Raw genomic sequence first — 54,154 nt, forward strand, 5'->3', positions numbered from 1 at the left:
AGTCGGTTAGAATGCCGGCCTGTCACGCCGGAGGTCGCGGGTTCGAGTCCCGTCCGGTCCGCCATCGTTTCCAAGCAGTTCATCAGCTGTGGACCGGTAGTTCAGTCGGTTAGAATGCCGGCCTGTCACGCCGGAGGTCGCGGGTTCGAGTCCCGTCCGGTCCGCCACGATGTCTGTTCTGCAGTTTTCGCTAGTTGCGATATGCGTGGGTGATTAGCTCAGTTGGTTAGAGCACCAGCCTCACATGCTGGGGGTCACTGGTTCGAGTCCGGTATCACCCACCACGCGGACCGGTAGTTCAGTCGGTTAGAATGCCGGCCTGTCACGCCGGAGGTCGCGGGTTCGAGTCCCGTCCGGTCCGCCATTCGATTTCAGGCCCCGAGCCCACGGCTCGGGGCCTTTTCGTATCGACTATACTCCCTCCGCCGGCCCGCGCAGGCCTTCGTGCGCTGCGGATTTCGCCTGCAGCGTGTCAGGCTCGCTTCGCCCTTCGGCGTATGTACCGCTTTTTCTTTTGCGCCTGTCGTCCAGCTATCATACAGTTGTTTGAAATTGACCGTGACTCGACCCAAGGAGGAGTTCGGCGTGCGCTATCCTCATCTTTTTCGTCCGCTCGAGGTGGGCCATCTGACACTGCCCAACCGCGTGCTGATGGGCTCCATGCATACCAACCTGGAAGAGGCGCCGAACGGCTTCGCCCGCCTGGCAGCGTTCTATGCCGAACGCGCCCGTGCCGGCGTCGGCTTGATCGTCACCGGCGGCATCGCGCCCAACCCCGAAGGGGCGGTATTCCAGGGGGCAGCCACACTGGAGCGCGCCGAGCAGGTGGCCGATCATCGCGGCGTGATCGAGGCCGTGCACGCCGAGGGCGGGCGCATCTGTATGCAAATTCTGCATGCCGGACGCTACGCCTACTCTCCCGAGCTGGTCGCGCCTTCGCCGCTCCAGGCACCGATCAACCCCTTCACGCCGCGCGAACTGACCGATGACGAAGTCGAGCGTCAGATCGAGGCCTACGTGCGCTGCGCCTCGCTGGCACGGGAGGCCGGTTATGACGGTGTCGAGGTGATGGGCTCCGAGGGTTATCTGATCAACCAGTTTTTGTGCCTGCGCACCAACCAACGTGACGACCGCTGGGGCGGGGCATTCGACAACCGCATGCGTTTCGCCGTCGAGATCGTGTCGCGCATTCGCCAGGCGGTGGGCGACGACTTCCTGATCATCTTCCGCCTGTCGATGATCGACCTGGTGGAAGAGGGCAGCACCTGGGAAGAGGTAGTGACCCTGGGGCGAGCCATCGAGACTGCCGGCGCCAGCCTGATCAATACCGGCATCGGCTGGCACGAGGCGCGCGTGCCCACCATCGTCACCAGCGTGCCGCGGGCGGCCTTCACCGAGGTCACCCGGCGCATGAAGGCCGAGCTCTCCATACCGCTGATCACCACCAACCGCATCAACATGCCCGAGGTGGCCGAGCGCGTGCTGGCCGATGGTCATGCCGACATGGTCTCCATGGCACGCCCCTTCCTCGCCGACCCGGCCTGGGTCGCCAAGGCGGCCGAAGGGCGCGACGACGAGATCAATACCTGTATCGCCTGCAACCAGGCGTGCCTGGATCATACCTTCCAGGGCAAGCTCACCACCTGCCTGGTCAATCCCCAGGCCTGCCACGAGACCGAGCTCGTCATCGAGACGGCCGAGACACCGCGCGACGTTGCCGTGGTCGGCGGCGGTCCGGCGGGGCTGGCGGCGGCACTCACTGCGGCCCGCCGCGGCCACAGCGTGGTGCTGTTCGAGCGCACCGGGGAGCTGGGCGGTCAGTTCAACCTGGCGCGCAGGATTCCCGGCAAAGAGGAGTTCGACGAGACGCTGCGCTACTTCAAGGTCATGCTCGACAAGCTGGGCGTCACGGTGAAGCTCGGCGTCGAGGCCGACGTGCAGACGCTGCGCGATTTCGACGCGGTGATTCTGGCCAGCGGGGTGCGCCCGCGGCGGCTCGAGCTGCCGGGCATCGACCATCCCAAGGTGATGAGCTATCCCATGGCGATCCAGCACCCGGAACGGGTCGGGCGGCGGGTGGCGATCATCGGTGCCGGCGGCATCGGCTTCGACGTGGCCGAGCTACTGACCCACGTAGGGCATCCCTCGCTGGATCGTGACGCCTGGTGCGCTGAGTGGGGCGTCGACCTCGGTGTCGCCCAACGCGGCGGCCTGCGCCCGCCCGAACGTCCCGAGACGCCGCGTCAGGTCTTTCTGCTGCAGCGCAAGGCCTCCAAGCCCGGCAAGGGACTGGGCAAGTCCACCGGCTGGGTGCACCGCATGTCGCTGCGCCACCGCAACGTGGAGACGCTGGCGGGCTGCGAATACATGGGCATCGACGACGACGGCCTGCATATCCGCCTGGGCGGGGAGCCGCGCCTGCTCGAGGTCGACAGCGTGGTGATCTGCGCCGGTCAGGATCCGGTGCGTGAGCTCCTCGAGCCGCTCAAGGAGGCTGGCGTGGCGGTGCATCTGATCGGTGGCGCCGACGAGGCTGCCGAGCTCGACGCCAAGCGTGCCATCGATCAGGGCACCCGTGTGGCGGCGGGGCTGTAGCAAGTGGGCCGGAGCGCCACGACTACTCCGGCGTGGCGCCGTGACGATAGCATTGTAAAAGCGGGTTACACTGGTCGAGGTGCATCTTCGAACTGTGTCACCCGCCTGGTTCTTTGAAGCGCGAGAAAAACAACAACCGGAGAGAATCGATGCGAGCCATGAGGAAACCTGTTGGAACGGCGTTGCTGGGTCTGGCCCTGGCGCTCCCTGTTACCGCTTCCGCCCAGGCCGATGAGGTCGTCGAGCAGATCGAGCTGGGTCTCGAACTCTATCAGGAAGGAGAATATGGTGCGGCGCTGACCGAGCTTGAGTTCGCCATCAATGACATTCGCAAGCTGATGTCGGGGCGCCTTGCCAATACTTTTCCCGAGGCGCCTGCCGGCTGGAGTGCCGAGGAGGTGGAGTCCGGAGGCGGTGGGGCGGCAGCCCTGATGGGCGGCGGCGCCATGCTGCAAAGAAACTACCGAGAAGAGGGCGGCGATGGCCGTCTGGAGGCGTCGATGATGGTCGACAACCCCATGGTCCAAGGCATGGCCGCGCTCTTCAACAATCCAGCCATGATAGCCTCGCAGCCCAACATGGAGCGGGTACGCATGGGGCGTGAGTCGGCTATCGTCAAGTGGGAAGCCGAGCGTGGGCGGGTCGAGGCTACCATGCTGCTCGATGGGCGCATCCTGCTGCAGGTGGAGGGACAGGGCCTCGACTCTCCCGATCTGGCTGTTGAGCTTCTCCGGGACTGGGACTTGGCCGAGGTACGCGAGCAAGCTACTCGCTGAATCGCGGCAGCGGGTGATGGTGACGTCATCCGGCGCAGGGCCTGCGTTTATTGCCTGACGAGTCTATACGTCTACACTAATAGACCCACATCTCCATTAGCTGCCAGTCGTGCTCCCTGTTGCACCGACTGGCAGCCTGCTTTGCCAGTATCGCCTGTCTTCGTGCTTCAACCTTCTTCCTGCGGCCTGCTCGTGGTGCCCCTGTACCATGGGCGGCCCGCGCCTGGCGCCTCTTTGCCCATCGGCCGGCATGACCTTTTCCATGCGTGGATGGGTGACGCTACGGGCAATCGTCAGCTGCGTCCTAATAGCGTTTACGCATCTTTCGATCCATCATCGAACCCTTGGCATGCCCTGCGTTCTCATGGTTATCCTACCCTTGCGTTGATTATTTGCCGCCCACTGCGCCCCGAAGTGACTAGGCTGATGAGTAACCCGCGGCGGCCATCCGGTTCGATGGCCAGGGGGGGTAAGGCAAACAGGAGGCTTCGATGAGCATCTTCGACCATGTGCAGAACCGCTTCTCTCGTGTCCAGCAGGAGGAAATGACCCTGCAGGAATATTTGGAGCTGTGTCGTGAGGACCCCATGGCCTACGCCAGCGCCGCCGAGCGGATGCTGAAGGCCATTGGCGAACCCGAGGTGATCGACACCGCCAAGGATGCGCGGCTCTCCCGAATCTTTTCCAACAAGGTGATCCGCCGCTACCCGGCCTTTTCCGAGTTCTACGGCATGGAAGAGGCGATCGAGCAGATCGTGGCTTACTTCCGCCATGCCGCCCAGGGGCTCGAGGAGCGCAAGCAGATCCTCTATCTGCTCGGTCCGGTGGGTGGCGGCAAGTCGTCGCTGGCGGAGCGGCTCAAGCTGCTGATGGAGCATATTCCGTTCTATGCCATCAAGGGCTCGCCGGTCTACGAATCGCCGCTAGGGCTGTTCTCGCCCGAGGAGGACGGCGAACTGCTGGAGAAGGAGTACGGCATCCCGCGGCGCTACGTGAAGAGTGTGATGTCGCCCTGGGCGGCCAAGCGCCTCAAGGAGTACGGCGGCGATATTTCCCAATTCAAGGTGGTGCGTCTGTACCCCTCGCGGCTCAATCAGATCGCCATCTCCAAGACCGAGCCGGGCGACGAGAACAACCAGGACATCTCCTCGCTGGTGGGTAAGGTCGACATCCGCCAGCTCGAACTCTACTCCCAGGACGACCCGGACGCTTACAGTTTCTCCGGTGGCCTGTGCAAGGCCAACCAGGGCCTGATGGAGTTCATCGAGATGTTCAAGGCGCCGATCAAGGTGCTGCATCCGCTGCTGACGGCGACTCAGGAGGGCAACTACAACCCCACCGAGGGCATGGGGGCCATCCCCTTCGAAGGCATCGTTCTGGCTCACTCCAACGAGAGCGAGTGGCAGGCGTTTCGCAACAACCGCAACAACGAGGCCTTCCTCGACCGTGTCTACATCGTCAAGGTGCCGTACTGCCTGCGGGTGACCGAAGAGATCAACATCTACAAGAAGCTGCTCGAGCACTCCTCGCTCGATCAGGCCCCCTGCGCCCCCGATACCCTGCGCATGCTGGCGCAGTTCTCGGTGCTCTCGCGGCTCAAGGAGCCGGAGAACTCCAGTATCTACTCCAAGATGCGGGTCTACGACGGCGAGAACCTCAAGGACACCGATCCCAAGGCCAAGTCGATCCAGGAGTATCGCGACGCCGCAGGGGTCGACGAGGGTATGGATGGGCTCTCCACCCGCTTCGCCTTCAAGATCCTGTCGAAGGTGTTCAACTTCGACAACCACGAGATCGCCGCCAACCCGGTGCACCTGCTCTACGTACTAGAGCAGCGCCTCGAACAGGAGCATCTGCCCAAGGAGACCTTCGAGCGCTACCTGCGCTACATCAAGGAGTTCCTGGCACCGCGCTATGTCGACTTCATCGGCAAGGAGATCCAGACCGCCTATCTCGAGTCCTACTCCGAGTACGGCCAGAACATCTTCGACCGCTACGTCACCTACGCCGACTTCTGGATTCAGGACCAGGAGTACCGCGACCCCGAGACCGGCGAGCTGTTCAACCGTCAGTCGCTCAACGAGGAGCTGGAGAAGATCGAGAAGCCGGCCGGCATCTCCAATCCCAAGGACTTCCGTCACGAGGTGGTCAACTTCGTGCTGCGGGCGCGTGCGCAGAACAACGGCATGAACCCCAGTTGGCAGTCCTACGAGAAGCTGCGCGGCGTGATCGAGCACAAGATGTTCGCCAACACCGAGGAGCTGCTGCCGGTGATCTCCTTCAACGCCAAGGCATCCACCGCGGATCAGAAGAAACACGAAGACTTCGTGGCGCGCATGAAGGAGCGTGGCTATACCGAGAAGCAGGTACGGCTGCTCTCGGAGTGGTACCTGCGGGTGCGTAAATCGCAATAAGCGGCGCGAGCCAGGAGGTCAGCATGACCTATTTCATCGACCGACGCGCCAACGCCAAGAACAAGAGCGCCGTAAACCGTCAGCGCTTTCTCGACCGCTACCGGACGCATATCAAGCGTTCGGTGGAGGAGGCCGTCAACCGACGCTCCATCACCGACATGGAGCGGGGCGAGAAGGTCTCGATTCCCACCCGCGATATCTCGGAACCGGTGTTCCAGCACGGGCCGGGAGGCAAGCGCACCATCGTCAGCCCCGGCAACAAGGAGTTCGTCGAAGGTGACAAGCTGCGCCGTCCCGGTGGGGGCGGTGGTGGGGGTGGCGCCGGCGAGGGCAACGCCTCCAACCAGGGCGAGGGCATGGACGAGTTCGCCTTCAGCCTGACCCGCGAGGAGTTTCTCGACTTCGTCTTCGACGGTCTGGAACTGCCGCATCTGGAGCGCAAGGCGCTCAAGGATCTCGATGAGGTGAAGCCGGTGCGCGCCGGGGTCACCCGCGACGGGGTGCCGGCGCGGATCAATATCGTGCGCTCCATGCGCGAGGCGTATGCCCGGCGCATCGCCATGCGGGCGCCGATCCGGCGTGCCCTGCGCGAGGCGCAGGAGGCCCTGGAGGAGGAGGAGGGCAAGGACCCGGTGCTGCGCAACCCGTCGCGGATCGCCGAACTCAAGGCGGAGATCGAGCGTCTCGAGAAGCGCCTCGAGGCGGTGCCCTACATCGACACCTACGACCTGCGCTATAACAATCTGGTCAATCAGCCCCAACCGTCGAGCAAGGCGGTGATGTTCTGCGTGATGGACGTGTCCGGCTCCATGACCCAGGCCCACAAGGACATCGCCAAGCGCTTCTTCCTGCTGCTCTATCTGTTTCTCGAGCGCAACTACGAGAAAGTCGAACTGGTCTTCGTGCGTCACCACACCGCGGCCAAGGAGGTCGATGAGGAGGAGTTCTTCTACTCGCGGGAGACCGGCGGCACCATCGTCTCCAGCGCCCTGACCCTGGTCGACGAGATCATCACCCGGCGCTACTCGCCAGCGCAGTGGAATCTCTACGTGGCCCAGGCCTCGGACGGTGACAACTGGGACGACGACTCGGTGAACTGCCGTGAGCTGTTGATGAAGAAGCTGATGCCGCGTCTGCAGTACTACACCTACGTGGAGATCACTCCCCATGCCCACCAGGCGCTGTGGGAGGAGTACGAAACGGTGGCCGCCGGGCATCCCGACCGTTTCGCCATGCGCCAGATCGTCGAGGCGGGCGATATCTACCCGGTGTTCCGTGAGCTGTTCAAGCGCCGCGCCGCCCATTGACGTGGATGAGGAGGTCTCATGACCCGACGCAAGCCGATCGCCACCGGTTCCGACTGGAACTTCGAGACCCTCAAGGAGTATGAGCAGGAGTTGGCCAGGCTGGCCGATGAGTATCGGCTGGACACTTACCCCAACCAGATCGAGATCATCACCACCGAGCAGATGATGGACGCCTATGCCAGCGTGGGGATGCCGGTGGGCTACCATCACTGGTCGTTCGGCAAGCAGTTCCTGGCCGTGGAGCAGGCCTACCGGCGTGGCCAGATGGGACTGGCCTACGAGCTGGTGATCAACTCCGACCCCTGCATCGCCTACCTGATGGAGGAGAACACCCTGATGATGCAGGTGCTGGTCATGGCCCACGCCTGCTATGGCCACAACTCCTTCTTCAAGGGCAATTACCTGTTTCGTACCTGGACGGATGCCAGTTCGATCGTCGACTACCTGGTATTCGCGCGCAAGTACGTGGCGGAATGCGAGCAGCGCCACGGGGTGACGGCCGTAGAGCAGCTCCTCGATGCCTGCCACGCGCTGCAGAACTACGGTGTCGATCGCTACAAGCGGCCGTCACCCATCTCCGCCGAGGAGGAGGTCCGCCGCCAAGCAGAGCGCGAGGCCTACCTGCAGACCCAGGTCAACACCCTGTGGCGCACCATTCCGGGGCGTCAGGCGGCGGATGCGCTACCCGGCAGCCTGGCCAGCGACGAGGATCCGCTGGGCCTGCACGGGGGTGGACGCTATCCACCCGAGCCCCAGGAGAACCTGCTCTATTTCATCGAAAAGAACGCGCCGCTGTTGGCGCCGTGGCAGCGCGAGATCGTGCGCATCGTGCGCAAGCTGGCGCAGTACTTCTACCCCCAGCGCCAGACTCAGGTGATGAACGAAGGCTGGGCGTCGTTCTGGCACTATACCCTGATGAATCGACTCTATGACGAGGGGCTGGTGGACGAGGGGCTGATGCTGGAGTTCCTGCAGTCGCATACCGCCGTGGTCAGTCAGCCCGGTTTCGACAGCCCATACTACAGTGGCATCAATCCCTACGCGCTGGGGTTCGCCATGTTCAGCGACATCAAGCGCATGTGCGAAAACCCCACCGCCGAGGACCGTGAGTGGTTCCCCGACACGGCGGGTGGCGACTGGCTGGAGGCGGTGCATTTCGCCATGCGCAACTTCAAGGATGAATCCTTCATCCAGCAGTTCCTCTCGCCCAAGGTCATGCGCGACCTCAAGCTGTTCAGCATCGTCGACGACGATCAGGAGGAGATGCTGGAGGTGGCGGCCATTCACGACGAGCGTGGCTATCGTCGTATCCGGGAGGCGCTGGCCGCGCAGTACGCCCTGTCGCTGCGGGAGCCCAATATACAGGTGTACGAAGCCGATATCCGCGGCAACCGCTCATTGACCCTGCATCACGTGCAGGATAGCCGGCGACCGCTGGGCCGTAGCGTCTACCCGGTGATTCGTCATCTGCACCAGCTGTGGGGTTTTCCGGTGCGGCTGGAGTCGATTGCGGCGGATGGCAGCGTCGGCAGGCGCTATCAATGGCCGCTGCCGGACGAAGAAGGCAAGGAGTAGCGTCCGACGCGCCGTCAGGTAGCATGGGCCGGGCCGGCAGCCGCGCGCTTCGCTGGTTTGGCCCATGGTTGGCTCAGTCGGCGGTGACCCAGGACTGGCACCAGCCGCCTGGTTCGACGCTATTCTGTGGAAAGAGCTGGCAGCCTTCGCTGCGACGTTCGAAGAACATGCAGTTGCTGCAGGTTTCGCCTCGCTCGTACGCGGGGTGATCGCTGGCTCGCTCGGCCACTTCCACGTAGTTCAGTGCCTGGGCCTGCTCGTCGTTGGGGTTGAGCCTTGGCAGGGTCTGGGCGAATGCATGGCGCGAGACAATGCCGGCTCCCAGGGGTAGAGCGGCGATGCCCAGCAGGCTGTTGCGTAAGAAGTCACGTCGGCTCTGATGGGCCGGGGAGCGATGCTTCTTGGCCATGGGATGCTTCTTGGCCATTGAGATATCTCCTGCTTCGACACGGTCAAGTCGTTATGGAACGAACCCCATTGCGCCGGGCAGCTGCCGAGAGCACAGGCGACGTACCGGCTCGATTATCAGACTCGGCAAGGGGGTGTGAAGTTCTCGAGTGTTAAGCGGAGGAAACACTCTTTCGAGCCGAGGCGCAATTGCTGAATTTTGCCTTGCGTTTCAGTTCGGTGTCATGCGGTTTCGGCGGGCGAGGCGACGTAAGGGAATGCGAATGAATGAGGCGTGAAGCGCCGGCCAACGGAGCCGATGGCGCTGGCACCGCTAAGGTAGATTCGATAGGGTGTGTGAACACTGCTGCTGCAAGGATGCTGTTATGCCGTGGTTAAAGGTTCTGCACATCGCCACGCTGTTGTGCTGGTGTGCTTCGCTGCTGTATCTGCCGGCCATGCTGATGGTCAGTGCCCGGGCCCGGACGGGCAGCTCTTTCGAGGTGTCCGCCCCGGCACTGTTGCGTTTCGTTTTCACTCACATCGCCACTCCCTTCGCCCTGCTGGCGATCATGAGCGGCACCCTGCTGTTCGTCGTGGCGCAGCTCGTCGGCGGCTGGCTGGTGCTGAAGCTGGCGGCCGTGAGCGGCATGGTGCTATGCCATGTGTTGTGCGGCGCGCTGATCGTGAGCCTGGAGCGTGACCGACGCCGCTTCCTGGTGCCGGCAAGCGCGCTGGTGGCCGCCATCGCCGCCACGCTCATGCTTGCCGTTCTCGTGCTGGTACTCAGTAAGCCATTCGATTGAGGCATGACAAGGAGAGTTACATGCGCCACTCGACCCGCCATGCTCGGTCAACGTTACTTGTCGTCGATCTCGACGCCGACCGCCTCGTCGTAGACGAGCATGCCACCGAGGATACCGGCCAGCACGATCAACCCTGCCGTCATCAGCGTCAGGCCAACGGCCCAAGGCAGCAGGTCGGTGGGGTAGAGGTAACGCCACAGCCAGTTGAGGGATGCCAGCGACAACATCATCACCGCCAGGATGGCGTGACACCAGCCCAGGATCATGTCGCGGATTCGCTTGACCGTGATCAGATCGGTGAGGCCGGCGATGCTGGCGACCCAGCCGCCCAGAGCGCCGATGCCGGCCAGCCACAGGCTGGTGCGTGCCCAGAACGGGTCGCCGATGAACAGGAAGAGGGCGTCGCTGCCCACCACCAGCATCAGGCAGGCAATGGGAAAGTGCACCATGGTGGGGTGAAGGGGGTGCCCGCCAATGGCAGCACGGCTTTTGATCGAGCGTCTCGGTTGTTCAGCCATGTTCGCGTCCTTTGCGATCGGTTCAGAGGTCTCTCTGGCATTCAACGCCCTGTCCAGCAATGGGTCAACCGCAGGAGGCGCTTGGTGGCATGGGCAGCGCTACCGCTGACGGCACTGCTGGCCGGCTGCGCCGGGGAAATGTCGATCCTCGATCCGTCCGGTCCCGCTGCTCGCCATCAGTTCTGGGTGTGGTGGGCCATGCTTGGTTTCAGTGCGGTCGTGGCGCTGGTTCTCTTCACGCTCTGGCTGTATACCTTTCGCCGCGGCGAGCGGCCCCAGCGAACGCCGCGGGAGGAGCAGCGCATCATGCTGCGCTGGGTGCTTGGCGGCGGGATCGCGTTGCCGCTTGTCAGCATCATTGCGCTGCTGGTCTTCGCCGCCCCGACCGGTCGCAGCATGCTTCCCCTGCCATTGCCGGAGGGTGAGGCCGAGCTCATCGAAGTGGTGGGGCACCAGTGGTGGTGGGAGATCCGCTATCCCGGCGAGAACGGCGAACCCGACGTGATCACCGCCAACCGGCTGGTGATGCCGGCCGGGGAGCCGGTCGACTTCCGCCTGGTCAGTGCGGACGTGATCCACGCCTTCTGGATCCCGCGTCTCGGTGGCAAGCGCGACATGGTGCCGGGACGGCATTCGATCATTCGTCTCGAAGCCGACGTGCCCGGCGTCTTCGGTGCCCAGTGCGCCGAGTACTGCGGTGCCCAGCACACCAACATGCTGCTGCACGTCGAGGCGATGCCGCGGGCGGAGTACGATGCCTGGCTGGCCGAGCGCCGTGCTCCTCCCGAGCCGCGCGCAGGCTTCGACGAGGCGCGGCAGGCCTTCGGCGAGCACTGCGCGGCCTGCCACACCGTCGACGGCTTTCCGCAGGAGCTCATCGCCGACGATGTCACTTACGACATGGTCGGCCCCAACCTGACCGACATCGGCTCCCGCCCCACTCTCGGGGCCGGAGTGCTGCCCATGGAAGAGGGCGCCATCGCCTACTGGCTCGAGCACCACCAGTTGCTCAAGCCCGGCAACAGGATGCCGCCGCATAACCATATCGACACCGAGACGCTGCAGGATATCGGAGCCTGGCTGGAGACGATGGAACCATGAGCGAGATCAAGGACGCGACGCTGACGCCCGAGGTTCGGCGACTGCACAAGGGATTGGACGAGGTGTGGGGCAATCCCACCGGCTGGCGGGCCTTGACCGTGGTGAACCATACCACCGTCGGTCTGCGCTTCATGGTCACCGGGGCGATCTTCTTTCTGATCGGTGGCCTGCTGGCGATGCTGATCCGCACTCAGCTGGCCTTCCCCGACAACGATTTCATGTCCCACGAGATCTACAACCAGGTCTTCACCATGCATGGCACGGTGATGATGTTCCTGTTCGCCATCCCCATTCTCGAGGGGTTGGCGATCTACATGATGCCCAAGATGATCGGGGCTCGCGACCTGGTGTGTCCTCGGCTGACCGCCTTTGGCTACTTCTGTTACCTGTTCGGCGGCATCATTCTGTTTTCCAGTATGATCCTGGAGATCGCTCCGGCCAGCGGCTGGTTCATGTACACCCCGCTCAGCAGCGGCGAGTACTCGCCCGGGCCGGGCTCCGATTTCTGGCTGCTGGGCATCACCTTCGTCGAGATATCGGCGCTCTCCGCTGGCGTCGAGCTGGTGGTGTCGATCCTGCGCACTCGTACCCAGGGCATGGCGCTGCACAAGATGCCGCTGTTCGCCTGGTACATCCTGGCCATGGCGCTGATGATCGTGGTCGGCTTTCCGCCGCTGATCCTCGGCAGCATTCTGCTCGAGCTGGAGCGAGCCGCCGGAATGCCTTTCTTCGAAGTGGCCGGTGGCGGCGACCCGGTGCTGTGGGCGCACCTGTTCTGGTTGTTCGGTCACCCCGAGGTCTACATCATCTTCCTGCCGGGGGCGGGTATCGTCTCGACTCTGATTCCGGTCTTCGCCGGGCGCCCCATCGTCGGCTACGGCTGGGTGGTGGCGGCGATCATCATCATGGGCTTCGTCAGCTTCGGGCTCTGGGTGCACCACATGTTCACCCTGGGCATACCGCAGCTGGCGCTGGCCTTCTTCTCGGCGGCGAGCATGCTGGTGGCGATTCCCACCGCCATCCAGATATTCGTCTGGCTCTCCACGCTGTGGCTGGGCCGGCCCAGGATGACGCTGCCGATGCTGTGGATCGTCGGTTTCCTGATCATTTTCGTACTCGGGGGGCTGACCGGGGTGATGCTGGCCCTGGTGCCGTTCAACTGGCAGGTGCACGACACCCATTTCGTGGTCGCCCACATGCACTACGTGCTGGTGGGGGGCATGCTGTTCCCGCTGATGGCCGGGCTCTACTACTGGTTGCCTCAGGTATCGGGGCGCATGCCATCCGAGCGTCTGGGCAAGTGGAGCTTCTGGCTGATCTTCCTCGGCTTCAACGTCACCTTCCTGGTCATGCACTGGACCGGGCTGCTGGGTATGCGCCGGCGGGTGTTCACTTACGATACCGCCATGGGCTGGGACATCTACAACCTGATCTCCTCGGTGGGCGGCTTCATGATGTCCGCCGGCGTGGCGCTGCTGATTCTCGACATCGTGCTGCATTTCCGCTTCGGCAAGAAGGCACCGCAGAATCCGTGGGGTGCCGATACCCTGGAGTGGGCCATGCCCAAGCCCCCCACGGCCTACAATTTCGTCAGCCTGCCGGCGGTGGAGACGCGTCACCCGCTGTGGGAGAAGCCAGAGCTCTCGCGAACCATCTACGAAGGGCAGCACGGTCTCGCCACCATCGAGCATGGCCGGCGTGAGACCTGGGGCAGCGATGCGCTGACCGGCAAGCTGCGCGAAACCATTCATCTGCCCAGCAACTCCTGGTGGCCGCTGTTCTCCTCGCTGGCGCTGGCCGTGGTATGCATCAGCCTGCTGGTGCGAGTCTACTGGCTGGCCGCCGTCGCGGTGCTGGTCGGTGTGGTACTGCTGCTGCGCTGGTCGTGGGAGAACTGCGCGCATCCCGGCAAGGCGCCCGAGGCGTCGATGGCGCCCACCGATCCACCGCTGCACTATCACACCATGAATGGCCCTGGCGTCTGGTGCATGTCGGTCTCCCACCTGGCCAACGGCTCGCTCTATCTGTCGCTGTTGTTCGGTTGGTTCTATTTGTGGGTGGTGGCGCCTGAGTGGCAGATGCCGGAGAGCTCTCCGCTTTCGCCGCTGCTGCTGGTGGCGGCAGGCGTGGCGTTGACCCTGGGCACGCTGCTGCTGGCCAAGGTGGTGCGTCGCCTGCGCCGCCGCGAGGGGGGCGGGCTCGGCCTGATGATGTATCTCGCGGGCGGCCTGGGAAGCCTGCAGACGCTGCTGATCGTTGCGGTGATGTGGCTCGCGGGGCTGGCGCCTACCGAGACGGCGCATGATGCCACGCTGTTCGTGGCACTATGCTACGTGCTCATTCTGGCGGCGTTGGGGGCGATACTGTGCCTCCTCCAGGGGCTGCGCGTCGGCTATGGCTACGTCAGCGTCGAGACGCCGCTGGAGCCGGTGGTGGTGCTGCGCCTGTGGTACTACCACCTGGTGGTCTACTGGAGCCTGTTCGTGGCTATCTGGGTCCTGCCGACCGTGCTGGGAGGTGGTGCATGAGGCGTCTGCTGAAACTCACCCATCCGATTCATCTGATCAGCGGCCTGACGATCTGGGGCATCTGGTTCGTGGCGATCTATGCCGGGCTCTCGGTGGCCTGCTCGGTGTCACCCCCCGAGCCTGAGAGCGACATGCTCACCGGCATCAACCTGGGTGTCGGCGTGGCCACCCTGATCACTACCGCGTTGCTGTTGTGGCTGACTTGGGCCAGCGTTGCGGCGGGCCGCAGGGCGGAGGTGCGCCGCGAGTGCTACTTCGCCTATATCTCGGCCGGGATGTTCCTGTTCTCCGCGGGCAGCACCCTGTTCGTCGGCTACCCCATCGTGTTCCTGCCGCCTTGTCTGTAAGGGTAGCATTCTCGGTGTAGGCGAGCGGCGCGAGAAGAGCGCGGCGATTCAGCCGCCGTGGCCGGCCTGCTATACTCGCGCCAGCGCGGCGATGCCTGGCCGCAGGACTTTACCAACGGGGAGGGTGCCCGATGCAGAATGCCGTGATTCTGATCAACACCGAGAAGGGGCAGGTCAAGGCGGTGGCCGAGCGGCTCGCCGACGTCGAAGGCATCAGCGAGGTGTACTCCACATGCGGTCGCTACGATCTGGTGGCGATTGCCCGCACGCGGGACTTCGAAAGCCTGGCCGAGCTGGTCACCGAGCGCCTTAACGCTGTGGAAGGGATTCGCGATACCGAGACCCTGAACGCCATGCAGGTGCACTCCAAGCACGATCTCGAGACCATGTTCTCGCTCGGCTGGTAGGAATTCGCTAGCGACTTCCACCCACTCATGACCGTATCGAGCCGGTACCGGATGTACCGGCAGTAGCTCCCCTGCGGATGAATTCATGGCTTTGACACGTACCCGTGGCCGGCGGCGTCGCGCCGTACTGCCGCGCTGGCGCTCCCGCGTTCGTCAATTCGGTATCACTCTCGTTTTCGTGCTGGTCGGCAGCGGCCTGTGGTACACCCAGGAGCAAGAATACCGCGACCAGCTGAGCTGGATGGGCGTGCCCACCTGGGACACCCTGACCCCGCTGACCGTGCATCGCGTGCTGCGCAACGACGGCTTCCTGGTGGGCTGGTCGGACGTGCGGGTCAATCCGCTATGGGTGAGCTATCTGCTGCACGACGTGGAGGAGCGCCGAGCGGCGCCCAGGCCCGATTTTCGCCGCGACTGGCGTACCCTGTGGCCGATTGCCGCCGACAGCTACTTCGGCAGCGGCTACGACCGCGGCCACCTGGCGCCCAACTACGCCATTGCCGTGGTGCACGGGCGTCAGGCCCAGGAGCAGTCGTTCCTGATGAGCAATATCTCGCCCCAGCGTCCCGACCTCAACCGCCGTCTGTGGCAGCGCCTGGAAGAGGTGGTGATCGACCACTTCGTGCCGCGCTTCGGCGTGGTCCAGGTGATCACCGGTCCGGTCTTTCCCGAGCGCTTCCTCGACAACGTGGCCAACCGGGTAGGGCTGGTCGAGATTCCCGAGGCGTTCTACAAGATCGTCGTGGTGCCGGCCGAGGAGCCCATGGCGCTGGCCTTCATCATGCCCCAGGAGGTGCGCGGCGACGAACCGCTGGACGACTACCTGGTGACCATCGATGAGGTGGAGGCGCGTACCGGGCTCAACTTCTTCCCGCGGCTGCCCGAGGAGGTCGCCGAGGTGTTGGAGGGAGAGGTGGTGGCGTCGGGGTGGGCGCTCGAAGAGGTGGCGCGGCTTCCCTCCAGATATTGAGGTGGGCCAGATACTGAGTCAGGGAGGCATTCGGGCACAAAAAAACCGCGATCAGTCGCGGTTCTCTTTATTCGCTCTGGCGATGTTTCTAATTTACTCTGGCGATGTTTCAACCTGCATGACGCGGTCTGCTCGTAGAGCAGTGGTGCCCAGGAGAGGACTTGAACCTCCACATCCGTAAGGATACTAGCACCTGAAGCTAGCGCGTCTACCAATTCCGCCACCTGGGCGCATCATGCCTGTCGTGCTTTCGCTACTGTCTTATCGCAACTGCTATTCTATGCCGCTGTCGTGTTCGCGCCTCTGGGATGGTGCCCAGGAGAGGACTTGAACCTCCACATCCGTAAGGATACTAGCACCTGAAGCTAGCGCGTCTACCAATTCCGCCACCTGGGCGAACACGAGCGATTCGAGCTGAATAAAGAGCGATGGTGCCCAGAAGAGGACTTGAACCTCCACGTCCGTAAGGACACTAGCACCTGAAGCTAGCGCGTCTACCAATTCCGCCATCTGGGCAGGCGACGCGTATCTTACCCAATTTGTGGCCCAATGCAAGAGCCGGGGCGGTAAAAGAGTCGAATGCGGGGCTCAATTCATGTCGGGTTGAGCCGTCATGGTTGGGAACCGCCACTACCGGCGCTATAATGCGGGCATGACAAATGACTCTATTAGCAATACCCCACGTACGCGGCGACTCGCCGACTCTCTTCCCCGAATGCTGCTCCTGTTGCCAAGGATGCCCCTCGCATGACTCATTGGACGCTCAGCAACGACCCCCATGCCAGCCGTGAGGCCCACAAGTACGACAAGCCGGCACCCAGCCGCGAGTACCTGCTGGCGCGCCTGGAGGAGTACGGCAAGCCGATCACCCATGAATCCATGAGCCGCATGCTGGGTCTCGAGGACGATGAGCTGCAGGAGGCGGTGCGCCGCCGGCTTGCCGCCATGGAGCGCGACGGCCAGGTGCTGCGCAACCGTGCCGGCGCCTACGCGTTGATCGACAAGCTCGACCTGATCAAGGGCAAGGTGCTGGGTCACCGCGACGGCTTCGGCTTCGTGCTGCGCGACGACGGCAAGAAGCCCGACCTGGTGTTGCCGCCGCGGCAGATGCGCCGGGTCTTCCATGGCGACTACGTGCTGGTGCGCGTCAGCGGGCGCGACCGTCGCGGCCGTGACGAAGCCACCATTGCCGAGGTGCTGTCGCGCAACACCCAGACCATCGTCGGCGTCTATCGCGAGAACACCTCCGAATTCGGCGTGCTGATTCCCGAGAATCCGCGCATCACTCAGGAGGTGATCATCCCGCACAGCGCCTGCGGCGGCGCCCGCGACGGTCAGGTGGTGTCGGCCAGGATCGTGCAGCAGCCCGACACCCGGGTGCAGCCGGTGGGCGAGGTGGTCGAGGTACTCGGTGAGCGCATGGACCCGGGCATGGAGATCGACATTGCCATCCGCAGCTATGAGATCCCCGCTGAATTTCCCCCCGAGGTGCACGACCAGATTGCCGAGATGTCCGCCGAGGTGGCCGAACAGGACAAGCAGCACCGTATCGACCTGCGTCACTTGCCGCTGGTGACCATCGACGGTGAAGACGCCAAGGATTTCGACGACGCGGTATGTGCCTGGAAGACCAAGTCCGGCAGTTGGAAGCTGATCGTCGCCATCGCCGATGTCTCGCATTACGTGCGCCCCGGCACGCCCCTCGACGAGGAAGCCATCCGTCGCGGCAACTCGGTCTACTTCCCGGGTCAGGTAGTGCCGATGCTGCCAGAGCTGCTCTCCAACGGCCTGTGCTCGCTCAATCCACACGTCGACCGGCTGGCCATGGTTTGCGAGATGAACATCTCCAAGAACGGAACCATCAGCCGCTACCACTTCTACGAAGCGGTATTCCAGTCGCACGCCAGATTGACCTACAACAAGGTGGCGGCGATTCTCGACAGCGACGATGCCGAGGCCGATGCCCTGCGCGAAGAGTACCGCGATCTGGTCAAGCCGCTGCAATGCCTGCATGAACTTTACAAGGTGCTGCGCCAGGCCCGCGAGGAGCGCGGTGCCATCGACTTCGAGACCACCGAGACGGCGATCCTCTTCAACGAGGAGCGCAAGATCGAGAAGATCGTGCCGCGCACCCGCAACGATGCCCACAAGATCATCGAAGAGTGCATGCTGGCAGCCAACGTGGCCACGGCCCGCTTCCTCGACAAACACGATCTGCCGGCGCTCTACCGCATCCACGAGCGGCCCTCGCCGGAGCGCCTCGACAAGCTGCGCCTGTTCCTCAACGAGTTGGGACTCTCGGTAGGCGGTGGCGACGAACCCACGCCCCAGGACTACCAGGCCCTGGCCGAGGCAATTCGCGGCCGCCCCGATGCCGACGTGATCCAGACCGTGATGCTGCGCTCCATGAGTCAGGCGGTCTACTCGCCTCAGAACGAGGGGCATTTTGGCCTGGCCTACCCGGCCTACGCCCACTTCACCTCACCGATTCGTCGCTACCCCGACCTGCTGGTGCACCGCGCCATTCGTTCGGTGGTGCGTGGGCCGCGCCAGACCAATACCGTGCTGCGTGCCGAAGGGGCCAAGGTGGACCCGCCGAGCAAGTGGTGCCCCTACACCTTCGAGCAGATGCTCGAACTCGGCGAGCACTGCTCGATGACCGAGCGCCGTGCCGACGATGCCACTCGTGACGTCGAGGATTGGCTCAAGTGCGAGTTCATGTCGGACAAGCTCGGTGAGGTGTATGAAGGAACCATCGCCTCGGTGACCCAGTTCGGTATCTTCGTACGCCTCGACGAGGTCTATGTCGAGGGGCTGGTGCACGTTACTTCGCTGCCCTCGGACTACTACCACTACGAGCCCGAGAAACATCGCCTCAAGGGCGAGCGTACCGGTATGAGCTACCGCCTGGGCGATGGCGTCACCGTGCAGGTGGCCCGCGTGGATCTGAACGATCGCAAGATCGACTTCGCCCTCGAGGATGAGAAGCCGCGCCCCAAACGTCAGCCGCGCAAACGGCGCGGTGAGGCAGAGGCGACTTTCACGCCAAAGCCGGACGCCGGTAAGGCGGAAGACAAGGGTGAGCGAGGCAAGGGCGGCAAGCGCCGCCGCGGCCCGCGCCGGTCGAGGTCGCGCGGCTGATGGCACAAGGCAGAAAAGGGCCCAAGCGCGATGCCGGCCGTAGATCGAGAGCGGGTGCTCCATCGGCTCCTGCGGCTACGCCGGGCGGGCTCGATGCCGTATTCGGCGTGCATGCGGTGCGTGCCCTGCTGGCGCGCGGCGAAACGCCCAGGGTGCTGTGGGTACAGGAGGGCGATGCCCAGCAGCGCCTGGCCGAGCTGATCGAGCAGGCCCGCCGTGGCGGCGCGCGAGTCGAGCAGCATCCACGTGACGAACTCGACCGTCTGGCCAGGGAGGCCTCGCATCAGGGCGTCGTCGCCTTTGCCGCGCCGCTGGCCTTCGAGAGCGAGGCGTCGCTGTGGTTCAAGCTGGAGGCCTGGCCCCACGCTACGCCGCCGCTGCTGCTGGTACTCGACGGCGTTACCGACGTGCACAACTTCGGCGCCTGCCTGCGCAGCGCTGATGCTGCCGGCGTGCACGGCGTGATCGTGCCCAAGGACAAGTCGGCGCCGCTCAATGCCACGGTGCGCAAGGTGGCCTGCGGTGCCGCCGAGAGCGTGCCGGTCTATCAGGTGACCAATCTGGCCCGCGCGCTGGCCCGGCTCAAGGAGCTCGGCATCTGGATCACCGGCACCGCCGGCGAGGCCGAGGCGATGCTCTTCGAGGCCGAGTTCACCGGCCCCACGGCGCTGGTGATGGGTGCCGAGGGCAAGGGCATGCGGCGGCTGACCCGCGAGGCCTGCGATGGTCTGGTCAAGCTGCCCATGGCCGGCAGCGTCACCAGCCTCAACGTCTCGGTAGCCACCGGCATCTGTCTATTCGAGGCGGTGCGCCAGCGCTGCGGTGCATGAGCCGCCAGCGCAGCGCCAGCTTGCAACCGGCGGTGCAGATCACTAGAATACAGGCGCCCGTTCCTGCGTGAGCGGGCGTTGTCATTTCGACTATCACCTCCTTGCTTCTCCTGAGAGCCGGCCCACCATGGCGCAGGTCTCACGCGGAAGCTGCCAACCCGAAAGGAGATCCCATGCGTCATTACGAAATCGTGTTCATGGTCCACCCGGACCAGAGCGAGCAAGTACCGTCCATGGTCGAGCGTTACTCCAGCATCGTCACCGAGAGCGGTGGCACCGTGCACCGTCTGGAGGACTGGGGCCGTCGTCACCTGGCCTACCCGATCAACAAGATCCACAAGGCTCACTACGTGCTGATGAACGTCGAGTGCAGCGGCGAGACCCTCGAGGAAATCGAGAACATCTTCCGCTTCAACGACGCCATCATTCGCAGCCTGGTGGTGCGCTGCAAGGAAGCCATCACCGAAGCTTCGCCGATGATGAAGCCGGCAGACGACAAGCGTGCGCGTCGCGAAGAGAAGCCGCGCGCCGAAGAAGAAACTGCCGAAGCCCACTGATCGCACGTACCGAGGAGTCTCTACATGGCACGCTTTTTCCGCCGCCGTAAGTTCTGCCGTTTCACCGCTGAAGGCGTGAAGCAGATCGATTACAAGGATCTGGACACGCTGAAGGCCTACATTACCGAAACCGGCAAGATCGTACCCAGCCGCATCACCGGTACCAAGGCCCGTTATCAGCGTCAGCTGGCAACCGCCATCAAGCGCGCGCGCTACCTAGCTCTGCTGCCCTACACCGACAGCCACCAGTAAGCCGCCGGTTCGATGTTGCCGATCGCCCGATGGTTGATGCGCGGCACGCCCTACGCCGTAGGCGGGGCGGCGCTGGCCGCGGTGATACCCTGGCTGTTCTGGCTCAGCGGCGCCATCGTGGCCCTGGTCACGCTGCGTCGCGGTCTGTCGCCGGCGCTGCCGGTGCTGGTAGCGGCCGCCATTCCTGCCGGCTGGTGGTGGGCTCAGGGCGATGCCCTGCCGCTGGCCAGCGTACTGCTGGTCACGCTGATGGCGGTGGTGCTGCGCTCCCGCATGCGCTGGGGCGAGGCGCTGATCGTCGGCACGCTGGCCGCGGCGGCCATGATCCAGCTCGGCGTCTTCGTGCCGCCGGGTGGTGCCGGGCCGCTGCTGGAGCAGCTGCGTCAGGGCTCGGCCGAGATCGACCGCATGCTGACCGAGATGGCCAACCAGGGCTTCGACACCGAGGAGCTGGCCACGCTGCTGATCGGTGGCATCACCGGCCTGGTGGTGTTGATCGCTGCGGTGGGCTGTCTGGCGCTGGCGCGGGCCTGGCAGGCGGGGCTCTACAACCCCGGTGGCTTTCGCGAGGAGTTCCATGCGCTGCGCCTGATGCCGCGCGAACTCGGCCTGCTGGTGGTGCTCGGCGTGGTGGGCATGGTGCTGGGATTGCCGTCGCTCTCCATGCTGGTGTGGGTGCCGTTGCTGGTGGCCGGTATCGCTCTGGTGCACGGCTACGTCGGATTGAAAGGTATGAACGGGCTGTGGCTGATCGCTTTCTACGTACTGCTGATCACCACCTGGCCCATGATTCTGATAGTGCTGCTGGTGGCCTTCATCGATGTGTTCGCGGATTTTCGCGGCCGTCTGGCCTCTCGCAGCGACTGACAAGAGGTTAACGAGATGGAAGTCATTCTGCTCGACAACATTGGCAAGCTGGGCGGCCTGGGCGACAAGGTCACCGTGAAGCCCGGCTACGGCCGTAACTACCTGGTGCCCTACGGCCTCGCCGTGCCGGCCACCAAGGACAACGTGGAAGCTTTCGAGGCGCAGCGCGCCGAGCTCGAGGCCCAGGCCGCCGAGCGCAAGGCGATTGCCGAATCCCGTGCCGCTCAGCTGGCCGAGATCGAGCTGTCGCTGGTGGCCAAGGCTGGCGACGAAGGCAAGCTGTTCGGCTCCATCGGCCCGCGTGACCTGGCCGAGGCGCTGGGTCAGGCCGGCATCGAAGTCGCCAAGAGCGAAGTTCGCATGCCCGAAGGTCCGATCCGCCAGACCGGTGAATACGACATCGACCTGCATCTGCATGCCGAAGTCGATGCCACCGTTCGCGTGGTCGTCGTCGCCGAGTAAGCCTTACCGCACTCGAACGACCCCAAGGGGCGCAGGAGAGATCCTGCGCCCTTTTCGTGTGCTGTATTGGGCAGGCGTGTGGGTGCCTTAGACATTGGTAGTAATATTACGTTTTGTCTTTGCATTGTAACTCTTAAACGATTAAGTTTTTTCTGCCTGGCTCCGCTGCGTTTCAGGCCAGGGCAGCAGGACGAGACATAAGAGACAAGAGTATCCCGCGATACCGCTCTTAAACGATACAGCGCCATGCTTCCCACCGTTCTCCTTGCGTAAACAATCCAATAAACACAAAGGAACAACTGCGATGAAGACTGCCTTGCCAAGAACTCCGCTGGTTGCCGCCGTGGCCCTGGCCAGTTTCGGCATGATCGGGCACGCCGCCGCCGATACCAGCGTCCTGGAGCAGCGTCTGCTCGAACTGGAGAGCCGCATCGCCGCCGCCGAACAGCGCGCCAGCGCCGCCGAGCAGCGCGCCGAACTCGCCGAGGCCCAGGCCGCGGGAAGCCCGGCCCCCGCTGACGTGGAAGAGCGCCTGGCCCGTGTCGAGCGTCAGGCCAGCGGCGAAGAGGGCTTCTCGTTCAACGTCTACGCCCGCTCCGGGCTGCTGCTGGGTGAAGACCGCAAGAGCATCGACGGTGGCCCCTACGTGACGCCGGCCGGTGGGCTGGGTGGTGCCGTGGGGCGTCTGGGCAACGAGCCGGATACCTACGCCGAGGCGATTCTCAACTACCGCATGCAGTTCGACAACGGCGCCAAGGCGCATTACCGCACCATGCTGGCCAGCGGTACTACCACCAGCAACGATTGGGACGACGACTCCAACCTCAACGTGCGCCAGGTCTATGCCGAGTTCAGCGACCTGCCGAGCTTCACCGGTGCCTTCGAGAACGCCTCGATCTGGGCCGGCAAGCGCTTCGATCGCGACAATTTCGACATTCACTGGCTCGACAGTGATTTTATCTTCCTCGCCGGTACCGGCGCCGGTATCTACGACGTGCAGCTGGCCGACAACTGGCGCTCCAATTTCTCGCTCTACGGGCGCAGCTTCAGCGATTTTCCGGTGCGCCCCGAGCGTCCGGGGGACGAGGGCAGTACCGATAGCTTGATCCTCACCGCCAACAACTACTTCGGTAACTGGCAGTGGATGGTGAGTGGACTGTCCGCGGCCGACAACGATGAACGCGACATTGGGGAGGGCCAGTCTGCTGCTGACAGTGGCTTCCACACCATGGTGGCCTACCACGGCGACAGCTTCTTCGGCCTGAGCGAGGGCAACTTCAAGGTGGCGTTGATGCACGGCCAGGGCCTTGGCGCCGAGGTCAAGGGGCTCGGCAGCGACGGCAACCTGACCGACGATGCCCAGGCCACTCGTCTCGGCATCTACGGCACCACCTACGTAGCGCCGAATTGGCGTCTGGCTCCGGTGCTGCTCGGCGAGGTGAGCAAGGACCGCTACGTCGATGGCGACGACTACAAGTGGCTGACTCTCAACGCACGCCTGGTCAACGAGCTCACCCAGAACTTCGAGATGCAGTACGAGGCCAGCTACCAGTACATGGACCTCGACCCCAACGGCTTCGATGGCCGCAACGCGGTGAGCGGCGACTTCGGCAAGTTCACCATCGCGCCGACCTTCAAGCCCCAGGTGGGTGGCTTCTGGCAGCGGCCGGAGATTCGCGCCTTCGCCTCCTACACCGACTGGTCGAGCGATCTCAACAACTACGGCGCCAGCTCCTTCGGCAACGAAGGCTTCACCGGCGGCCAGTGGAGCTTCGGCGTTCAGACCGAGGTGTGGTTCTAGGCCGGCTCCCGCAATCCCGTTGCTCGCACGCTGTTTCGAACCCTTGCCGCGACCGTTATCGGTCGCGGTTTTTGTCATTTCGAAAGGTGGGGTGGGCAACGGGCATCGGGTAGAATGGCACGGCCCGTTCCCCTCAAGGTTGCCGCACCATGAACGACACGCTCGAGCTCGATCAGGAAACCGCTGCGCTCAAGGTGCCGCCGCACTCGCTCGAAGCGGAGCAGTCGGTGCTGGGCGGCCTGATGCTCGACAACCAGGCCTGGGACAACGTCGCCGACCGTCTGGTGGCCGACGACTTCTACCGCTATGAGCACCGCCTGATCTTCAATGCCATGACCGGGCTTGCCGAGGCATCCAAGCCGTTGGACGTGGTCACGCTCTCCGAGGCGCTGGAGGGGCGCGACCAGCTCGATACCGTGGGCGGGCTCGCCTATCTCGCCGAGCTGGCGCGCAACACCCCCTCGGCGAGCAACATCCGCGCCTATGCCGACATCGTTCGCGAGCGGGCCACGCTGCGCAAGCTGATTCGTGCCGCCAGCCAGATCGCCGACGGCGCCTTCAGCCCCCAGGGGCGTCCCGCCGACGAGCTGCTCGACGAGGCCGAGCGGCTGGTGTTCCAGATCAGCGAGGAGCGCCCCAAGTCGGGCGGCCCCATCGGCATGAGCGAGCTGTTGGCCAAGGCGGTGGATCGCATCGACGAGCTGTTCAACATGAAGGGCGAGATGACCGGTCTCTCCACCGGTTTCCGCGATCTCGACGAGATGACCTCGGGCCTGCAGCCCTCCGACCTGGTGATCATCGCGGGCCGCCCCTCCATGGGTAAGACCACCTTCGCCATGAATCTGGTCGAACACGCCGTGATCGCCAGCGACCGCCCGGTGATGGTGTTCTCCATGGAGATGCCCGCCGAATCGCTGATGCTGCGTATGCTGTCGTCGCTGGGACGCATCGACCAGACCCGGGTGCGTACCGGTCAGCTCGAGGACGAGGACTGGCCGCGGCTGACCTCGGCGGTCAACCTGCTCAAGGACAAGCAGTTGTTCATCGACGATACCGCGGCGCTGTCGCCCAACGAGATGCGCTCGCGCATCCGCCGGGTGGTGCGCGAGCACGGCAACCTGGCCCTGGTCATGATCGACTACCTGCAGCTGATGCAGATCCCCGGCTTCTCCGAGAACCGCACCGGCGAGATCTCGGAGATCTCTCGCTCGCTCAAGGGCATGGCCAAGGAGTTCGGCTGCCCGGTGGTGGCGCTCTCCCAGCTCAACCGCTCGCTGGAGCAGCGTCCCAACAAGCGTCCGGTGATGTCGGACCTGCGCGAGTCCGGCGCCATCGAGCAGGATGCCGACGTGATCGCCTTCGTCTATCGTGACGAAGTCTACAATCCGGATAACCCCGACAACCAGGGCCTGGCCGAGCTGATCATCGGCAAGCAGCGTAACGGTCCCATCGGCACGGTGCACATGGCCTTCATCGGCAGGTACACCCGCTTCGAGGATCTGGCGCCGGACAGCTACGGCGAAGCTTTCGGCGAGTGAAGCGCAGCAGCGCTTGAGCCAGCGGCGCGGCCCCGTATAATGCCGAGCCCCCGACAGTCGTTTTCGAGGAGTGACCCATGGCAGGCGGATTTCGACGCGGCAAGCGTCAGCGCCCCCCCAAGCTGGAAGCCCGCGGTATCATCGAGTCGCTGGAGCGCGAGGGGCCGTTCAAGGAGTGGCTCGGCATGCCGGATCTCTATCGCTTTCATCTGGTCGTCGACGGTGAGGCCTACAGCTACCAGACCGAGGATGCCGAACTCACCGTCGCGGTAGGTGACCGCGTGGTGTTTCGCTACAAGGAGACCAAGGCGGGCAAATGGGTCGACCGCAACTCCCTGGCCAAGGCCATCGATCCTTCGGAGTACCAGTAGCCGCCTCGCGCAGGTGAGCGCCTGTGGAACCTGGCCACGGCTTCACTGTCATAATTTCGATACGTTAGCATCATGCGATTGATATCGGGCACAGTCATGCTGTGCCCGATGTCTATCCAGCGACCCAGCGGAACGAAACAGGACATGGAGGGAGCCATGGAATTCGAACAACTGAAGCACTTCGTCGCGCGCCATGACAATTTCGAAGTGCGCGTCATCACCCATTCCGGCAGCCACTGCTACCAGGTGGAACTCGAGGACGTGGAGGGCGTACGCCACATGCTGACACGGCGTGGCAAGCCCATGGTATTCCGTTCTCTCGAGGACGTTTACCTGGAGCTGCAGCGTGCCGGCATCCACCGGGCCTTCTTGGTCCAGCATGTGCCGCAAGACGAAGTCATCGGTCGCGAGGCGCACTATCACGACCCGCTGACGTCGCGCATGCCGCTGGTCTTCTAGGCCTGGCCTGAGTAAGTCTGGTCGAGCAATAACCTTGATCCAAGTTATACAAATCGACTTCATAGTATAACTCGATGCCCCTGACGAACCTTGCCTGATACAATGGCGCTCCTTGAACTTACGTCACGAGGAGCGCAGCGCATGGTCGCATCGCAAGAGGTATCGGGCTCGCCGGAGCGTCAACGTCCGACTCATGCTCCGGCGGATCATCCCGCGGTGGCCCGGCCCAGGGTAGGTGTGGTGCTGGTCAACCTGGGCACGCCGGATGCCACCGATTACTGGTCGATGCGGCGCTATCTGAGTGAGTTTCTCTCCGACAAACGAGTAGTCGACTATCCCAGTTGGAAGTGGCAGCCGCTGCTGCAGCTGATCATTCTTTCGCGCCGGCCATTCAAGTCGGGCGAGGCCTATCGCGGCATCTGGAACACCGAGAAGAACGAGAGTCCGCTGCTGACCATCACCCGTGACCAGACGCGCAAGGTGGCCGAGGGGCTGAAGGCGCGCCATGGCGAGCAGGTGCTGGTGGACTTCTGCATGCGCTACGGTAACCCTTCCACGGACAGCGTGCTGCGGCGCCTGCAGGCCGAGGGCTGCGAGCGCATCCTGTTCTTTCCGCTCTATCCGCAATACGCCTCGCCGACCACGGCCACGGCCAACGACCACGCCTTCCGCACCCTGATGAAGCTCAAGTGGCAGCCGGCGATTCGTACCGTGCCGGCCTACTTCGAGCACCCGGCCTATCTCGAGGCGCTGAGCAACTCGGTGCGTGAGGCCTACGCCGCGGCCGAGTCGGCACCGGAAGTGCTGGTGGCCTCGTACCACGGCGTGCCCAAGCGCTTTCTGCTCGAGGGCGACCCCTACCACTGCCAGTGCCAGAAGACCACGCGACTGCTGCGCGAACGGCTTGGCTGGGCGGAGGGCGAGATTCAGACCGCCTTTCAGTCGCAGTTCGGCCCCGAGGAGTGGGTCGGCCCGCAGACCGTCGACCACGTGGCCGAGCTGGCGCGCCAGGGCAGGAAACACATTGCGGTGATTTCCCCGGCCTTCTCCGCCGACTGTGTCGAGACCCTGGAGGAGATCAACGAGGAGATTCGCGACAGCTTCCTCGCCGCGGGGGGAGAGCGTTTCACCTACATTCCCTGTCTCAACGACCGCGACGATCATATCCAGGCGTTGCTGGCGATCATCGACAACGAGCTGGGCGGCTGGGCGTGAAGCGGGAGAGAGCCGATCAGGCCACCTGATCGGCTCTCGTTTCAGCGGAACAGGCGCGAACGCTTCTGCTTGCGATACTTCCAGGGATGTTTGGCGCGGGCCGGACGCGCCACCCGGCTCTGGCCCACGTCCTCGTCGCGGAACTCCGGCACCGAGCCGCGGGTGCCGGTGGTGAAGCGCAGGTGCATGTGCAGCCCGGTCTTGGCCAGCATGTGCCCCGTCACCGGGGCGGTGATGAACAGAAACAGGGTGATCAGCAGCTCCTGCACGTGCAGCTCGCGCTGGGTGATGGTGAAGTAGATCATCGAGGCGATCAGCACACAGCCGATGCCCAGCGTGGTGCCCTTGGTGGGGCCGTGCAGGCGCATGAAAAAGTCCTTGAACTGCAGCATCCCCAGCGAGCCGGTGAAAGCGAACACCCCGCCGGCTATCAGCAGGAAGGCGATCACACCTTCGGCAATGACGTAGAAGGTCATGTGGTGTCCCCTATTCGATGATGTCGCCGCGCAGCAGATAGCGGCAAACGGCCATGGTGCCGATGAACCCAAGCATGGCGATCAGGATCGCCGCCTCGAAGTAGGTCTTGGTGTTGAGCCACAGCCCCAGCAGCACGATCAGGGCGATCGAGTTGACGTAGAGCGTATCGAGGGCCAGCAGACGGTCGGGTACGTCCGGGCCGATGGCCAGGCGATAGACGTTCATGGCCATGGCCAGCACGATGAGCGTCAGGCTGATCAGCAAGGCTGTGTCTAGCATTCGAAGATCTCCTTGAGCGGGCGCTCGTAGCGATCGCGGATCTCGCGGATCAGGGCCTGTTCGTCGTCGAGGTCGAGGACATGGATCAGCAGCGAAGAGCCGTCGAGACGGATGTTGGTCGATACCGTGCCCGGCGTCATGGTGATGGTGTTGGCCAGCAGGGTGATGGCCAGGCGGTCCTTCACCTCCAGCGGGTACTCGACGAAGCCCGGGTGCGGTTCGCGCCGCGGCAGCAGGATCAGCAGGCTGACATGCACGTTGGCCTTGACGATGTCCCACATCACCACGAGCACGAACCAGACCAGTTTGAGCGGATGCTTGACCCGCGGCAGCGGCTCCCAGAAACCCTGCGTCAACAGCGGAATGCCCACGGCCAGCACCGTGCCGAGCAGCAGCTGGCCGGGTGCGATGCTGCGCACCATCAACAGCCATACCACCAGCAGCACCAGCGACAGGGTGGGGGTGGGCAGGAAACGTCCCATGGCCTTCATAGCGTGTCTCCCTGCGTCTCGTCATGGAGCGGCTGGCGAGACTGCACCAGATCCCGGGTCGGTTCGTCGCTCAGCAACTGCTGAATCACGACCTGGGGCATGGCCAGCTGCTCCGCGGTGGCTTGGGCGTAGTGGCTGATGGGCCCGGCGAAGACGACCAGCAGGGGAGCGCTGGCCAGCAGCCAGATCACGCCGACGAGCTGGGGGCGGGTGACCTTGCCGGAGGCCACCTCGCCTTTGTAGCTGGCCCAGAAGAATACCGACCCCGCCCGCGACATGGCGATCAGGGCGCTCAGGCCGGCCAGCAGCAGCAGCGGCCACAGCCATAGCCGGGCGCTGCCCTCTGCGGCCTGCATCAGCAGCAGCTTAGCCAGGGAGCCGGCCAGCGGGGGCAGACCGACCACGCCGACCGCTGCGGCCAGGAACAGACCGCCGAGCAGGTAGCGCTGGTGCAACCGGCGGGCGCGCACCAGACGCGTACCGGCCTTGCCGCGCTGCTGACCGATCAGCTCGGCGATCAAGAACAGCACGCCGCAGATCAGCGTGGTGTGGGGCAGGTAGTAGAGCAGGGCGGTTGTGGCAGCGGTGGTACCCAGGCTGGCGGCCGCCAGCAGGGTGCCTACCGAGATCAGCACCAGGTAGGCCACCAGGGGGCGCAGGTCGCGGGCCGCCAGTACACCGATGGCGGCCAGCAGGATGGTGGCCAGCCCCGACCACCACAGCCAGCCCTGTATGGCGGATTCGGCGTCGCTGTCGGCAAAGATCAGGCTGTGCACGCGGAGAATGGCGTAGAGGCCGAGCTTTGTCATGATGGCGAACAGCGCCGCCACCGGTGCGGGTGCCGAGGAGTAGGTGCGCGGCAGCCAGAAGTAGAGCGGCAGCAGGGCGGCCTTGAGGCTGAACACCACGATCAGCAGCAGGGCGCCGGCAGTGACCAGGGCGGCCTGGTCGCCGGACATGGTGGCGACCCGACGTCCCATGTCCGCCATGTTGAGGGTACCGGTCGCTCCATACAGCACGCCCAGTGCGATCAGGAACAGCGCCGAGCCGGCCACGTTGAGGATCACGTAGTGCAGCCCGGCGCCGACCCGCTCCTTGCCGCCGCCGTGCATCAGCAGGGCATAGGAGGCGAGCAGCGTGATCTCGAAGAAGACGAACAGGTTGAAGATGTCGCCGGTGAGAAAGGCGCCGTTCAACCCCATCAGCTGCAGTTGGAAGAGGCCGTGGAAGTTGCTGCCGCGGACGTCGTCACCGGCGCTGGCGAAGATCACGCAGCCCAGCGCCAGCACGGCGGTCAGGCCCAGCATGAGCGCCGAGAGGCGGTCGAGCATCAGCACGATGCCGAAGGGGGCCTGCCAGTTGCCCAGTGCGTAGAAGGTCAGTTCGCCGCTGGCCGCCTGCTGCAACAGCAGCAGGGTGACGATGACCAGCAGGGTGGTGAAGGCGATGCTCAGGCGACGGTGAGTCCGGTCGCTGGCCTTGCCCGACAGCAGCAGCACCAGGGCGCTGAACATCGGCAGCAGGATGGGCAGAGAAATCAGATGCTGGTTCATCGTGGGGCGTCTCCATCCTCGCCTTGCTGGCCGTCGACATGGTCGGAGCCGAGGTCGCCGCGGGCGCGGATCGCCAGGATCACGACGAAAGCGGTCATGGCGAAGCCGATCACGATGGCGGTGAGCACCAGGGCCTGGGGTAGCGGGTCGGTGGGGGTGATCGAGTCGCCGATCACCGCCGCTGCGTGAGTATTGAGCCCGCCGGTGGAGAACAGGAACAGGTTCACCGCGTAGCCGAGCAGTGCCAGGCCGACGATGACAGGGAAGGTGCGCCCGCGCAGCAGCAGATAGATGCCACTCGCCGTGAGCACGCCGACGACGAGGGAGAACAGGGCTTCCATCAGCGTTCCTCCAGCGTTGGGCGATTGACCGTGGTGACGCGGCCCAGGTTGATCAGGATCATCAGCACGGCACCCACCACGGCGAGATAGACGCCGACGTCGAACAGCATCGCCGTGGCCAGCTCGAACTCTCCTACCACGGGCAGGTGGAAATGGCCGAAGGCCGAGGTCAGGAAGGGGAAGCCGAACAGCCAACTGCCCAGGCCCGTGGCCAGCGCCACGGCCAGCCCCGATACGGCAACGATCGGATAGGAGATCGGCAGTCGCTCGCGGGTCCAGTCGTGGCCGCGTGCCATGTACTGCAGGATCAGCGCGGTGGCGGTGATCAACCCGGCGATGAAGCCGCCGCCCGGCTGGTTGTGGCCACGCAGGAAGATGTACACCGACACCAGCAACGCCAGCGGCAGCAGGATCTGGGCCACCACCGACAGGATCAGCGGATAGCGATGCCGCGACCAGCGGATACCCTCGATGTTGCCCGAGGGCATGAACAGGCGCAGACGGTTGAGCAGCTTGAAGGTGGCGAGGCCGGCCAGGGTGAGCACGGTGATCTCGCCCAGGGTATCGAAGCCGCGGAAGTCGACCAGGATGACGTTGACCACGTTGGTGCCGCCGCCGCCGGGCACGCTCTCGCGCAGGAAGTAGTCGGCGATGGTCAGGGTCTCTCGGGTCAACAGGGCGTAGTTGAGCATGGCCACCACCAGACCCAGCGAGGTGGCGAGTATCAGGTCACGTAGAATGCGTCGGCTCGAGACCAGCAGCGGTGGGCGCTGAGGCAGGAAGAACAGCGCCAGGATCATCAGGATCATCGAGGCGACCTCCACCGACAGTTGGGTCAGGGCCAGGTCGGGAGCGGAGAAGCGCACGAAGGTCAGCGAGACCGACAGTCCCACCACCGAGAGCATCAGCAGCGACACCAGCCGCCAGCGATGACTCAGGGCGCTACCGATGGCGCCGAACACCATCAGGCCGGCGCCGAGGAACAGCATGCCGTCGAGCGGCTGCTGGCCGCGCTCGCCGGTCAGCGACTCCAGTTGGGTCAGGCCGATGGCGGCCATGGCCAGGGCGCTCAGGATCAGCAGCGCCTGGTAACGCTGCAGGGAGCCGTTCTCCAGGCGCAGGGTCAGCCACAGGGTCGCCTTGATCAGCCGCTGCACCGCTGCCTCGAAGATCAGCCCGGCGTTGCGCTCATGGAACAGGGCGGCGATGCCGGCCAGACGCCGATGCTGGCGCAGCACCAGCACGCCGCCGGCCACTGCAGCCACGCTCATCAGTAGCGGCAGGTTGAGGCCGTGCCACAGGGCCAGGCTGACCACCGGGGTGGTCTCGCCCTGCACGGCGAGGCTCGCCGCGTGCAGCAGCGGGGCCGCCAGGGTCATCGGGAACAGTCCCACCAGCAGGCTCATGGCGGCCAGGAACAGCCCGGGGGCCAGCATGCCCCGCGACGGGTCGTGCACCTTCATCGGTGGCAGCGCTTTCTGCTCGCGGGTCAGTTTGGGCTCGGCGAAGAACAGGCTCCAGATCAACCGCAGCGAGTAGGCCACCGAGAGCATGGCAGCCACCACCACCAGCAGCGGGATGACGATGCTCAGTGCGCCGAGCAGGTTGTTGAGCAGGCTCTCTTCGAACAGCATCTCCTTCGACAGGAAGCCGTTGAACGGCGGGAAACCGGCCATGGCGGAGCCGGCCAGAATGGTCATGGTGCCGGTCAGCGGCATCATCGACCACAGCGCGCCGAGCCGGTCGATGTCGCGGGTGCCGGTTTCATGGTCGATGATGCCGACCATCATGAACAGCGCCGCCTTGAAGGTGGCATGATTGAGGATGTGAAACACGGCGGCAACGATGGCCAGCGGACTGCCGAGCCCCAGCAGCAGCGTGATCAGGCCCAGGTGGCTGACGGTGGAGAAGGCCAGAATGCCCTTCAGGTCGCGCTCGAGCAGGGCGAACCAGGCGGCGTAGAGCATAGTGGCCAGACCCACCAGCGACAGGCTGACCGCCCACAGCGCGGTGTCGCCCAGCGCCGGGTTGAGACGCGCCATCAGCAGCACGCCTGCCTTGACCATGGTGGCCGAGTGCAGGAACGCCGATACGGGCGTAGGGGCGGCCATGGCGTGGGGCAGCCAGAAGTGGAATGGGAACTGCGCCGACTTGGTGAAGGCGCCCAGCAGCACCAGGGCCACGATCAGCGGATAGTGCTCCGAGGCGCGGATAAGATCGCCAGCCGCCAGCACGTCACCCATGGCGAAGCTGCCCACCGCCTGGCCGATCAGCAGGATGCCGGCCAGCAGGGCGAGGCCGCCGGCACCGGTGACGGTCAACGCCATGCGTGCGCCACGCCGGGCATCGCTGCGGTGGCCCCAGAAGCCGATCAGCAGGAACGAGGAGATGCTGGTGAGCTCCCAGAACAGCCACAGCAGGATCAGGTTGTCGGCCATGGCGATGCCGAGCATGGCGGTCATGAACAGCATCATGTAGGCGAGGAAACGGCCGTCGTCCTCCTCGGCCGAGAGATAGAAGCCGGCGTACAGCAGGATCAGGCTACCGATACCCAGGATGAGCAGGGAGAAGAGCAGTGTGAGGCCGTCGATCCGCAGCGCGAGATCCAGGCCCAGCAGGGGCATCCAGGGTATGCGTAGGCTGACCACGTCGCCGCCGAGCACGGCCGGGGCGTGCAGCAGCACCAGGCCGAGGGCGAGCAGCGGGGCGATCAGCGTGGCGGTGACGCAGGCTTTGCGGCCGTGGCGCGAGGTCATCACCGGCACGAAGATACCGGCAATGGTAAGCAGGGGGATCCACAGCAACGACATGGCGGTTCGTCCATTCTGGCGGCGGTCGATGCGTCGCACCACAGCACAGAGAGATCCGTCGTGGCGTAATCTGCCCGAGCACCGCGCACACAGGCTAATGGTATCGATCGAGGAGCGCAGGGCCGGGTCGTTGGGAACGGTGTAATGAAGAAACGTTTTGAAATCGCTATACTAGCAAGCCGTTTCGTCGTGAAATCAACGCTCACCGTAGCCAGCCGCGGCGCAAAGTCTAATCCTTTTGCGCTGCAATATACAGGTTTGGCCCGGCTGCCGACGCTCATCCTTTGGGCGTATTTTTTCGGCCGCAGCACGGATTTCTTTAATCGCGACGTCACGCTGTGCGGGGGATACCCGGACGTCCCGGCAGGCTCTGCCGTCGATGTCGGCGCTGCGAGGTGGCGAGGCGCCATGTCCGGACGATGAACTGAACAGAAGGGAACTGCATGATGCAACTAGCCGTGCTATCGGGATTCGTGCTGGCCGCCTTTGCGCCGTTGCTGCACCGCTGGTTCGGTGGGCGTGCCAGCTTCGTGCTGGCCGCGTTTCCGGCCGCGCTGGCACTCTGGTTCCTGGGCCAGGTGCCGACGGTGATGCGCGGCGAAGTACTCTTTCTCGAACTCGACTGGGTGCCGTCGCTGGGCATGAGCCTGAGCTTCGTCATCGATGGCCTGGCGCTGTTGTTCGCGCTGCTGATCACCGTGATCGGCACCTTCGTGCTGATCTATGCGGGCGGCTATCTCAAGGGGCATCGCGATCTGGTGCGCTTCCACATCGTCATCCTGGCCTTCATGGTGTCGATGCTGGGCCTGGTGTTGGCCGATGGCCTGCTGACCCTGTTCGTGTTCTGGGAACTGACCAGCATCACCTCTTACCTGCTGATCGGCTTCAGCCATGCCGACATCGAGGCGCGCAAGTCGGCGCGTCAGGGGCTGTTCGTCACCTTCGCCGGCGGGCTGGCGCTGATGGCGGGGCTGGTGCTGTTGGGCAACGCCAGTGGCAGCTGGTCGCTGGCCGAGATCAGCGCCGGCGGCATCGACCTGCGCGAGCACGATCTCTACCTGCCGATGCTGCTGTGCCTGCTGCTGGCGGCCTTCACCAAGTCGGCGCAGTTCCCGTTCCACTTCTGGTTGCCCAATGCCATGGCCGCCCCCACGCCGGTGTCGGCCTATCTGCACTCGGCCACCATGGTCAAGGCGGGCATCTACCTGCTGGCCCGCCTGCATCCGAGCCTCGGCGGCACCGAGGCGTGGGTCGGCATTCTGTCGGTGGTCGGTGCCCTGACCATGTTCACCGGCGCCTTCCTGGCCATCCGTCACACCAACATCAAGAAGATGCTGGCCTACTCCACGGTGATGGCGCTCGGCACCCTGACGATGCTGCTCGGTATCGGCACCGAGGGGGCGTTGATCACCTTCGTCACCTTCCTGCTCGCCCACTCGCTGTACAAGGGCGCGCTGTTCATGGTGGCCGGTATCCTCGATCACGAGACCGGCACCAAGGACATCACCGCCATGGGCGGCTTGCGACCGCTGATGCCGGTGACGGCGGTGGTTGCCGTCATCGCCGCGCTGTCGCTGGCCGGGGCGCCACCGCTGTTCGGCTTCATCGCCAAGGAGATGATGTTCGAGGCGGCCCTCGATGCGCAGACCTTCGGCTGGCTGGTGCTGCTGCTGGCCTTCGTCTCGGCGTTTTTGACCATCGCCGTGGCTGCGATCATCGCGCTGCGGCCGTTCTTCGGCGAGCGTCGGGCGACGCCGCGGGTGGCGCACGAGGCGCCGCTGTCGATGCTGCTGGGCCCGGCCTGTCTGGCGGCGCTGTCGCTGCTGCTCGGCGTGGTGCCGGTGATCGCCGGCATGGGGGTGCTCACGGCAGCCGCCTCGGCGGTCATGGGCGAGCCGGTGACCGTCTACCTCTCCTTGTGGCACGGCATCAATCTGCCGCTGGTCATGTCGATCGTGACCCTGGCGCTGGGCTACCTGCTGTTCAAGCGCTGGGACCGCGTGCGCGCTCATCTGGCACGGCTCGATCCGGTCATGGCGCGCGGCCCGGAAGCGGGCTACGAGGCGTTCATGCACTGGATCACGGTGGTGTCCGAGTGGCAGACCCGTATTCTGCAGAACGGCTACATGCGCAATTACATCCTGGTGATGGTGCTGGTGCTGATCGCGCTGCTGGGCAACTCGCTGCTGCTCAGGCATCCGCTGGAGATCGCCTTCGAACTCGACGTGCGCTTCCACGAAGTGGTGGTGGTCGCCATGATGGTGCTCGGCGCATTGTTCGCCGCCGTCGCCCGCTCGCGGCTCAGCGCGGTGGTGTCGGTGGGCATCATGGGCTTCTCCATCGCGCTCACCTTCATCCTGTTCAGCGCTCCGGACCTGGGTATCACTCAGCTGCTGGTGGAAACCCTGACGGTCATCCTGCTGGTGCTGGTGCTGTTCCGCCTGCCGCGCTTCGCCAGCCTGTCGACGCCGCTGGAGCGGGTGCGTGACGTGCTGGTGGCGGGCAGCGTGGGCGTGCTGGTCACGCTGTTGATCCTTACCGCCTGGGGCATCGACCAGTTCGTGCCGATCTCCGAGTACATGATCGAGAACAGCGTGCCGCTGGCCCACGGGCGCAACATCGTCAACGTGATCCTGGTCGATTACCGCTCGCTGGATACCTTGGGCGAGATCTTCGTGCTGGCCCTGGCCGCCATCGGGGTCATCGCCATGCTCAAGCTGAGGGCGCCGGTGAAGCCGGCCAAGCCGACGGCGCAGGAGAAGGAGTCGAGCCATGGTTAAGTCCGGTACGCTGATACTGCACACGGCGGCGCGTATCCTGATGCCGCTGCAGCTGCTGTTCTCCGTGTTCCTGCTGCTGCGTGGCCACGACGAGCCCGGCGGCGGTTTCATCGCCGGGCTGGTGGCGGCGGGGGCCTTCACGCTCTACCTGTTCGCCTTCGGCGTCAGCGCCACCCGCGAGGTGCTGCGCATGGTCGACCCCCGCGATCTGATCGGCATGGGGTTGCTGCTCGGCATGATCTCGGTGTTCCCCGCCTGGTTCGTCGATCAGCCCTTCCTCACCGCCCAGTGGTGGACGATCCCGGGCGTCGATTTCTACGCCTCGACCCCGCTGATCTTCGACATCGGGGTCTATCTCGCCGTGCTGGGCTCGGTACTGGCCATGGTCATGACGCTGATGGAGGTGGACAAGGATGAACCTTGAGCACGTGGGCGCTGCGGGTGCCTCATCCACGACTTCGGAGGGAGGAACGCGATGGAACCGGTAATGGCCGTGGCCGTTGGCCTGCTCTATGCGGCCGCCATCTTTCTCATGTTGCGGCGTTCGATCGTCAAGCTGGTGATCGGGCTGATGCTGCTCTCCAACGCCGCCAATCTGCTGATCTTCACCACTGCCGGCATGACCCGCGGCGCGCCGCCGCTGATCCCCGAGGGGCTCGCGGCGCCGTTGGGCCCGGTGGCCGACCCCTTGCCCCAGGCCGTGGTATTGACCGCCATCGTGATCGCCTTCGGCGTGTTGGCGTTCGCCGTGGTGCTGATTCGCCGGGCCTACGAAATCGTCAAGGCCGATGACCTGGACAAGATGAAGGAAACCGATACGTGAGGCCCGAAGTCGCCCTTCCCGTTCTTCTGCCGCTGCTGTCGGGGGCCATTTCGCTGCTGTTCTGGCGCTCTCGTCCCATGCAGCGTTTCACTGCCGTGGCCGGTAACCTCGCACTGCTCGGCGTGTCGCTGTGGCTGCTGGTGTCCGTAACCCAGGAGGGTTACGTGGTGATCCAGATGGGGGGTTGGCAGGCTCCCTTCGGCATCACCCTGGTAGCTGACATGCTCAGCGCGGTGATGATCGTGCTCACCGGTATCATGGGACTGGTACTGTCGATCTATTCGCTGGCTTCGACCGGCCCCGGCCACGAGCGCTTCGGCTACTACCCGCTGATGCACCTGCTGCTGGCCGGCGTCGCCGGCGCCTTTCTCACCGGCGACGTGTTCAACCTCTATGTCTGGTTCGAAGTGATGCTGGTGGCCTCCTTCGCGCTGCTGATTCTCGGCGGCGAGAAGGCGCAGATGGAGGGGGCGATCAAGTACGTCACCCTCAATCTGCTGGCCTCGGTGATCTTTCTCTCCGCGGTGGGGCTACTCTACGGCATGGTCGGTACGCTCAACATGGCGGATGCCGCCCAGCGCCTGGCCGTGGCCGAACACCAGGGCATGGTCGAGGTACTGGCGGTGATGTTCATGGTCGCCTTCGGCATCAAGGCGGCGGCGTTCCCGTTGTTCTTCTGGCTGCCGGCTTCCTACCACACGCCGCCCGTGGCGGTGTCGGCGCTGTTCGCCGGGCTGCTGACCAAGGTCGGCGTCTACGCCCTGTTCCGCTTCTTCACCCTGCTGTTCGACCAGACCCTCGGCTACACCCAGGAGCTGCTGATCTGGGGCGCCGCCCTGACCATGGTCACCGGTGTGCTGGGGGCTGCGGCGCAGTTCGAATTCCGCCGCATCCTGTCGTTCCACATCGTCAGCCAGATCGGCTACATGATTCTCGGTCTGGCACTGTATACCCCGCTGGCCATCGCCGGGGGCATCTTCGCCGTGATGCACAATATGGTGGTCAAGACCAACCTGTTCCTCATCAGCGGCATTACCCGGCGCTTGCAGGGTACCTACGAGCTGAAGAAGATGGGCGGACTCTATCGCGAGCGTCCCTGGCTGGCGGTGGCCTTCTTCCTCTCCGCCTTCTCGCTGGCCGGGGTGCCGCCGCTGTCGGGCTTCTTCGCCAAGTTCGTCATCGTGCGCGCGGGCATCGAGGCGGAAGCCTATGTGGTGACCGCGGTGGCGCTGCTGGTGGGGCTGATGACCCTCTATTCCATGGTCAAGATCTGGAACGAGGTATTCTGGAAGTCCCTGCCAGAGGACAACCTGGTACCCCCCGAAGAGGTGGTGGTGGGTGACGACAGCCGCATGGTGCCGCCGAGTCTGTGGCTGATGTATCTGCCGGTGGCGGTGCTGGCCCTGTTTGCGCTGCTGATCGGCGTGCTCGCCGAGCCGCTGATGGCGATGATGAATCAGATCGGCGATCAGCTGATGAACCCGCAGGGGTATATCGAAGCGGTGCTGGGTGCCGAGGTCGGGGTCGAGGACGCTCTGATCGAAGCGCCGGATGAGGAGGTGTCGCCATGACGGGAGCTATCTGGAACCTGCTGCTGGCGATGGCCTGGGTCATCCTTTCCGGCGACTTCTCGGGGCTCAACCTGGTGGTCGGGCTGGTCTTCGGCTACATCACCCTGGTACTGATCGAACCGCAGGTCGACGCCCTGACCGGCTATCCGGCGCGGGTGCCGCGGATCCTCAGATTCCTCGGCTTCTTCATCAAGGAGCTGGTGCAGGCCAACCTGCGGGTCGGGTTCGATATCCTGACTCCGCCCTGGCACATGAAGCCGGGGGTGATCGCCATGCCCCTCGAGGCGCGCACCGAGCTGGAGATCACCATGGTCGCCAACCTGATCTCGCTGACCCCGGGCACCTTGAGCCTGGACGTTTCCGACGACCGCAAGGTGCTCTACATCCACGCCATGTTCCTCGACGATGAAGAGGAGCTGCGCCGCAACCTCAAGGAAATGGAATACCGTGCACTGGAGCTGTTCCGTTGAGTACGCCAAGGCCGAGTGGGGAGTGATATGGCTACAGTGATTCTGATAAGCCAGGTGCTGATGGGCATCGCTCTGATCCTGGCCTTCGTGCGTGTCGTGAGAGGTCCCAGCCTGCCCGACCGAGTGGTGGCGCTGGAGCTGTTCGCCAGCATCGTGGTGGGGTTGGTGGGCGTCTATGCCATTCGCACCGACGTCTCCAGCTTTCTGGATGCCGCCATCGTGATCGCGCTGATGGGCTTTCTGGCCGCCATCGGCTTTGCCCGTTTCCTGGAGCGTGGAGGACCGCGGGATGATTGAGACCATCAAGGGCTTTCTGATCCTCACCGGTGCCATCTTCATGCTGCTGGCAGCGCTGGGTATTCTGCGTCTGCCCGATCTGCTCACTCGCATGCATGCCACCACCAAGGCGGCGGCGCTGGGAGTGATCCTGATCATGCTGGCGGTGGCCGTGCATTTCGGAGAGGTGGCGGTGGTGGCGCGGGCCTTCGCCATCATCGTCTTCGTGTTGATGACCGCGCCGGTGGCGGCTCACGTGATCGGCCGGGCGGGCTACTTCGTCGGCTCCAAGCTGTGGAGCGGTACGGTGAAGGACGAGCTCAGACCCAACTACGACCCGCTCACTCACGAACTCAAGAGCGGTCTGGAAACGGATAGCAACGCGGTGCATCAGCCGCGCGAGAACGACCCCAAGTGAGGTAAGGCACGCGGTTACACAAAGCGACGCTTTCCGCGTGCGGCAGGGCTGGTCTGAAGACCGCTTCTGCGCCATTATCGGTGGCCTTCGACGTAAAGGAATACCGCGCCATGATTCGTCCTCTGTTCCCAGTCGCTCTACTCACCCTGGCTCTTGCCGGGTGTCAATCCGGCTCCATCACGCCCGTGCAGGAGGCGGCGGCCGACGAGCGCCCGCCGAGCGCTGCCGATTCGAGTGCCGCTTCGGCATCCAGCAATGCCACCGCACCTGCCCGCAGCGAGGCGGAGCCCGCCCCACCTGCCGACTTCCAGGCCTGGCTGCGCGACTTCCGTCGTCAGGCTCGGGCGGAGGGCATCAGCGAGGCGACCCTGTCGCGGGCGCTGGATGGTGTGCGTTACCGGCCGCGTGTCATCGAACTCGACCGTTCCCAGCCAGAGTTCGTACGTCCCATCTGGCAGTATCTCGAGACGGCCGTTTCCCAGGCGCGTGTGAGCCAGGGGCGGGCCAAGCTGGCCGAGCATCGCGACACGGCTCGGCGCATGGAGCAGCGTTACGGCGTGCCGGCCGAAATCATCGTGGCGATCTGGGGCATCGAGAGCAACTACGGCGGCAATTTTGGCGATTTTTCTACCCTGGAAGCGCTGGCGACCCTGGCCTTCGACGGCCGGCGCAGCGATTTCGCTCGCGGTGAATTGCTGGCCGCGCTGCGCATCATCGAGGCCGGCGACATTGCACCCGAGCGCATGGTCGGCTCCTGGGCCGGCGCCATGGGCCACACCCAGTTCATTCCTTCCAGCTTCGAGGCTTACGCGGTGGATGGTGACGGCGACGGTCGCCGTGATATCTGGGGCAGCATCCCGGACGTGATGGCTTCTACCGCCAACTACCTGGCGCGGGCGGGTTGGCAGCCCGGCCAGCCCTGGTTCGTCGAGGTGCGGCTGCCGAGTGATTTCGACTATGCCCAGACCGAACTTACCACGCGGCGTTCGAGCCAGGAGTGGGCGGCACAGGGGGTAAGCCGTCTCGGCGGTGGCAGCCTGCCGGCCTTCGACCAGGCCTCAGTGCTGGCCCCGGCGGGCGCCCAAGGGCCGGCCTTCCTGGTGGGTCCCAACTACCGTGCCATCCTGCGCTACAACAACGCCACCAGCTATGCCTTGGCAGTGGGCACCCTGGCCGACAGGATCGCGGAACGAGATGGTATCCGCAGTGACTGGCCGCGCGACGAGCAGCCGCTCTCGCGCAGTCAGGTACGTGAGATGCAGCAGGCGCTCAATGCCCGTGGCTTCGATGTCGGTGCGCCTGATGGTGTGATGGGGCCGAATACCCGGCGCGGCCTGCGCGATTACCAGCGCAGCATCGGCGTCACGCCGGACGGCTTCGCGACCTTGAGCTTGCTGCAGCGGCTGCAGCGTTGAACCGGTGACCCCGCTCTGACCGGTGAGCCAGAGCGGGGCGCCAGTTATGGCAAGATGAGGCGCTTAACAAGCTGCGGGCCTAGTTGTTGGTCCAGCGATCTAGGGTCTCGCTGATAGTACGTCCGGCCCGTTCGGCGCCTTCCTGGGTGCGCTCCCAGGCCTGTTCGGCTCCTTCGCCGACGCGATCGGCGCCGCGACGGGTCTGCTGCCAGGCGCTGTCGGCGCCTTCTCCGGCGCTATGCCACGCCTCGCGGGTGCGCTCGCGCGCCATGTCCCACCACTCCTGGTCGTAGCGCGGCATGGCCTCCAGCGACTCCGGATCGGCATCGACGATGATGTCATGGACCGTTTCGCCATCATCCTCGTAGTTGATCAGCCGGTAGTGGGCGTTGGTGATCACCAGGTAGTCGCCATTCTCTACCAGGTTGGCGTCAGGGCGAACGACGATGGCATGTACCTGCCGATCATCGCCGAGCAGAATATCGACCACCTCGCCCGGCTGGCTGTCCGGTGCCGCCTCGAAATGCACCTCGGCATCGAAGAGCGCCCGGGAGGAGTAGAGCCCCTGAGGCTCGAACTGCGCCTGTACGCCAGTGGCAAGGCCGGTAAGCAGCAGGCCGGCCGAGGCGGAAATGAGCATCCTTTTCATGCGGGGGTATGTCATCGTTTCGCTCTCCTTATCCTTGGTGACACGAATAGTGTAGTAAATGTAACAATGTTCGGGCGGCTGTGACATGCCGCGGCAGACTGAGCATCGACGACAAAGGAGCTATCGTCATGAAGAGAGTGTACCGGAAAGATTCGGCTCGAAAGTTGCGTAACCGGCTATTGGCAACGGTGGGCGCGCTGTTGCTGGCGGGGCCGGCCATGGCAGAGGAGCCGGTCGTGTACGGCTGGGTCGAGAAGAGTACGCTCGAACCCTGGGGGGTCGAAGTCAAGGCCAAGCTGGACAGCGGCGCCCTGACCTCTTCTCTGGATGCCCGCGATATCGAGACCTTCGACAAGAACGGCGAGGAGTGGGTGCGCTTTCGCCTGGAATTGACCGATGAGGCCAGCGGCGAGCCGTTCGAGGAGAGCCTGGAGCTGCCGCTCTACCGCGACATTCGCGTGCGCGGGGCCGGCGGTCGCGACGAGCGTCCGGTGGTGCTGATGAAGATCTGCATGGGCGATACCATCCACGAGGAGCAGTTTAGCCTGCGTGACCGGGAAGAGATGCACTACCCGCTGCTGCTGGGTAGGCGCACCATCGGCCATCTGGGCCTGCTCGACGTCACTCGCACCTTCCTCAATTCGCCCGACTGCGGCGACGATGCTGAGGTGATGCGCTACGAGGGCGAGGACGAGGGCGACATCGAGGACGACGATGTCGAGGACGACGAGGCCTGATTCTGCCTGCCAGGCATCAGAACAGCCGGGCGAGCAGGGCGACCACGGCGGTTTCCACCCGCAGGATGCGGGGGCCAAGATGGATGCCCTCGCAGCCCGCCTCGAGCAGCCGCTCCACCTCATACGGGATGAAACCGCCCTCGGGCCCGATGAGCAGCACGCAGGGCTCGCTCAGGCCGGTGGGGCAGGGATTGGGCATGCCCGGGTGGGCGACGAGCCCGCGGCGGCCGTCGAGCAGCAGCGGTAGCCGCTCCTCGACGAAGGGGCGAAAGCCCTTGGCCACGCTGACGTCGGGCAGTACCGTGTCCCGCGCCTGCTCGAGGCCCAGCACCAGGTGCTCGTGAATCTTCGCCGGCTCGAGCTCCGGCGACTGCCAGTAGCTCTTCTCCACCCGACGGGTATGCAGCAGGGTGATCCGTTTCACCCCCATGGCGGTGACATGCTCGAGGCTTCTGGCCAGCATGCGCGGGCGCGGCAGGGCCAGCACCAGGTGCACCGGCAGCGCCGGCGGCGGGGGCGTGTCGAGCGCCTCGAGCGTAAAGCGGGCTTCATCGTCGGAGAGCAGCGTGAGCTCACCGCGACCGATGCCGCCGCCCTGTATGCCCAGGGCCAGGACGTCGCCGACCCGGGCGCGATGCACTTCCTTCAGGTGACGCAGGCGGCGCGGGTCGCGCAAGCACGCCAGGCGGTCGTGCCGGATATCTTCCGGAGCCAGCAGAATCAGGTTCATCGGGCCTCGTTTGTCGCTTCGATTTGCAAGGGCGGTAGCGCGGTGCACAATAGCAGCCAAGGGCAAACCTGCCTTTCCCATAAGGAGTGCCGTCGTGCGCGTGATTCGCAAGTATGCCAACCGCAGGCTCTATGATACCCAACAGAGCCGCTATGTAACGCTGGAAGATCTGCGGCGCCTGATTCTCGACGAGGAGCCGTTCCGCGTCGAGGATGCAAAGTCCGGTGAGGACCTGACCCGTACCATTCTGCTGTCGATCATCATCGAGCAGGAGCAGGCTGACGGTGAGGCCGAGGTCTTTTCCAACGATCTGCTGGCCCAGTTTATCCGTGTCTATGACATGGCACAGCCGCTGCCGCTGGCCCGTTATCTGGAGCAGGGCACCCAACTGATGCTCGAGCAGCAGAAGCGCATGCAGGATCAGTGGCAGCAGGCGATGCGCCACTCGCCCATGGAGCTAATGCGCGAAATGGCCGAGGAGAACATGCGCTTCTGGCAGCAGGCGATCGGCCAGGGACAGCCGGGCAAGCCGGAGCCGAAGGACAGCTCGGACAAGGAAGACGACAAGTAGGCAGGCTGCGCGGGGCGGCGTCCGGGGCCGCTTTCTGCCATAATGCCGCGACGTCTTATAGCCGAATGCCAGGTTCGCCGCATGGTCGGGCCTGATCGGTACGAAACAGGAAAAGCAAGCGGATGAAGGTTTTGATCATCGGCGGCGGTGGCCGCGAACATGCCCTGGCCTGGAAAATCGGCCAGTCGCCCCTTGTCGAGCGGGTATTCGTGGCTCCCGGCAATGCCGGTACCGCCCACGAGCCCGGGCTGATCAACGTTGCCATCGAGGCGACCGAGCTGGAGCGCCTGTTGGCCTTTGCCCGCGACGAGGGCGTGGAGCTGACCATCGTCGGTCCCGAGGCTCCGCTGGTCGAAGGCGTGGTGGATCGCTTCCGCGAAGCCGGGCTGGCCATCTTCGGGCCGACCCAGGGGGCTGCTCAGTTGGAGGGCTCGAAGTCCTTCACCAAGGATTTCCTCGCCCGCCACGCCATTCCCACCGCGGCCTATCGCACCTTCACCGAGGTCGAGCCGGCGCTCGTCTACCTGGCCGAGCAGGGCGCACCGATCGTGATCAAGGCCGACGGCCTGGCCGCAGGCAAGGGCGTGATCGTGGCCATGACCCTGGCCGAGGCCGAGGCGGCGGTACGCGACATGCTCGAGGCCAATGCCTTCGGCGATGCCGGTGCGCGGGTGGTGATCGAGGAGTTCCTCGAAGGTGAAGAGGCGAGCTTCATCGTCATGGTCGATGGCACTACCGTGCTGCCCATGGCCACCAGCCAGGACCACAAGCGCGCCCTGGATGGCGATGCCGGCCCCAACACCGGCGGCATGGGCGCCTATTCGCCAGCGCCGGTGGTAACCGAGAGCGTGCACGAGCGCATCATGCAGCAGGTCATCATGCCCACCGTTCACGGTATGGCTGCCGAGGGCCACCCTTATAGCGGTTTTCTCTATGCCGGCCTGATGATCGACGCCGAGGGCAATCCCAAGGTGATCGAGTATAACTGCCGCTTCGGCGATCCCGAGACTCAGCCGATCATGCTGCGTCTGCGCTCCGATCTCGCCGAGCTGTGCCTGGCCGGGGCGCGGGGCGAGCTCGCCGGCCACACCTGCGAGTGGGACCCGCATGCTGCGGTGGGCGTGGTACTGGCCGCCGGCGGTTATCCCGGCAGCTATCGCAAGGGTGACGCCATCGTTGGGCTCGACGCCGCAGAGGCGACCGGTTGCAAGGTCTTCCATGCCGGTACCGCCGAGGACGACCAGGGGCGTATCGTGACCAGCGGCGGGCGTGTGCTGTGCGTCACCGCGCTGGGACAGGGCGTGTCCAAGGCTCGCGATCTGGCCTACCAAGGCGTGGCGGCGATTCACTGGGACGGCGTTCAGTTCCGCCGCGACATCGCCTACCGTGCCATTGCCCGGGAGCGTCAGGAGGGCTGATCACGGCCTCCTGTATCTACCGCAACGACAGTCAGGGAGTGAGCATGGAGCGCATCAAGCTGGCATTTCCCGATTCCGCCATCGTGCACAGGCAGCCGCTGTCGGTACGCGTCACCGACATGAACTATGGTCGACACCTGGGGCACGATACGCTGGTATCGCTGCTGCATGAGGCGCGCATACAGGCCTTCGGCGCCCTTGGTCTCACCGAGTGGGACATGGGCGGCTTTCCCAGCGTGGTGGTCGACCTCGCCGTGCAGTACCAGTCCGAGGCCCGCTGGCCGGATGCGCTGGTGGTGGAGACAGCCATTCCGGAGCCGGCCAGCCAGGCTATCGTGGTCTATCATCGGGTACGGCATGCCGAAGGCGGCCGGCCGGTAGCCACGGCGCGCCTCAACCTGGTGCTGTTGGACCCGGCCCAGGGGCGCAGCGTCGCGCTGCCCGATGCCGTACGGCAGGCCTTTGTCGGAGCGGAGAGCGCCTGATGTCGCGGGAATATCCCATCATCGCCGTGACCGGCTCCTCCGGGGCCGGCACCACTACGGTGAAACGCACCTTCGAGCGCATGTTCGCCCGCGAGGACGTGCATGCGGCCTTCGTCGATGGCGATGCCTTCCATCGCTATACCCGCGAGGAGCTGGCGCGCATCTTCCGCGAAGAGCCCGAGCGCAAGAATCAGCTCTCCCACTTTGCCGTGGAGGCCAATCTGCTCGACCGTCTCGAAGCGCTGTTCCTGGAGTACGGCGAGCATGGCACCGGGACCTACCGGCACTACATTCATGCCGAAGACAAGCAGATGATCGAGGCGGGCCATCAGGTGGGCACCTTCACCGAATGGCAGCCGCTGCCCTGCGGCACCGACCTGCTGTTCTACGAGGGATTGCACGGCGGGCTGGTGACGTCGGGGCACGATATCGCCCGCCACGTGGATCTGCTGGTGGGGGTGGCGCCGACCATGAATCTCGAGTGGATTCAGAAGATCGACCGCGACATCAAGCTGCGCGGCTACTCCCAGGAGGCGGTGATCGACACCATTCTGGGTCGCATGAACGACTACGTGCGCTACATTCAGCCGCAGTTCTCGCGCACCCACATCAACTTCCAGCGGGTACCCACGGTGGATACCTCCAATCCGTTCGAGGTGCAGGACATCCCCAACGACGCCGAATCGTTCGTGGTGATTCGCTTCCGTGACCCCTCGACGGTGGATTTTCCCTGGCTGCTGGCGATGATCCAGGACTCCTTCATGAGCCGTCCGCACACTTTGGTGGTGCCCGGGGCGAGGATGTCACTGGCCATCGAGCTCATCCTGGCGCCGCTGGTGCGCCATCTGCTGGCGCAGCGGCGTTTTCGGTAATACGCAAGGGAGCACGTCCGATGCAAGACTGCCTGTTCTGCAAGATCGTCAAGCGCGAGATCCCTGCCGATATCGTCTTCGAAGATGACCAGGTCTTGGCGTTCAACGACATCAATCCCCAAGCGCCGACCCATGTCCTGATCATTCCCAAGCGCCATATCGCCACTCTCAACGACCTCGAGGAGGCAGACCAGACCCTGGTCGGCCGGCTGCCGGTCGTGGCGGCCCATCTGGCCCGGGAGCGGGGCTTTGCCGATGACGGCTACCGGGTGGTGATGAACTGCAATGACCAGGGCGGGCAGACGGTCTATCATATTCATATGCACCTGATGGGCGGTCGTCGCTTTACTTGGCCGGCTGGCTAGCCGGCGCTCTGCGGTCCATCCGCGCGCGTCGAGGCGTGCGACGCATCAGGTGCATCCAATTTCATCAGCGCCACCCCATGGGTGGCGCTGTCGTAATAGCCGACAGGTTTCCGGGCGCGAAACGAGCACACCGCACCCTGACGAGCTCAGGAAGGCGGCGCAAAGGGAAAAGAGACATGAACCGTAACTACTCTCCGGCCGACAATCTGGTCCACCAGTTCGATACCGTGCTGCGCACATTGATCCCCCATGCAGCTCACCCCTCGCGCCCCTCGCCGGCCACCGCGGACATCCAGGACGACGACATGAGCGCCGAGGAGCGGCGCCATGCCGCCGGGCTGATGCGGGTCAATCATACCGGTGAGGTATGCGCCCAGGCGCTCTATCAGGGCCAGGGTTGCACCGCCAAGCTGCCGGAAGTGCGCAGTCAGATGGAGCACTCCGCCCAGGAAGAGATCGATCATCTGGCCTGGTGCGACGAGCGGCTGCAAGAGCTCGACAGTCACCCCAGCGTGCTGAATCCGCTGTTCTATGCGGCTTCCTTCGGCCTGGGGGCGGTGGCGGGCGCCATCGGCGACCGCATCAGCCTGGGCTTCGTCGCCGCCACCGAGGAGCAGGTGGGCAAGCATCTGGAGGATCACCTGGTCAAACTGCCAGCGGGCGACCACCGCTCGCGTGCCGTGCTGCGTCAGATGGCCATCGACGAGGCGCATCACGCCCAACTGGCGCTGGAAGCCGGCGGGGCACGCTTCCCGGCGCCGATCAAATTCGGCATGTCGTTGATGTCGAAGGTGATGACCAAGAGCGTCTATCGAATCTGAGCACGTCGCGATGTCGGACGAGATCCATCGGCGCTGTATCGAAGTCGCCAGCCAGTTGAGTCCACTGCTCGCCGAGGCCATCGAGCGCGGTGGGCCGCTGGTACTGCGCGCCGACGACGGCCAGCCGCTGGCGGAGCGCCTGTGCCGTTCGATCGCTGGGCAGCAGCTTTCGGTAAAGGCGGCGCGCTCGATCTGGGCGCGGGTCGTCGATGCGGCGGGCGAGACGCCGCTGATGGAATTTTTCCTCGAGCCGAACCAGGAGGTGCTGCGTGGCTGCGGCCTGTCGGGGGCCAAGGCCAGAGCGCTGTGCCTGATTGCCGAAGAGGCCCGCGCCGGTCGGCTCGAAGCCGACGCGCTGCGAGGTCTGGACCATGTCGAACGCTCGCGGCACCTGACCGCACTATGGGGTGTGGGGCAATGGACCGCCGACATGCTGTCGATCTTCTACTTCGGCGAGCCTGACGTCTGGCCGGAAGGCGACGTGACGGCGCGCAAGACCCTCGAGCGTCTTACCAGCCCGCGGCGCAAGACGCTGCGAACCGCCATGCGTTTTGCCCCCCATCGCTCCTACCTTGCCCTATACCTGTGGCGGCATGTCGACTCGCCGCCTGGCTAGCGCTTGGCTATCCGTTTGGAACCAGAAAAGGCCCGCCAGGCGGGCCTTCGTCTGTATGGGGGCTCAGTCTCGGTGCTGCTAGTCGTCGATGATGCTGTAGGAGTGGGTAACGTCTACCCCACCCTTGGCCAGCATGATCGAAGCGCTGCAGTATTTCTCGGCCGACAGCTCCACGGCGCGCTTGACCTGGCTCTCCTTGAGGTTGCGGCCGCTGACGGTGAAGTGGATGTGGATCTTGGTGAAGACGGCTGGCACGGCATCGGCGCGTTCGGCCTCGATGGTCGCCACGCAGTCGCTCACGGGGGCGCGCGACTTCTCGAGGATCTCCAGCACGTCGAAGGAGGTGCAGGCGCCCATGCCCATCAGCAGCATTTCCATCGGGCGCGGGCCGGTATTGCGTCCGCCGTGGTCAGGCGGGCCATCGATCACCACGCTGTGACCACTACCCGATTCGGCGACGAACTGACGGCCATCGGTCCACTTGACGCTGGCTTTCATGAGCAAGGTTTCCTTGTCGATACGTTCATGTCGGAGAGCTTACCACTGTGCGGCGCTCGGCTCAGCCCTGCCGCCTGACCAGCTCCCGCTCCAGCTCGGCCAGGCGCTCGGGGGTACCCACGTCGACCCAGCGTCCGCGATGGTGGGTGCCGCCAACGCGGCCGGCACGCATCGCCGTACGCAGCAGGGGGGCCAGGGGAAACTCACCCGGTGCCCGGTCGGCCACCAGGGCCGGGTCGAGCAGGCTGAGCCCGGCGAAGGTCAGGCGTGGCTCGCCCTCGGCGTGGACCCGCCCCGCGGCGTCCAGATGGAAATCGCCGCCGGGGTGGTGAGCGGGATTGTCGACCAGCACCAGGTGGGCCAGATCGCGCCCCAGGACGGGAAGTGTCGAGGGGTCGAATTCGCACCAGACGTCGCCGTTGATCAGCAGGAAGGGCGCGTCGCCCAGCAGCGGCAGCGCCTGGCGAATGCCGCCGCCGGTCTCCAGCGGCTGCGTTTCACGGCTCCAGGCGATGCGTACGCCGAACTGTCGACCATCGCCCAGGGCGCCGATGATCTGCTCGGCGCGATAGCTGACGTTGATCACCACTTCGTCGATACCGGCGGCCGCCAGACGTTCCAGGTGGTGCACGATCAGCGGCTTGCCGGCTACCGGCAGCAGCGGCTTGGGACAATGGTCGGTCAATGGGCGCATGCGTTTGCCGAGCCCGGCGGCCAGGATCATGGCCTTCATGTCGCCTCCGGGCCGGTGCCGGCGGCCAGCCGCTGGGTCAGGGTGGGGCGCAGGCGCTCCGCCAGCCAGCGCTGGAAGGCTGCGTGTTCGGGCAGGTCGACGAGGCTGGCCTCGAGATGGCCGAGGAAGTGCGGCAGACGTTCGAGATAGCCGCTACGGCCATCGCGCAGGGTCAGGCGACAGAAGATGCCGAGCACCTTGAGCGCGCGCTGGGCGGCCATGGCCTGGGCCTGGCGCTGGAAGGTATCGCTGCCGGTGGAGCCGGGCAGGCGGCCGTCGTGAACTGCCCGCTGGCGAAAGGCCTCGACCCAACGCGCGAAGCGCGCGGGCGGGAAGCGGCAGTAGCGCCCGCGCAGCAGCGAGATCAGGTCGTAGGTGATGGGGCCGGCCACGGCGTCCTGGAAATCGATCAGGTAGAGCGTCTCGTCGTGCACCATCAGGTTCATGGCATCGAAATCGCGATGCACCGTGACCACCGGCTGCGCCAGGGCGGAGGCGATCAGCGCCTCACGCAGCTCGGCCCAGCCGGGCGGTAGGGCGCTATCGCCCAGCCATTGCGTCAGGCACCACTCGGGGAAGAGGTCCAGCTCGCGGCCCAGCAGCGCCTCGTCGTAGACCGGCAGCATATCGGGACCGGCGCGATTCTGCAGCTCATGAATCAGGGCCAGGGCGCGTTCATGCCAGGCCAGGGTGTCGGCATGCTCGTCGTCGGCGAAGCGCAGCTGCAGCGGCGTGTCGCCCAGGTCGTCGAGCTCGACGAAGCCGGCGTCGAGATCCACCGCGTGCAGAGCCGGTACCGGCAGGCCACCGGCCCGCCAGCGGCGGGCGATGTCGACGAATGGACGACTGTCCTCCTGGGGTGGGGGCGCATCCATCAGCATGCGCGTGCTGCCGTCGGGCAGCTGCAGACGGAAGTAGCGGCGAAAGCTGGCGTCTCCTGCGGCCAGGCACAGGTCGAGGGCTGCCGGGGAAAGCTCGTGCTGCGCCGCGGCCCACTGGCGCAGGGCCTCGAATCGCGTCGTGGTGTCGGCCTGGGTCATGCTGGCTCCTTGCAGTCTCGGACGGTGCCGGTTGACGCCCGTTGGGCACCGCCGCATGCTGACCGATCAGGCGCATACGACAGGCTGGGTGTGGTCTGTATAATACCGATTCTCTTCGCCAAGGACATCGAGGGACCATGGGCAAGCGACATGCAGGAACGGCGTTGGCCAGCCTGATCACATCCGGCCTGACGCTGGGCGCGCCGCAGGCGCTGGCGCTCGAGCCGTTGGCGGCATGGCAACTGGACTGGCAGCCTTGGGGCGAGGGGCGTCCGGCCGAGGCGCTGTGCCGCGGGGTCTACATCATGCCTGCCTATCGCTTGCCCGCCGGTGACGAGCCGGGCCAGGTGCGCAGCGAGTCCGACACCGCCTATTACGGCGATGATGGCGAAACCATTCTCGGCGGTGAAGTGATCCTGCGGCGTGCCGACACGCAGCTCGAGTCGCCGCGGGTGAGCGTGCCGCCCGAGCGTGAGCGGGCGTTTGCCGAAGGGCCGTTGGCGCTGCGCGATCTCAACCTGCTGGTGCGCGGAGAGGCCGGCGAGGTCTCGCTGGTTACCGATGCCGCCAGCATCGACGCGGCGCACTTCGTGGTCCACGATCAGCACCTGCGCGGCGATGCCATGCAGATGGAGCGGCTGGAGGATGGCCGCTTCCGGCTCACCTCGGCCAGCTTCACCACCTGCGACCCGGGCGACAATCTGTGGCAACTGGTCACCGGCGATCTGGTGCTCGACCGCGAGAGTGGCTTCGGTACCGCGCGTCACGCGCGCCTGGAGATGGGCAATGTGCCGGTGTTCTACTGGCCCTGGGTGCGTTTCCCCATCGACGACCGGCGTCACACCGGTTTCCTGTGGCCCGAAATCGGCCTCTCCGGCGGCGCCCTGGACTATGCCCAGCCGTTCTACTGGAACATCGCGCCCAATCATGACGCCACCCTCACGCCGCGCTGGATCAGCGACCGCGGCCTGCTTTTGGGCGGGGAGTACCGCTATCTGTTCCCCACCGATGCCGGTCAGATCGAGGGGGCCTACCTGTCCAGCGACGGCGGTGGCTCCGACGAGCCGGGTGCCGCTTCGCGGCGCTACGAGGGCGAGGACCGCTGGTACGTCGATTACCGCCATACTGGGCGTTTCGATACGCGCACGAGCTATAACCTGCGCTATGGGGCGGCCAGCGACGGGCGCTATTTCGACGACTACGGCAGCATCTTCGGCGACGACCCCAGCAACATGCCGCGCCTGGCCCAGATAGACTACCGCGGCGCTGTCTGGCGCCTGGATGCCCGTGCCCAGGGCTACCAGCGGCTCGACGATCCGCTGCGCGATCGCGACAAACCGTTCTACCGTCTGCCCAGCCTCACCGCCGACGCTCGCTGGATGCAGCCAGGCGGGCTGTACCAGGAGTGGCGCTCCAATGTTACCTACTTCTGGCGCGACGTGAATGAAGTGGCGCTGTCTCGGGAGCGTGAGGCTGCAGTGGGTACCCGTCTGCACCTGGCGCCAGCTACCGGTTGGCGCTTCGATCAGAGCTGGGGCCACCTGGAGCCGCGAGTGGAGTGGCTCTATACCGCGTATGATCTCGACTACGGCGAGCGCCAGACCGAGCGTGACACCACGCTACAGCGGGCGGTGCCGGTGACTTCCATCGACGGCGGGCTGGTGTTCGAGCGCGAGCTGGAGCTCGGCGGGCGGCCTTATCGTCAGACGTTGGAGCCACGGGTCAACTATGCCTATGTGCCGGCCCGCGATCAGCGTGAGTTTCCCGATTTCGATACCAGCGAGCGGGCACTCTCGTGGAATCAGCTGTGGTCGCCGTATCGCTTCTCCGGGGCCGATCGGGTGGGGGATCTCAACCGCTTGTCGGTAGGTGTCGACTCACGCCTGCTGGAAGACGACCGCGGCCGCGAGCGGCTGGCCATCGGCATCGGTCAGGCGTTCTATTTCGATGATCGTCATATCGACATGGACGGTAATCCCGATACACTGCCGGTGCCGCCTGAGCAGGGCGGGGATTTCGAATCCTGGTACAACGCCACCCGCGACCGCTCATCGCTGGTGACCCGGCTCGATTGGCAGATCAACGATGCCTGGCGCAGCCGCTTGCAGTGGATCTACGACGACTACCAGCAGCGTACCGAGCGGACCTCGCTGGACCTGAGCTACCGCAGCCAGGCAGGGCACGTATTGAACCTTGGCTACCGTTGGGAACTCCAAGGGTTCGACCCGTCGGTGGAGCCGGACGACGACGAGTTCCGCGACTACAACCGCGAAGAGTACGATCTCTCGTTTGCCTGGAAGCTCTCGCCCCGGGTGGATCTGATCGGGCGTGCCGTGTATGACTACACCAACGAGCGCCTGCTCGACCAGTTGGCAGGCGTGCAGTGGAACGACTGCTGCTACGGCTTGCAAGTCGTCTGGCGCGAATGGGTCGATGACCAAGGCACTGCCAGCATCGAGAACGATACGACGGAGCGTGGGTTGTTCCTGCGCTTCGTATTCAAGGGCTTGGGCGGTGTCGGTGGCGACGCCGGCGACTATTTCGAGCGGGCCATACCGGGCTACCGAGCCACTGCCTTCTGATCGTGCGTATGCCCTACAAGTGAGCCATATGAGAGGAAAGAGAGAGATGCGGATTTCGCCATTCGCCACCCTGGGCGCCCTGGGATTGGTCCTGTGCCTCGGTGCCTTGCCGCTGTCGGCTGTGGCCCAGGATTTCCAGCCGGTACAGCGGCAGTCCCTGGACCGTATCGTGGCCGTGGTGAACCAGCAGGCCATCATGCACAGCCAGCTCGAGGAGCGCATGATGCAGGCGCGCAGTCAGCTGTCGGCACAGGGGCAGTCCCTGCCCCCCGAGACGATGCTGCGCGAATACGTGCTCGAGCAGATCATCCTGGAAGAGATTCAGCTGCAGATGGCGGCCAATGCCGGCCTCAGCATCGACGACACCGCGCTCAACCGGCAGATGCGCGAGATCGCCGAGAGCAACAACATGACCCTCGATCAGTTCGCCGACGCCCTGGAGGCGGATGGTCTGACCATGGCATCCGTGCGCGAGGAGATCCGTCGCGAGATGCTGCTGCGTGAACTGCATCAGCGTCAGATCGGCGGCCGGGTCAACGTCAGCACACGTGAGGTGGAGCGCTTCATCGAGCAGCAGGGCGGCAACGTGAGCCATGAGCAGGCGCGCCAGATGGTGTTCCAGCGCAAGGCCAACGAAGCCCTCGACGCCTGGCTGCAGGAGATTCGCGCCGATGCCTTCGTCGACAATCGGCTGGCCAGCGGCAGCTGATAGATGAAACCGTCCGCGCCCGTGCTGGCGGTGACCAGCGGGGAGCCTGCCGGCATCGGCCCCGAGCTGTGCCTGCAGCTGGCCTTGGGGGAGCCGCCGCCCGGGGGCGTCGTGGTAGTGGGCGACCCGACCCTGCTGGCTCAGCGTGCGGCGCTGCTACGCCTGGAGGTCGACTTGGTCGAACTAAGTCCAGGGGCGCCGGTGCCGCCAGCAAGGCGCGGCGTGCTGCCGGTGTGGCCGGTGGCGCTGCGTGAGCCGAGCCGCCCCGGTGAGCTGGCCGTGGCCAATGCCGGCTATGTGCTGGAAACCCTCGACGTGGCGATTGCGGCCTGTCGCGACGGCCGTGCCGGCGCCATGGTTACCGCACCGCTGCACAAAGGGGTGATTCTCGATGCCGGCC

General features: G+C 64.8%; 55 protein-coding genes and 7 tRNA genes (2 of these 62 cut by a window edge). 46 read left to right on the top strand and 16 right to left on the bottom strand.

Annotated elements, in window-relative coordinates; translation table 11 throughout:
• The 9 genes from HOP58_RS08780 to HOP58_RS08820 all read left to right on the top strand — a co-directional run.
• Window positions 1-64, top strand: a tRNA-Asp gene (locus HOP58_RS08780) (it extends 13 nt beyond the left edge of the window).
• Window positions 65-90: 26 nt separating this feature from the next.
• Window positions 91-167 (top strand) — tRNA-Asp (locus HOP58_RS08785).
• A gap of 40 nt (window positions 168-207) precedes the next feature.
• A tRNA-Val gene (locus HOP58_RS08790) sits at window positions 208-284 on the top strand.
• A 3-nt stretch (window positions 285-287) separates the two neighbouring features.
• Window positions 288-364, top strand: a tRNA-Asp gene (locus HOP58_RS08795).
• A gap of 188 nt (window positions 365-552) precedes the next feature.
• Window positions 553-2,595, top strand: a complete 2,043-nt coding sequence (locus tag HOP58_RS08800) for an NADPH-dependent 2,4-dienoyl-CoA reductase (protein ID WP_267963360.1) — start codon at window positions 553-555, stop codon at window positions 2,593-2,595.
• Window positions 2,596-2,753: 158 nt separating this feature from the next.
• Window positions 2,754-3,371, top strand: a complete 618-nt coding sequence (locus tag HOP58_RS08805) for a hypothetical protein (RefSeq protein WP_202949112.1) — start codon at window positions 2,754-2,756, stop codon at window positions 3,369-3,371.
• 491 nt (window positions 3,372-3,862) lie between these two features.
• On the top strand, window positions 3,863-5,785 hold the full coding sequence (locus tag HOP58_RS08810; protein WP_010629672.1) for a PrkA family serine protein kinase: 1,923 nt from the start codon (window positions 3,863-3,865) through the stop codon (window positions 5,783-5,785).
• Between the two features lie 23 nt (window positions 5,786-5,808).
• The gene (locus tag HOP58_RS08815) at window positions 5,809-7,092 is read left to right on the top strand and encodes a YeaH/YhbH family protein (RefSeq protein WP_010629671.1); all 1,284 of its coding nucleotides are present in this window, start codon (window positions 5,809-5,811) and stop codon (window positions 7,090-7,092) included.
• 18 nt (window positions 7,093-7,110) lie between these two features.
• Complete coding sequence (locus HOP58_RS08820) at window positions 7,111-8,667, top strand: SpoVR family protein (RefSeq protein ID WP_010629670.1); 1,557 nt, start codon at window positions 7,111-7,113, stop codon at window positions 8,665-8,667.
• A 73-nt stretch (window positions 8,668-8,740) separates the two neighbouring features.
• Here the strand turns inward: HOP58_RS08820 and HOP58_RS08825 are convergent, their stop codons facing one another.
• Window positions 8,741-9,094 carry a high-potential iron-sulfur protein gene (locus HOP58_RS08825; protein WP_234252731.1) on the bottom strand — a complete coding sequence of 118 codons (354 nt, stop codon included), beginning with the start codon at window positions 9,092-9,094 and terminating at the stop codon, window positions 8,741-8,743.
• Between the two features lie 346 nt (window positions 9,095-9,440).
• Between HOP58_RS08825 and HOP58_RS08830 the strand changes: the two genes are divergently transcribed.
• A complete protein-coding gene (locus HOP58_RS08830; RefSeq protein ID WP_010629668.1) occupies window positions 9,441-9,860 on the top strand; it encodes a CopD family protein in 420 nt (139 codons plus the stop codon).
• Window positions 9,861-9,913: 53 nt separating this feature from the next.
• Here the strand turns inward: HOP58_RS08830 and HOP58_RS08835 are convergent, their stop codons facing one another.
• Window positions 9,914-10,378, bottom strand: coding sequence for a DUF2231 domain-containing protein (locus tag HOP58_RS08835; RefSeq protein WP_010629667.1), 465 nt, complete (start codon window positions 10,376-10,378; stop codon window positions 9,914-9,916).
• An 84-nt stretch (window positions 10,379-10,462) separates the two neighbouring features.
• On the opposite strand from HOP58_RS08835, the gene coxB reads away from it, so the two are divergent.
• From coxB to HOP58_RS08860, 5 genes are all read left to right on the top strand, one after another.
• On the top strand, window positions 10,463-11,479 hold the full coding sequence (gene coxB, locus HOP58_RS08840; RefSeq protein WP_010629666.1) for a cytochrome c oxidase subunit II: 1,017 nt from the start codon (window positions 10,463-10,465) through the stop codon (window positions 11,477-11,479).
• Entirely contained in the window at window positions 11,476-14,007 is a 2,532-nt protein-coding gene (ctaD, locus tag HOP58_RS08845) for a cytochrome c oxidase subunit I (protein WP_234260122.1), read from the top strand. Before coxB ends, ctaD begins: the two co-directional genes overlap by 4 nt.
• Window positions 14,004-14,354 (top strand): hypothetical protein, encoded by a 351-nt coding sequence (locus HOP58_RS08850; protein WP_234260123.1) that lies wholly within the window; start codon window positions 14,004-14,006, stop codon window positions 14,352-14,354. Before ctaD ends, HOP58_RS08850 begins: the two co-directional genes overlap by 4 nt.
• 131 nt (window positions 14,355-14,485) lie before the next feature.
• Window positions 14,486-14,761, top strand: a complete 276-nt coding sequence (locus HOP58_RS08855; protein ID WP_010629663.1) for an Lrp/AsnC ligand binding domain-containing protein — start codon at window positions 14,486-14,488, stop codon at window positions 14,759-14,761.
• An 85-nt stretch (window positions 14,762-14,846) separates the two neighbouring features.
• Window positions 14,847-15,731, top strand: coding sequence for a DNA/RNA non-specific endonuclease (locus HOP58_RS08860; RefSeq protein ID WP_010629662.1), 885 nt, complete (start codon window positions 14,847-14,849; stop codon window positions 15,729-15,731).
• Between the two features lie 143 nt (window positions 15,732-15,874).
• Here HOP58_RS08860 and HOP58_RS08865 read toward each other — a convergent pair.
• From HOP58_RS08865 to HOP58_RS08875, 3 genes are all read right to left on the bottom strand, one after another.
• Window positions 15,875-15,961: transfer RNA gene (locus HOP58_RS08865), tRNA-Leu, on the bottom strand.
• Window positions 15,962-16,040: 79 nt separating this feature from the next.
• Window positions 16,041-16,127: transfer RNA gene (locus HOP58_RS08870), tRNA-Leu, on the bottom strand.
• A gap of 33 nt (window positions 16,128-16,160) precedes the next feature.
• Window positions 16,161-16,247, bottom strand: a tRNA-Leu gene (locus HOP58_RS08875).
• A gap of 231 nt (window positions 16,248-16,478) precedes the next feature.
• On the opposite strand from HOP58_RS08875, the gene rnr reads away from it, so the two are divergent.
• The 11 genes from rnr to hemH all read left to right on the top strand — a co-directional run bounded on the left by rnr (window position 16,479) and on the right by hemH (window position 27,224).
• Window positions 16,479-18,872, top strand: coding sequence for a ribonuclease R (gene rnr / locus HOP58_RS08880; protein WP_234260124.1), 2,394 nt, complete (start codon window positions 16,479-16,481; stop codon window positions 18,870-18,872).
• Entirely contained in the window at window positions 18,872-19,702 is an 831-nt protein-coding gene (gene rlmB, locus HOP58_RS08885) for a 23S rRNA (guanosine(2251)-2'-O)-methyltransferase RlmB (protein WP_234260125.1), read from the top strand. Before rnr ends, rlmB begins: the two co-directional genes overlap by 1 nt.
• A gap of 173 nt (window positions 19,703-19,875) precedes the next feature.
• Window positions 19,876-20,259 carry a 30S ribosomal protein S6 gene (rpsF, locus tag HOP58_RS08890; protein ID WP_010629659.1) on the top strand — a complete coding sequence of 128 codons (384 nt, stop codon included), beginning with the start codon at window positions 19,876-19,878 and terminating at the stop codon, window positions 20,257-20,259.
• Window positions 20,260-20,283: 24 nt separating this feature from the next.
• The gene (gene rpsR / locus HOP58_RS08895) at window positions 20,284-20,511 is read left to right on the top strand and encodes a 30S ribosomal protein S18 (protein WP_010629658.1); all 228 of its coding nucleotides are present in this window, start codon (window positions 20,284-20,286) and stop codon (window positions 20,509-20,511) included.
• A gap of 12 nt (window positions 20,512-20,523) precedes the next feature.
• On the top strand, window positions 20,524-21,378 hold the full coding sequence (locus HOP58_RS08900; RefSeq protein ID WP_234260126.1) for a hypothetical protein: 855 nt from the start codon (window positions 20,524-20,526) through the stop codon (window positions 21,376-21,378).
• 15 nt (window positions 21,379-21,393) lie between these two features.
• The gene (gene rplI, locus HOP58_RS08905; protein WP_010629656.1) at window positions 21,394-21,840 is read left to right on the top strand and encodes a 50S ribosomal protein L9; all 447 of its coding nucleotides are present in this window, start codon (window positions 21,394-21,396) and stop codon (window positions 21,838-21,840) included.
• 304 nt (window positions 21,841-22,144) lie between these two features.
• Window positions 22,145-23,641: a carbohydrate porin gene (locus tag HOP58_RS08910; RefSeq protein ID WP_234260127.1), complete on the top strand. Its 1,497-nt coding sequence runs from the start codon at window positions 22,145-22,147 to the stop codon at window positions 23,639-23,641.
• Between the two features lie 149 nt (window positions 23,642-23,790).
• Window positions 23,791-25,179, top strand: a complete 1,389-nt coding sequence (dnaB, locus tag HOP58_RS08915) for a replicative DNA helicase (protein ID WP_234260128.1) — start codon at window positions 23,791-23,793, stop codon at window positions 25,177-25,179.
• 77 nt (window positions 25,180-25,256) lie between these two features.
• Window positions 25,257-25,550, top strand: coding sequence for a hypothetical protein (locus tag HOP58_RS08920; RefSeq protein WP_010629653.1), 294 nt, complete (start codon window positions 25,257-25,259; stop codon window positions 25,548-25,550).
• A gap of 156 nt (window positions 25,551-25,706) precedes the next feature.
• Entirely contained in the window at window positions 25,707-26,009 is a 303-nt protein-coding gene (locus HOP58_RS08925; RefSeq protein ID WP_234260129.1) for a DUF6482 family protein, read from the top strand.
• 141 nt (window positions 26,010-26,150) lie between these two features.
• A complete protein-coding gene (gene hemH / locus HOP58_RS08930) occupies window positions 26,151-27,224 on the top strand; it encodes a ferrochelatase (RefSeq protein ID WP_010629651.1) in 1,074 nt (357 codons plus the stop codon).
• A 41-nt stretch (window positions 27,225-27,265) separates the two neighbouring features.
• Here hemH and HOP58_RS08935 read toward each other — a convergent pair whose 3' ends face one another.
• Genes HOP58_RS08935 through HOP58_RS08960 form a run of 6 tightly spaced genes read right to left on the bottom strand, consistent with a single transcriptional unit; the run spans window position 27,266 to window position 33,175 of the window.
• A complete protein-coding gene (locus HOP58_RS08935; RefSeq protein WP_010629650.1) occupies window positions 27,266-27,700 on the bottom strand; it encodes a Na+/H+ antiporter subunit G in 435 nt (144 codons plus the stop codon).
• A gap of 10 nt (window positions 27,701-27,710) precedes the next feature.
• On the bottom strand, window positions 27,711-27,980 hold the full coding sequence (locus HOP58_RS08940; RefSeq protein ID WP_010629649.1) for a K+/H+ antiporter subunit F: 270 nt from the start codon (window positions 27,978-27,980) through the stop codon (window positions 27,711-27,713).
• Window positions 27,974-28,471 carry a Na+/H+ antiporter subunit E gene (locus HOP58_RS08945; RefSeq protein ID WP_010629648.1) on the bottom strand — a complete coding sequence of 166 codons (498 nt, stop codon included), beginning with the start codon at window positions 28,469-28,471 and terminating at the stop codon, window positions 27,974-27,976. Before HOP58_RS08945 ends, HOP58_RS08940 begins: the two co-directional genes overlap by 7 nt.
• Window positions 28,468-30,024: a monovalent cation/H+ antiporter subunit D gene (locus HOP58_RS08950; RefSeq protein WP_010629647.1), complete on the bottom strand. Its 1,557-nt coding sequence runs from the start codon at window positions 30,022-30,024 to the stop codon at window positions 28,468-28,470. Before HOP58_RS08950 ends, HOP58_RS08945 begins: the two co-directional genes overlap by 4 nt.
• Entirely contained in the window at window positions 30,021-30,365 is a 345-nt protein-coding gene (locus HOP58_RS08955) for a Na+/H+ antiporter subunit C (RefSeq protein ID WP_010629646.1), read from the bottom strand. Before HOP58_RS08955 ends, HOP58_RS08950 begins: the two co-directional genes overlap by 4 nt.
• Complete coding sequence (locus HOP58_RS08960; RefSeq protein WP_234252738.1) at window positions 30,365-33,175, bottom strand: monovalent cation/H+ antiporter subunit A; 2,811 nt, start codon at window positions 33,173-33,175, stop codon at window positions 30,365-30,367. Before HOP58_RS08960 ends, HOP58_RS08955 begins: the two co-directional genes overlap by 1 nt.
• 144 nt (window positions 33,176-33,319) lie before the next feature.
• On the opposite strand from HOP58_RS08960, the gene HOP58_RS08965 reads away from it, so the two are divergent.
• From HOP58_RS08965 to HOP58_RS09005, 9 genes are all read left to right on the top strand, one after another.
• On the top strand, window positions 33,320-33,598 hold the full coding sequence (locus HOP58_RS08965; protein ID WP_141638676.1) for a hypothetical protein: 279 nt from the start codon (window positions 33,320-33,322) through the stop codon (window positions 33,596-33,598).
• Between the two features lie 23 nt (window positions 33,599-33,621).
• Window positions 33,622-35,955 carry a putative monovalent cation/H+ antiporter subunit A gene (locus HOP58_RS08970; RefSeq protein WP_010629644.1) on the top strand — a complete coding sequence of 778 codons (2,334 nt, stop codon included), beginning with the start codon at window positions 33,622-33,624 and terminating at the stop codon, window positions 35,953-35,955.
• Entirely contained in the window at window positions 35,948-36,379 is a 432-nt protein-coding gene (locus HOP58_RS08975) for a Na+/H+ antiporter subunit B (RefSeq protein ID WP_010629643.1), read from the top strand. The genes HOP58_RS08970 and HOP58_RS08975 overlap by 8 nt, the downstream gene beginning before the upstream one ends.
• 51 nt (window positions 36,380-36,430) lie before the next feature.
• Window positions 36,431-36,778, top strand: a complete 348-nt coding sequence (locus HOP58_RS08980; protein WP_010629642.1) for a Na+/H+ antiporter subunit C — start codon at window positions 36,431-36,433, stop codon at window positions 36,776-36,778.
• Window positions 36,775-38,349: a Na+/H+ antiporter subunit D gene (locus HOP58_RS08985; RefSeq protein ID WP_010629641.1), complete on the top strand. Its 1,575-nt coding sequence runs from the start codon at window positions 36,775-36,777 to the stop codon at window positions 38,347-38,349. The genes HOP58_RS08980 and HOP58_RS08985 overlap by 4 nt, the downstream gene beginning before the upstream one ends.
• Window positions 38,346-38,819, top strand: a complete 474-nt coding sequence (locus HOP58_RS08990; RefSeq protein ID WP_010629640.1) for a Na+/H+ antiporter subunit E — start codon at window positions 38,346-38,348, stop codon at window positions 38,817-38,819. Before HOP58_RS08985 ends, HOP58_RS08990 begins: the two co-directional genes overlap by 4 nt.
• 27 nt (window positions 38,820-38,846) lie before the next feature.
• On the top strand, window positions 38,847-39,116 hold the full coding sequence (locus HOP58_RS08995) for a monovalent cation/H+ antiporter complex subunit F (protein ID WP_010629639.1): 270 nt from the start codon (window positions 38,847-38,849) through the stop codon (window positions 39,114-39,116).
• A complete protein-coding gene (mnhG, locus tag HOP58_RS09000; protein ID WP_010629638.1) occupies window positions 39,109-39,513 on the top strand; it encodes a monovalent cation/H(+) antiporter subunit G in 405 nt (134 codons plus the stop codon). Before HOP58_RS08995 ends, mnhG begins: the two co-directional genes overlap by 8 nt.
• 110 nt (window positions 39,514-39,623) lie before the next feature.
• On the top strand, window positions 39,624-40,928 hold the full coding sequence (locus tag HOP58_RS09005) for a lytic murein transglycosylase (protein ID WP_010629637.1): 1,305 nt from the start codon (window positions 39,624-39,626) through the stop codon (window positions 40,926-40,928).
• A 79-nt stretch (window positions 40,929-41,007) separates the two neighbouring features.
• Here HOP58_RS09005 and HOP58_RS09010 read toward each other — a convergent pair whose 3' ends face one another.
• On the bottom strand, window positions 41,008-41,592 hold the full coding sequence (locus HOP58_RS09010; RefSeq protein WP_141638675.1) for a PRC-barrel domain containing protein: 585 nt from the start codon (window positions 41,590-41,592) through the stop codon (window positions 41,008-41,010).
• Window positions 41,593-41,705: 113 nt separating this feature from the next.
• Here HOP58_RS09010 and HOP58_RS09015 point away from each other — a divergent pair, with 113 nt between their 5' ends.
• Complete coding sequence (locus tag HOP58_RS09015; protein WP_010629635.1) at window positions 41,706-42,314, top strand: ATP-dependent zinc protease; 609 nt, start codon at window positions 41,706-41,708, stop codon at window positions 42,312-42,314.
• A gap of 16 nt (window positions 42,315-42,330) precedes the next feature.
• Here HOP58_RS09015 and HOP58_RS09020 read toward each other — a convergent pair whose 3' ends face one another.
• Window positions 42,331-43,044 carry a 16S rRNA (uracil(1498)-N(3))-methyltransferase gene (locus HOP58_RS09020; protein ID WP_234252739.1) on the bottom strand — a complete coding sequence of 238 codons (714 nt, stop codon included), beginning with the start codon at window positions 43,042-43,044 and terminating at the stop codon, window positions 42,331-42,333.
• Window positions 43,045-43,138: 94 nt separating this feature from the next.
• Here HOP58_RS09020 and phaR point away from each other — a divergent pair, with 94 nt between their 5' ends.
• From phaR to HOP58_RS09055, 7 genes are all read left to right on the top strand, one after another.
• The gene (gene phaR / locus HOP58_RS09025; RefSeq protein WP_010629633.1) at window positions 43,139-43,615 is read left to right on the top strand and encodes a polyhydroxyalkanoate synthesis repressor PhaR; all 477 of its coding nucleotides are present in this window, start codon (window positions 43,139-43,141) and stop codon (window positions 43,613-43,615) included.
• A gap of 122 nt (window positions 43,616-43,737) precedes the next feature.
• Entirely contained in the window at window positions 43,738-45,033 is a 1,296-nt protein-coding gene (gene purD / locus HOP58_RS09030; RefSeq protein ID WP_234252740.1) for a phosphoribosylamine--glycine ligase, read from the top strand.
• Window positions 45,034-45,077: 44 nt separating this feature from the next.
• Window positions 45,078-45,518, top strand: a complete 441-nt coding sequence (locus tag HOP58_RS09035; protein WP_010629631.1) for a thioesterase family protein — start codon at window positions 45,078-45,080, stop codon at window positions 45,516-45,518.
• A complete protein-coding gene (locus HOP58_RS09040; protein ID WP_010629630.1) occupies window positions 45,518-46,390 on the top strand; it encodes a phosphoribulokinase in 873 nt (290 codons plus the stop codon). Before HOP58_RS09035 ends, HOP58_RS09040 begins: the two co-directional genes overlap by 1 nt.
• Before the next feature lie 20 nt (window positions 46,391-46,410).
• Window positions 46,411-46,755, top strand: a complete 345-nt coding sequence (locus HOP58_RS09045) for a histidine triad nucleotide-binding protein (RefSeq protein WP_010629629.1) — start codon at window positions 46,411-46,413, stop codon at window positions 46,753-46,755.
• Window positions 46,756-46,931: 176 nt separating this feature from the next.
• Window positions 46,932-47,576 (top strand): 2-polyprenyl-3-methyl-6-methoxy-1,4-benzoquinone monooxygenase, encoded by a 645-nt coding sequence (gene coq7 / locus HOP58_RS09050; protein WP_234260130.1) that lies wholly within the window; start codon window positions 46,932-46,934, stop codon window positions 47,574-47,576.
• A 10-nt stretch (window positions 47,577-47,586) separates the two neighbouring features.
• Complete coding sequence (locus HOP58_RS09055; protein ID WP_010629627.1) at window positions 47,587-48,192, top strand: DNA-3-methyladenine glycosylase; 606 nt, start codon at window positions 47,587-47,589, stop codon at window positions 48,190-48,192.
• A 78-nt stretch (window positions 48,193-48,270) separates the two neighbouring features.
• On the opposite strand, the gene HOP58_RS09060 is transcribed toward HOP58_RS09055, so the two are convergent.
• The 3 genes from HOP58_RS09060 to HOP58_RS09070 form a co-directional block, all read right to left on the bottom strand.
• Window positions 48,271-48,690, bottom strand: coding sequence for an OsmC family protein (locus HOP58_RS09060; protein WP_010629626.1), 420 nt, complete (start codon window positions 48,688-48,690; stop codon window positions 48,271-48,273).
• Window positions 48,691-48,751: 61 nt separating this feature from the next.
• Complete coding sequence (gene murU, locus HOP58_RS09065) at window positions 48,752-49,423, bottom strand: N-acetylmuramate alpha-1-phosphate uridylyltransferase MurU (protein ID WP_234252742.1); 672 nt, start codon at window positions 49,421-49,423, stop codon at window positions 48,752-48,754.
• Window positions 49,420-50,463 (bottom strand): phosphotransferase, encoded by a 1,044-nt coding sequence (locus HOP58_RS09070; protein ID WP_234252743.1) that lies wholly within the window; start codon window positions 50,461-50,463, stop codon window positions 49,420-49,422. The genes murU and HOP58_RS09070 overlap by 4 nt, the downstream gene beginning before the upstream one ends.
• A gap of 137 nt (window positions 50,464-50,600) precedes the next feature.
• Between HOP58_RS09070 and HOP58_RS09075 the strand changes: the two genes are divergently transcribed.
• The 3 genes in view from HOP58_RS09075 to pdxA are tightly spaced (at most 46 nt apart) and all read left to right on the top strand, a layout consistent with a single transcriptional unit that may run on beyond the window.
• On the top strand, window positions 50,601-53,045 hold the full coding sequence (locus tag HOP58_RS09075; RefSeq protein WP_234252744.1) for an LPS-assembly protein LptD: 2,445 nt from the start codon (window positions 50,601-50,603) through the stop codon (window positions 53,043-53,045).
• 46 nt (window positions 53,046-53,091) lie between these two features.
• Window positions 53,092-53,754: a SurA N-terminal domain-containing protein gene (locus tag HOP58_RS09080; protein ID WP_010629622.1), complete on the top strand. Its 663-nt coding sequence runs from the start codon at window positions 53,092-53,094 to the stop codon at window positions 53,752-53,754.
• Window positions 53,755-53,757: 3 nt separating this feature from the next.
• Window positions 53,758-54,154: the 5' portion of a 4-hydroxythreonine-4-phosphate dehydrogenase PdxA gene (gene pdxA / locus HOP58_RS09085; RefSeq protein WP_234260131.1), read on the top strand. 653 nt of this gene lie beyond the right edge of the window; only the first 397 of its 1,050 coding nucleotides appear in the window; the start codon lies at window positions 53,758-53,760; its stop codon lies beyond the right edge, outside the window.

The sequence above is a fragment of the Halomonas sp. MCCC 1A11062 genome (assembly GCF_021404355.1).
Lineage (GTDB): Bacteria > Pseudomonadota > Gammaproteobacteria > Pseudomonadales > Halomonadaceae > Halomonas > Halomonas aerodenitrificans.

Excerpts from the sequence above, each read along its gene's own strand:
- HOP58_RS08805 (WP_202949112.1), top strand. The coding sequence starts at position 2,754 with ATGAGGAAACCTGTTGGAACGGCGTTGCTGGGTCTGGCCCTGGCGCTC.
- HOP58_RS08810 (WP_010629672.1), top strand. The coding sequence starts at position 3,863 with ATGAGCATCTTCGACCATGTGCAGAACCGCTTCTCTCGTGTCCAGCAG.
- HOP58_RS08815 (WP_010629671.1), top strand. The coding sequence starts at position 5,809 with ATGACCTATTTCATCGACCGACGCGCCAACGCCAAGAACAAGAGCGCC.
- HOP58_RS08820 (WP_010629670.1), top strand. The coding sequence starts at position 7,111 with ATGACCCGACGCAAGCCGATCGCCACCGGTTCCGACTGGAACTTCGAG.
- HOP58_RS08825 (WP_234252731.1), bottom strand. The coding sequence starts at position 9,094 with ATGGCCAAGAAGCATCCCATGGCCAAGAAGCATCGCTCCCCGGCCCAT.
- HOP58_RS08830 (WP_010629668.1), top strand. The coding sequence starts at position 9,441 with ATGCCGTGGTTAAAGGTTCTGCACATCGCCACGCTGTTGTGCTGGTGT.
- HOP58_RS08835 (WP_010629667.1), bottom strand. The coding sequence starts at position 10,378 with ATGGCTGAACAACCGAGACGCTCGATCAAAAGCCGTGCTGCCATTGGC.
- ctaD (WP_234260122.1), top strand. The coding sequence starts at position 11,476 with ATGAGCGAGATCAAGGACGCGACGCTGACGCCCGAGGTTCGGCGACTG.
- HOP58_RS08850 (WP_234260123.1), top strand. The coding sequence starts at position 14,004 with ATGAGGCGTCTGCTGAAACTCACCCATCCGATTCATCTGATCAGCGGC.
- HOP58_RS08855 (WP_010629663.1), top strand. The coding sequence starts at position 14,486 with ATGCAGAATGCCGTGATTCTGATCAACACCGAGAAGGGGCAGGTCAAG.
- HOP58_RS08860 (WP_010629662.1), top strand. The coding sequence starts at position 14,847 with ATGGCTTTGACACGTACCCGTGGCCGGCGGCGTCGCGCCGTACTGCCG.
- rnr (WP_234260124.1), top strand. The coding sequence starts at position 16,479 with ATGACTCATTGGACGCTCAGCAACGACCCCCATGCCAGCCGTGAGGCC.
- rlmB (WP_234260125.1), top strand. The coding sequence starts at position 18,872 with ATGGCACAAGGCAGAAAAGGGCCCAAGCGCGATGCCGGCCGTAGATCG.
- rpsF (WP_010629659.1), top strand. The coding sequence starts at position 19,876 with ATGCGTCATTACGAAATCGTGTTCATGGTCCACCCGGACCAGAGCGAG.
- rpsR (WP_010629658.1), top strand. The coding sequence starts at position 20,284 with ATGGCACGCTTTTTCCGCCGCCGTAAGTTCTGCCGTTTCACCGCTGAA.
- HOP58_RS08900 (WP_234260126.1), top strand. The coding sequence starts at position 20,524 with ATGTTGCCGATCGCCCGATGGTTGATGCGCGGCACGCCCTACGCCGTA.
- rplI (WP_010629656.1), top strand. The coding sequence starts at position 21,394 with ATGGAAGTCATTCTGCTCGACAACATTGGCAAGCTGGGCGGCCTGGGC.
- HOP58_RS08910 (WP_234260127.1), top strand. The coding sequence starts at position 22,145 with ATGAAGACTGCCTTGCCAAGAACTCCGCTGGTTGCCGCCGTGGCCCTG.
- dnaB (WP_234260128.1), top strand. The coding sequence starts at position 23,791 with ATGAACGACACGCTCGAGCTCGATCAGGAAACCGCTGCGCTCAAGGTG.
- HOP58_RS08920 (WP_010629653.1), top strand. The coding sequence starts at position 25,257 with ATGGCAGGCGGATTTCGACGCGGCAAGCGTCAGCGCCCCCCCAAGCTG.
- HOP58_RS08925 (WP_234260129.1), top strand. The coding sequence starts at position 25,707 with ATGGAATTCGAACAACTGAAGCACTTCGTCGCGCGCCATGACAATTTC.
- hemH (WP_010629651.1), top strand. The coding sequence starts at position 26,151 with ATGGTCGCATCGCAAGAGGTATCGGGCTCGCCGGAGCGTCAACGTCCG.
- HOP58_RS08935 (WP_010629650.1), bottom strand. The coding sequence starts at position 27,700 with ATGACCTTCTACGTCATTGCCGAAGGTGTGATCGCCTTCCTGCTGATA.
- HOP58_RS08940 (WP_010629649.1), bottom strand. The coding sequence starts at position 27,980 with ATGCTAGACACAGCCTTGCTGATCAGCCTGACGCTCATCGTGCTGGCC.
- HOP58_RS08945 (WP_010629648.1), bottom strand. The coding sequence starts at position 28,471 with ATGAAGGCCATGGGACGTTTCCTGCCCACCCCCACCCTGTCGCTGGTG.
- HOP58_RS08950 (WP_010629647.1), bottom strand. The coding sequence starts at position 30,024 with ATGAACCAGCATCTGATTTCTCTGCCCATCCTGCTGCCGATGTTCAGC.
- HOP58_RS08955 (WP_010629646.1), bottom strand. The coding sequence starts at position 30,365 with ATGGAAGCCCTGTTCTCCCTCGTCGTCGGCGTGCTCACGGCGAGTGGC.
- HOP58_RS08960 (WP_234252738.1), bottom strand. The coding sequence starts at position 33,175 with ATGTCGTTGCTGTGGATCCCCCTGCTTACCATTGCCGGTATCTTCGTG.
- HOP58_RS08965 (WP_141638676.1), top strand. The coding sequence starts at position 33,320 with ATGAAGAAACGTTTTGAAATCGCTATACTAGCAAGCCGTTTCGTCGTG.
- HOP58_RS08970 (WP_010629644.1), top strand. The coding sequence starts at position 33,622 with ATGCAACTAGCCGTGCTATCGGGATTCGTGCTGGCCGCCTTTGCGCCG.
- HOP58_RS08975 (WP_010629643.1), top strand. The coding sequence starts at position 35,948 with ATGGTTAAGTCCGGTACGCTGATACTGCACACGGCGGCGCGTATCCTG.
- HOP58_RS08980 (WP_010629642.1), top strand. The coding sequence starts at position 36,431 with ATGGAACCGGTAATGGCCGTGGCCGTTGGCCTGCTCTATGCGGCCGCC.
- HOP58_RS08990 (WP_010629640.1), top strand. The coding sequence starts at position 38,346 with ATGACGGGAGCTATCTGGAACCTGCTGCTGGCGATGGCCTGGGTCATC.
- HOP58_RS08995 (WP_010629639.1), top strand. The coding sequence starts at position 38,847 with ATGGCTACAGTGATTCTGATAAGCCAGGTGCTGATGGGCATCGCTCTG.
- mnhG (WP_010629638.1), top strand. The coding sequence starts at position 39,109 with ATGATTGAGACCATCAAGGGCTTTCTGATCCTCACCGGTGCCATCTTC.
- HOP58_RS09005 (WP_010629637.1), top strand. The coding sequence starts at position 39,624 with ATGATTCGTCCTCTGTTCCCAGTCGCTCTACTCACCCTGGCTCTTGCC.
- HOP58_RS09010 (WP_141638675.1), bottom strand. The coding sequence starts at position 41,592 with ATGACATACCCCCGCATGAAAAGGATGCTCATTTCCGCCTCGGCCGGC.
- HOP58_RS09015 (WP_010629635.1), top strand. The coding sequence starts at position 41,706 with ATGAAGAGAGTGTACCGGAAAGATTCGGCTCGAAAGTTGCGTAACCGG.
- HOP58_RS09020 (WP_234252739.1), bottom strand. The coding sequence starts at position 43,044 with ATGAACCTGATTCTGCTGGCTCCGGAAGATATCCGGCACGACCGCCTG.
- purD (WP_234252740.1), top strand. The coding sequence starts at position 43,738 with ATGAAGGTTTTGATCATCGGCGGCGGTGGCCGCGAACATGCCCTGGCC.
- HOP58_RS09035 (WP_010629631.1), top strand. The coding sequence starts at position 45,078 with ATGGAGCGCATCAAGCTGGCATTTCCCGATTCCGCCATCGTGCACAGG.
- HOP58_RS09040 (WP_010629630.1), top strand. The coding sequence starts at position 45,518 with ATGTCGCGGGAATATCCCATCATCGCCGTGACCGGCTCCTCCGGGGCC.
- HOP58_RS09045 (WP_010629629.1), top strand. The coding sequence starts at position 46,411 with ATGCAAGACTGCCTGTTCTGCAAGATCGTCAAGCGCGAGATCCCTGCC.
- coq7 (WP_234260130.1), top strand. The coding sequence starts at position 46,932 with ATGAACCGTAACTACTCTCCGGCCGACAATCTGGTCCACCAGTTCGAT.
- HOP58_RS09055 (WP_010629627.1), top strand. The coding sequence starts at position 47,587 with ATGTCGGACGAGATCCATCGGCGCTGTATCGAAGTCGCCAGCCAGTTG.
- HOP58_RS09060 (WP_010629626.1), bottom strand. The coding sequence starts at position 48,690 with ATGAAAGCCAGCGTCAAGTGGACCGATGGCCGTCAGTTCGTCGCCGAA.
- murU (WP_234252742.1), bottom strand. The coding sequence starts at position 49,423 with ATGAAGGCCATGATCCTGGCCGCCGGGCTCGGCAAACGCATGCGCCCA.
- HOP58_RS09070 (WP_234252743.1), bottom strand. The coding sequence starts at position 50,463 with ATGACCCAGGCCGACACCACGACGCGATTCGAGGCCCTGCGCCAGTGG.
- HOP58_RS09075 (WP_234252744.1), top strand. The coding sequence starts at position 50,601 with ATGGGCAAGCGACATGCAGGAACGGCGTTGGCCAGCCTGATCACATCC.
- HOP58_RS09080 (WP_010629622.1), top strand. The coding sequence starts at position 53,092 with ATGCGGATTTCGCCATTCGCCACCCTGGGCGCCCTGGGATTGGTCCTG.